General features: G+C 68.6%; 53 protein-coding genes. 35 read left to right on the top strand and 18 right to left on the bottom strand.

Annotated features, from left to right (window positions below):
- The first annotated feature begins 72 nt into the window (after positions 1-72).
- On the top strand, positions 73-1,053 hold the full coding sequence (locus FNM00_RS19275; protein ID WP_143914484.1) for a virulence RhuM family protein/type II toxin-antitoxin system death-on-curing family toxin: 981 nt from the start codon (positions 73-75) through the stop codon (positions 1,051-1,053).
- 37 nt (positions 1,054-1,090) lie between these two features.
- Here FNM00_RS19275 and FNM00_RS15650 read toward each other — a convergent pair whose 3' ends face one another.
- Entirely contained in the window at positions 1,091-2,287 is a 1,197-nt protein-coding gene (locus tag FNM00_RS15650; RefSeq protein ID WP_143914483.1) for an alpha/beta hydrolase, read from the bottom strand.
- Between the two features lie 57 nt (positions 2,288-2,344).
- Positions 2,345-2,962, bottom strand: coding sequence for a vitamin K epoxide reductase family protein (locus tag FNM00_RS15645; protein WP_143914482.1), 618 nt, complete (start codon positions 2,960-2,962; stop codon positions 2,345-2,347).
- 137 nt (positions 2,963-3,099) lie between these two features.
- On the opposite strand from FNM00_RS15645, the gene FNM00_RS15640 reads away from it, so the two are divergent.
- On the top strand, positions 3,100-4,581 hold the full coding sequence (locus tag FNM00_RS15640) for a flavin-containing monooxygenase (protein WP_143914481.1): 1,482 nt from the start codon (positions 3,100-3,102) through the stop codon (positions 4,579-4,581).
- A 127-nt stretch (positions 4,582-4,708) separates the two neighbouring features.
- On the opposite strand, the gene FNM00_RS15635 is transcribed toward FNM00_RS15640, so the two are convergent.
- Together FNM00_RS15635 and FNM00_RS15630 are read right to left on the bottom strand one after the other, a co-directional pair.
- Positions 4,709-5,494: a DNA-formamidopyrimidine glycosylase family protein gene (locus tag FNM00_RS15635; protein ID WP_143914480.1), complete on the bottom strand. Its 786-nt coding sequence runs from the start codon at positions 5,492-5,494 to the stop codon at positions 4,709-4,711.
- Positions 5,487-10,037 carry an ATP-dependent helicase gene (locus FNM00_RS15630; RefSeq protein ID WP_143914479.1) on the bottom strand — a complete coding sequence of 1,517 codons (4,551 nt, stop codon included), beginning with the start codon at positions 10,035-10,037 and terminating at the stop codon, positions 5,487-5,489. The genes FNM00_RS15635 and FNM00_RS15630 overlap by 8 nt, the downstream gene beginning before the upstream one ends.
- A gap of 91 nt (positions 10,038-10,128) precedes the next feature.
- Here FNM00_RS15630 and FNM00_RS15625 point away from each other — a divergent pair, with 91 nt between their 5' ends.
- Entirely contained in the window at positions 10,129-11,112 is a 984-nt protein-coding gene (locus tag FNM00_RS15625; RefSeq protein ID WP_143914478.1) for a DUF3048 domain-containing protein, read from the top strand.
- Positions 11,113-11,462: 350 nt separating this feature from the next.
- Here FNM00_RS15625 and FNM00_RS15620 read toward each other — a convergent pair whose 3' ends face one another.
- Positions 11,463-12,212, bottom strand: a complete 750-nt coding sequence (locus FNM00_RS15620) for a MerR family transcriptional regulator (protein WP_185973183.1) — start codon at positions 12,210-12,212, stop codon at positions 11,463-11,465.
- Between the two features lie 103 nt (positions 12,213-12,315).
- On the opposite strand from FNM00_RS15620, the gene FNM00_RS15615 reads away from it, so the two are divergent.
- The 6 genes from FNM00_RS15615 to FNM00_RS15590 all read left to right on the top strand — a co-directional run bounded on the left by FNM00_RS15615 (position 12,316) and on the right by FNM00_RS15590 (position 17,988).
- Positions 12,316-12,873, top strand: coding sequence for a YqgE/AlgH family protein (locus FNM00_RS15615; protein ID WP_143914476.1), 558 nt, complete (start codon positions 12,316-12,318; stop codon positions 12,871-12,873).
- A 173-nt stretch (positions 12,874-13,046) separates the two neighbouring features.
- A complete protein-coding gene (locus FNM00_RS15610; RefSeq protein ID WP_143914475.1) occupies positions 13,047-13,316 on the top strand; it encodes a DUF3039 domain-containing protein in 270 nt (89 codons plus the stop codon).
- On the top strand, positions 13,313-15,013 hold the full coding sequence (locus tag FNM00_RS15605; protein ID WP_143914474.1) for a DEAD/DEAH box helicase: 1,701 nt from the start codon (positions 13,313-13,315) through the stop codon (positions 15,011-15,013). The genes FNM00_RS15610 and FNM00_RS15605 overlap by 4 nt, the downstream gene beginning before the upstream one ends.
- 153 nt (positions 15,014-15,166) lie before the next feature.
- A complete protein-coding gene (locus tag FNM00_RS15600) occupies positions 15,167-16,129 on the top strand; it encodes an alpha/beta hydrolase (RefSeq protein ID WP_246065198.1) in 963 nt (320 codons plus the stop codon).
- 301 nt (positions 16,130-16,430) lie between these two features.
- A complete protein-coding gene (locus FNM00_RS15595; protein WP_143914473.1) occupies positions 16,431-17,468 on the top strand; it encodes an LLM class flavin-dependent oxidoreductase in 1,038 nt (345 codons plus the stop codon).
- An 88-nt stretch (positions 17,469-17,556) separates the two neighbouring features.
- Positions 17,557-17,988 (top strand): hypothetical protein, encoded by a 432-nt coding sequence (locus tag FNM00_RS15590; RefSeq protein WP_143914472.1) that lies wholly within the window; start codon positions 17,557-17,559, stop codon positions 17,986-17,988.
- A gap of 10 nt (positions 17,989-17,998) precedes the next feature.
- On the opposite strand, the gene FNM00_RS15585 is transcribed toward FNM00_RS15590, so the two are convergent.
- From FNM00_RS15585 to FNM00_RS15570, 4 genes are read right to left on the bottom strand one after another with little or no spacing between them, the layout of a single operon-like run.
- Positions 17,999-18,436 (bottom strand): VOC family protein, encoded by a 438-nt coding sequence (locus FNM00_RS15585; protein WP_143914471.1) that lies wholly within the window; start codon positions 18,434-18,436, stop codon positions 17,999-18,001.
- Positions 18,437-18,445: 9 nt separating this feature from the next.
- The gene (locus tag FNM00_RS15580; protein ID WP_143914470.1) at positions 18,446-18,889 is read right to left on the bottom strand and encodes a helix-turn-helix domain-containing protein; all 444 of its coding nucleotides are present in this window, start codon (positions 18,887-18,889) and stop codon (positions 18,446-18,448) included.
- Positions 18,886-19,446: an isochorismatase family protein gene (locus FNM00_RS15575; protein ID WP_143914469.1), complete on the bottom strand. Its 561-nt coding sequence runs from the start codon at positions 19,444-19,446 to the stop codon at positions 18,886-18,888. The genes FNM00_RS15580 and FNM00_RS15575 overlap by 4 nt, the downstream gene beginning before the upstream one ends.
- A 1-nt stretch (position 19,447) precedes the next feature.
- Positions 19,448-20,752 (bottom strand): nicotinate phosphoribosyltransferase, encoded by a 1,305-nt coding sequence (locus FNM00_RS15570; RefSeq protein ID WP_143914468.1) that lies wholly within the window; start codon positions 20,750-20,752, stop codon positions 19,448-19,450.
- Positions 20,753-20,824: 72 nt separating this feature from the next.
- Here FNM00_RS15570 and clpS point away from each other — a divergent pair, with 72 nt between their 5' ends.
- The 5 genes from clpS to FNM00_RS15545 all read left to right on the top strand — a co-directional run bounded on the left by clpS (position 20,825) and on the right by FNM00_RS15545 (position 23,546).
- Positions 20,825-21,136: an ATP-dependent Clp protease adapter ClpS gene (clpS, locus tag FNM00_RS15565; protein WP_140400134.1), complete on the top strand. Its 312-nt coding sequence runs from the start codon at positions 20,825-20,827 to the stop codon at positions 21,134-21,136.
- Positions 21,133-21,699, top strand: a complete 567-nt coding sequence (locus FNM00_RS15560; protein ID WP_143914467.1) for a DUF2017 domain-containing protein — start codon at positions 21,133-21,135, stop codon at positions 21,697-21,699. The genes clpS and FNM00_RS15560 overlap by 4 nt, the downstream gene beginning before the upstream one ends.
- Positions 21,700-21,835: 136 nt before the next feature.
- Positions 21,836-22,285 (top strand): M67 family metallopeptidase, encoded by a 450-nt coding sequence (locus FNM00_RS15555; protein WP_143914466.1) that lies wholly within the window; start codon positions 21,836-21,838, stop codon positions 22,283-22,285.
- Between the two features lie 30 nt (positions 22,286-22,315).
- A complete protein-coding gene (locus FNM00_RS15550) occupies positions 22,316-22,594 on the top strand; it encodes a MoaD family protein (protein ID WP_087624303.1) in 279 nt (92 codons plus the stop codon).
- A 1-nt stretch (position 22,595) separates the two neighbouring features.
- A complete protein-coding gene (locus FNM00_RS15545) occupies positions 22,596-23,546 on the top strand; it encodes a PLP-dependent cysteine synthase family protein (RefSeq protein WP_221933772.1) in 951 nt (316 codons plus the stop codon).
- A gap of 20 nt (positions 23,547-23,566) precedes the next feature.
- Here FNM00_RS15545 and FNM00_RS15540 read toward each other — a convergent pair whose 3' ends face one another.
- Entirely contained in the window at positions 23,567-23,890 is a 324-nt protein-coding gene (locus FNM00_RS15540) for a TfoX/Sxy family protein (protein WP_143914464.1), read from the bottom strand.
- Between the two features lie 73 nt (positions 23,891-23,963).
- On the opposite strand from FNM00_RS15540, the gene FNM00_RS15535 reads away from it, so the two are divergent.
- The 13 genes from FNM00_RS15535 (at position 23,964) to FNM00_RS15475 (ending at position 33,541) form a co-directional block, all read left to right on the top strand.
- Entirely contained in the window at positions 23,964-24,941 is a 978-nt protein-coding gene (locus FNM00_RS15535; RefSeq protein ID WP_143914463.1) for a ribose-phosphate diphosphokinase, read from the top strand.
- 70 nt (positions 24,942-25,011) lie between these two features.
- Entirely contained in the window at positions 25,012-25,818 is an 807-nt protein-coding gene (murI, locus tag FNM00_RS15530) for a glutamate racemase (RefSeq protein WP_143914462.1), read from the top strand.
- The gene (locus tag FNM00_RS15525; RefSeq protein ID WP_143914461.1) at positions 25,815-26,588 is read left to right on the top strand and encodes an MBL fold metallo-hydrolase; all 774 of its coding nucleotides are present in this window, start codon (positions 25,815-25,817) and stop codon (positions 26,586-26,588) included. Before murI ends, FNM00_RS15525 begins: the two co-directional genes overlap by 4 nt.
- Before the next feature lie 22 nt (positions 26,589-26,610).
- Positions 26,611-27,177: a sortase family protein gene (locus tag FNM00_RS15520; protein ID WP_143914460.1), complete on the top strand. Its 567-nt coding sequence runs from the start codon at positions 26,611-26,613 to the stop codon at positions 27,175-27,177.
- Positions 27,178-27,328: 151 nt separating this feature from the next.
- Entirely contained in the window at positions 27,329-28,147 is an 819-nt protein-coding gene (locus FNM00_RS15515; protein WP_143914459.1) for a hypothetical protein, read from the top strand.
- A gap of 126 nt (positions 28,148-28,273) precedes the next feature.
- Positions 28,274-28,993, top strand: a complete 720-nt coding sequence (gene rph / locus FNM00_RS15510; protein WP_143914458.1) for a ribonuclease PH — start codon at positions 28,274-28,276, stop codon at positions 28,991-28,993.
- On the top strand, positions 28,990-29,598 hold the full coding sequence (rdgB, locus tag FNM00_RS15505; RefSeq protein ID WP_143914457.1) for an RdgB/HAM1 family non-canonical purine NTP pyrophosphatase: 609 nt from the start codon (positions 28,990-28,992) through the stop codon (positions 29,596-29,598). The genes rph and rdgB overlap by 4 nt, the downstream gene beginning before the upstream one ends.
- A gap of 43 nt (positions 29,599-29,641) precedes the next feature.
- Positions 29,642-30,313: a VOC family protein gene (locus FNM00_RS15500; protein ID WP_143914456.1), complete on the top strand. Its 672-nt coding sequence runs from the start codon at positions 29,642-29,644 to the stop codon at positions 30,311-30,313.
- A gap of 180 nt (positions 30,314-30,493) precedes the next feature.
- Positions 30,494-31,555: a succinyl-diaminopimelate desuccinylase gene (gene dapE, locus FNM00_RS15495; RefSeq protein ID WP_143914455.1), complete on the top strand. Its 1,062-nt coding sequence runs from the start codon at positions 30,494-30,496 to the stop codon at positions 31,553-31,555.
- Entirely contained in the window at positions 31,552-32,283 is a 732-nt protein-coding gene (locus FNM00_RS15490; RefSeq protein ID WP_143914454.1) for an LOG family protein, read from the top strand. Before dapE ends, FNM00_RS15490 begins: the two co-directional genes overlap by 4 nt.
- A 41-nt stretch (positions 32,284-32,324) precedes the next feature.
- On the top strand, positions 32,325-32,822 hold the full coding sequence (locus FNM00_RS15485) for a DNA-3-methyladenine glycosylase I (protein WP_281281133.1): 498 nt from the start codon (positions 32,325-32,327) through the stop codon (positions 32,820-32,822).
- Between the two features lie 206 nt (positions 32,823-33,028).
- Positions 33,029-33,190, top strand: a complete 162-nt coding sequence (locus tag FNM00_RS15480) for a DUF3117 domain-containing protein (RefSeq protein ID WP_170931393.1) — start codon at positions 33,029-33,031, stop codon at positions 33,188-33,190.
- Positions 33,191-33,196: 6 nt separating this feature from the next.
- Positions 33,197-33,541, top strand: coding sequence for a hypothetical protein (locus tag FNM00_RS15475; RefSeq protein ID WP_143914452.1), 345 nt, complete (start codon positions 33,197-33,199; stop codon positions 33,539-33,541).
- Between the two features lie 101 nt (positions 33,542-33,642).
- Here FNM00_RS15475 and FNM00_RS15470 read toward each other — a convergent pair whose 3' ends face one another.
- On the bottom strand, positions 33,643-34,437 hold the full coding sequence (locus FNM00_RS15470) for an O-methyltransferase (RefSeq protein WP_143914451.1): 795 nt from the start codon (positions 34,435-34,437) through the stop codon (positions 33,643-33,645).
- Between the two features lie 19 nt (positions 34,438-34,456).
- On the opposite strand from FNM00_RS15470, the gene sigE reads away from it, so the two are divergent.
- Both sigE and glsA read left to right on the top strand, forming a co-directional pair.
- Positions 34,457-35,008, top strand: coding sequence for an RNA polymerase sigma factor SigE (sigE, locus tag FNM00_RS15465; RefSeq protein WP_143914450.1), 552 nt, complete (start codon positions 34,457-34,459; stop codon positions 35,006-35,008).
- Between the two features lie 176 nt (positions 35,009-35,184).
- A complete protein-coding gene (gene glsA / locus FNM00_RS15460; protein WP_143914449.1) occupies positions 35,185-36,345 on the top strand; it encodes a glutaminase A in 1,161 nt (386 codons plus the stop codon).
- A gap of 99 nt (positions 36,346-36,444) precedes the next feature.
- Here glsA and tatB read toward each other — a convergent pair whose 3' ends face one another.
- The 4 genes from tatB to FNM00_RS15440 all read right to left on the bottom strand — a co-directional run bounded on the left by tatB (position 36,445) and on the right by FNM00_RS15440 (position 39,763).
- Positions 36,445-36,744 (bottom strand): Sec-independent protein translocase protein TatB, encoded by a 300-nt coding sequence (gene tatB / locus FNM00_RS15455; protein ID WP_240190764.1) that lies wholly within the window; start codon positions 36,742-36,744, stop codon positions 36,445-36,447.
- Between the two features lie 26 nt (positions 36,745-36,770).
- Entirely contained in the window at positions 36,771-37,913 is a 1,143-nt protein-coding gene (locus FNM00_RS15450; protein ID WP_143914447.1) for an Mrp/NBP35 family ATP-binding protein, read from the bottom strand.
- An 84-nt stretch (positions 37,914-37,997) separates the two neighbouring features.
- Complete coding sequence (locus FNM00_RS15445) at positions 37,998-38,504, bottom strand: DUF1003 domain-containing protein (protein WP_143914446.1); 507 nt, start codon at positions 38,502-38,504, stop codon at positions 37,998-38,000.
- Positions 38,501-39,763 (bottom strand): magnesium transporter MgtE N-terminal domain-containing protein, encoded by a 1,263-nt coding sequence (locus FNM00_RS15440; RefSeq protein WP_185973182.1) that lies wholly within the window; start codon positions 39,761-39,763, stop codon positions 38,501-38,503. Before FNM00_RS15440 ends, FNM00_RS15445 begins: the two co-directional genes overlap by 4 nt.
- An 87-nt stretch (positions 39,764-39,850) precedes the next feature.
- Here FNM00_RS15440 and FNM00_RS15435 point away from each other — a divergent pair, with 87 nt between their 5' ends.
- The 3 genes from FNM00_RS15435 to FNM00_RS15425 all read left to right on the top strand — a co-directional run bounded on the left by FNM00_RS15435 (position 39,851) and on the right by FNM00_RS15425 (position 44,660).
- Complete coding sequence (locus FNM00_RS15435; protein ID WP_143914445.1) at positions 39,851-40,726, top strand: DMT family transporter; 876 nt, start codon at positions 39,851-39,853, stop codon at positions 40,724-40,726.
- Positions 40,727-40,899: 173 nt separating this feature from the next.
- On the top strand, positions 40,900-42,090 hold the full coding sequence (locus FNM00_RS15430) for an acyl-CoA dehydrogenase family protein (RefSeq protein WP_143914444.1): 1,191 nt from the start codon (positions 40,900-40,902) through the stop codon (positions 42,088-42,090).
- Positions 42,087-44,660, top strand: a complete 2,574-nt coding sequence (locus FNM00_RS15425) for a DEAD/DEAH box helicase family protein (RefSeq protein ID WP_281281134.1) — start codon at positions 42,087-42,089, stop codon at positions 44,658-44,660. Before FNM00_RS15430 ends, FNM00_RS15425 begins: the two co-directional genes overlap by 4 nt.
- A 128-nt stretch (positions 44,661-44,788) precedes the next feature.
- On the opposite strand, the gene FNM00_RS15420 is transcribed toward FNM00_RS15425, so the two are convergent.
- Complete coding sequence (locus tag FNM00_RS15420) at positions 44,789-46,696, bottom strand: choice-of-anchor I family protein (RefSeq protein ID WP_143914442.1); 1,908 nt, start codon at positions 46,694-46,696, stop codon at positions 44,789-44,791.
- Between the two features lie 144 nt (positions 46,697-46,840).
- On the opposite strand from FNM00_RS15420, the gene FNM00_RS15415 reads away from it, so the two are divergent.
- Positions 46,841-47,734, top strand: a complete 894-nt coding sequence (locus tag FNM00_RS15415; RefSeq protein ID WP_185973181.1) for an alpha/beta fold hydrolase — start codon at positions 46,841-46,843, stop codon at positions 47,732-47,734.
- Here FNM00_RS15415 and FNM00_RS15410 read toward each other — a convergent pair.
- A complete protein-coding gene (locus tag FNM00_RS15410) occupies positions 47,670-48,467 on the bottom strand; it encodes an aminoglycoside adenylyltransferase domain-containing protein (protein ID WP_143914441.1) in 798 nt (265 codons plus the stop codon). The two genes, FNM00_RS15415 and FNM00_RS15410, sit on opposite strands and share 65 nt — an antisense overlap.
- A gap of 42 nt (positions 48,468-48,509) precedes the next feature.
- Here FNM00_RS15410 and FNM00_RS15405 point away from each other — a divergent pair, with 42 nt between their 5' ends.
- Together FNM00_RS15405 and FNM00_RS15400 are read left to right on the top strand one after the other, a co-directional pair.
- Positions 48,510-49,340: an SDR family oxidoreductase gene (locus FNM00_RS15405; RefSeq protein ID WP_143914440.1), complete on the top strand. Its 831-nt coding sequence runs from the start codon at positions 48,510-48,512 to the stop codon at positions 49,338-49,340.
- A 162-nt stretch (positions 49,341-49,502) separates the two neighbouring features.
- Positions 49,503-50,717: an HNH endonuclease gene (locus tag FNM00_RS15400; RefSeq protein ID WP_185973180.1), complete on the top strand. Its 1,215-nt coding sequence runs from the start codon at positions 49,503-49,505 to the stop codon at positions 50,715-50,717.
- 85 nt (positions 50,718-50,802) lie between these two features.
- Here FNM00_RS15400 and FNM00_RS15395 read toward each other — a convergent pair.
- Positions 50,803-51,392, bottom strand: a 590-nt coding sequence (locus tag FNM00_RS15395; protein WP_143914438.1) for an IS3 family transposase, incomplete at its 5' end; no start/stop codon positions are given.

Below are 51,392 nucleotides of genomic sequence, written 5' to 3'. Positions count from 1 at the left end.
GAGTACTCCGGCAGGTGCTCCAGCACCTGGCGCACGCACCGCTCCTTGACCTTCTGATCGATCTTCTTCGGCATGGTTCGCATCCTTCCAACTCAAAAGGATGCGGCATCAAACCTGGGGCGCTTCAATCAGCGCGACGACGGCGTGCCGGCGTTGGAGGTGCGGCTCGATGAGGAGACCGTCTGGCTGAATCAACAGCAGATCGCGGACCTCTTCGGGAGTTCACGTACCAATGTTGTCGAGCACATCGGTCACGTTTACGACGAGGGTGAGCTCGATGAGGCGGCAACCTGTCGGAAATTCCGACAGGTTCGCACCGAAGGCTCGCGACAGGTCGCCCGTGAGATTCCCTTCTACAATCTCGATGTCATCATCTCGGTCGGCTACCGGGTCAAGAGCAAAGTCGCCACCCAGTTCCGCATCTGGGCGACCGAACGTCTGCGCGACTACCTGGTGCGGGGCTATGCGATCAACGAGCAGCGGCTGGAACAGCTCGGCTCCATCGTGCGGATCCTCGGTCGTTCCAGTGACCAATTGGTGGCCGGAGTCGCCGATGTGCTCGCCGGGTATCTACCCGGCCTGACGCTCCTGCGCGACTACGACGAAGGCCACGTCGAGGCGACCCCGCACGCCATTCCCGACTGGAATCTCACCCTGGACGAAGCACGGACCGTGATCGCCCACGTCGCCACGAAGTTTCCCGGCGATAGCCTGCTCGGCAGGGAGCGCGGCGGCACCCTCGACGGCATCGTCGCCGCCGTCTATCAGAGTTTCGGTGGGAACGATCTCTACCCGACCGTCGAGGAGAAGGCCGCCAACCTGCTCTACCTCGTCGTCAAGGACCATCCGCTCTCCGACGGCAATAAACGGTGCGCTGCCGCCTTGTTCGTCACCTTCCTCGCCCGCAACGGCGCGCTGATCGATGAGGCTGGGATGCCGCGAATCACGAGCAACTCCCTCGCCGCCCTCGCGCTCCTGGTCGCCATGAGCGATCCGCGGGAGAAGGACCTCATGACCGCTCTGCTGATCCGGATGATCGGCGACGACACCTGACCTCGATCGGCCTATGCGTGTTTGCGGCCGCGTCTGGTCAGGCCACGTGGGCGTCGAGCCATTGCACGACGACCGCCTGGATGATGCCCGTGCCCCAAGTCGACGTGCCGAGCAGACTCCCGGCGCCGTGGTCCGTGGCGGGGATCGCGGTGTACCGCGTCGTCACACCCGCTTCGCGGATCGTCGCCACGAAGTCCTCCACCGGTCCCGGAAGGACGAGATGGTCGCGCGTGCCGTGATAGACGAGGGTGGGAGGCGAGTCCGCCGCGACGTGCGAGGCCGGATCGATGGCCGCATAGCGGTCGGGGAACTCGTCGGGAGCGCCGCCGATGTAGACCTCGCCCATGAGCCGGCCGAGACCGGTCTGCGCCTCATCACCGGTGAGGTCGACGACGGGATAGCCGCCGATCACCGCGCTCACCTGGGGAAGGTCGTCCGCCGATCCGCATGAGGGTTCGAGATCGCCGGACTGGCTCCGATAGGCGGCGTTGAGCGCGAGATTGCCACCTGCCGACTCGCCCAGCAGGGCGACCCGCTCGGTGTCGAGCCCGAAGGCCGGCCCCTCGCGTCCCAACCACGAGAGCGCGCAGCCGATATCAGCCGTGGCGAGATCCCAGGTCGGTCGATCCGGCCGCGCCAGCCGGTAGTCGACATCGAGCACCGCGTAGCCGCGATCGGCCAGGTAGCGGTTGAGAGCATTCGGATTGCGGGCACCGCCGTCGAAACCGCCACCATGGATGTAGAGCACGACCGGGGCGTCCTCGTCGCCGGAGGGACGGTACAGGTCGGCGCGGAGAGCCTCGCCATCGGCTCTCCCGACCGTGAGCGTCTCATCGGGACCACCGTGGCCACCGGCGGTCGGGACCAGCGGCGCGAAGGGGCGGAATCCCGCTCCCTGGTCAATCGAGGTGTAGAGGAGCAGCCCCGAGGTGACCGCTGAGCCCAGAAGAGCGAGGCCGGCTACGGCACCCACCGACCTCCGCACGACGGACCGGCGCGCGCGGAGCGCTCTCCAGGCCAGAAGTGCCGCGACGATCGCCAGCAGCACCACCCACCCGCCGAGCTCGTCGCGTGCCACCGAGATCGAGACGATGCCGTACTGCGACCACGGCGAAGCCAGCAGCGGCTGCAGCCAGGAGGACGGGAGGATCGCCGGCAGCTGACTCAGCGCGATGACGATCGCGAGCATCGTGGCGACGATGAGCGAGGGGAGACGACGGGGTTCAGCGGTCACCGGCTCGACGCTACCCGGCGCCCGAGATCCGCGCCGGTCGCGGAGCGGGCCGGATGATCAGGCCCAGAGGGTGTCGCCGAAGACGAAGAAGATCGTCGCGGCGAGCGCGATGTACCACAGCGCGATGATCAACCCCGACCAGTTGCGCAGGAAACGCCCGGGGACGTTGCGGGCGGTGACCAGGACGAAGGTCGGGATCATGACCGCCCAGACCACCATGCACCACGGGCAGAGCTTGCCGATATTGAAGATGCTCTGGTACTGCAACCAGGTCACGAACCCGATACCGAAGATCACGCCGACCTGCAGGCCTCCCCACACCCAGCCGGGCAGTCGCGTGCCCGAGGCCAGCAGCACGCCCAGTGTGGTGACGACGGCGAATCCGGCGATGCCGATCAACGGGTTGGGGAAGCCGAAGGCCGAGGCCTGATCGGAGGCGATGACACCGCTGCAGCTGACGAAGGCGCTGAGATCGCATCCCAGGCTCAGATCCTCGCCATCGACCTGGGACTGCAGCAAGGTGATCTTGTCGATCGTGAGGATCGACGACGCCAGCACGCCGATCGCACCGGCGATCGCCAGGAAGGCGCCGAGTACGCGGTGCTCGCCGGGCCGCGAGGAGCCCTCCACCGCGGCGCCACCTTCGGGCGTGGTGGGTTCCGTTGCCGTCGTCATGTGCACATCCTAGGCACTGAGGGGTCATCGCGGGCCACATCGAAGGACTTCCCGATACTCTCGGTATCTGTTAACGTGACATTGACGATGTCACATAAGTCCGATGGATCGGACCCCGTGGAGGGAGAACGAGGCACATGAGCACAGACCGCGTGGACGTCCTGATCGTCGGCGCCGGCCTCTCGGGGATCGGAGCCGCCTACCGCCTGCAGCAGATGAGCCCCGGCAAGACCTACGCCATCGTCGAGCAGCGCGAACGGACCGGTGGCACCTGGGACCTGTTCCGGTACCCGGGCGTGCGGTCGGACTCCGACATGTATACGCTCAGCTACCCGTTCCGTCCGTGGACCAATGAGAAGGCGATCGCCGACGGCGGTGACATCCGCCAGTACATCGCCGACACCGCGCGCGAGAACGGCATCGACCGGCACATCCGTTTCGGACGCCGGGTGCTGACCGCCGACTGGTCCAGCGAGGACGCCACCTGGACGGTCACCTCGCGCCTGTCCGACGGCACCACCGAGACCACCGAGGCCTCGTTCCTCTACCTCTGCAGCGGGTACTACAGCTACGACGAGGGCTACACCCCGGACTTCCCCGGCCTCGAGAACTACGAGGGTGAGGTCGTCCACCCGCAGTTCTGGCCCGAGGATCTCGACTACGCGAACAAGAATGTCGTCATCATCGGCTCGGGTGCCACGGCGATCACGTTGCTCCCGTCGATGGCGCGCGATGCCGCCAAGGTGACGATGCTGCAGCGATCGCCCACCTACATTCTCTCGCAGCCGGGGAAGGACCCGGTGGCGAATATCGCTCGCCGGGTGCTGCCGAAGAGCATCGTGCACCAGGCGACGCGGCTGAGGTACGCCGTGATGACCGTGGGCTTCTACGTCTTCTGTCGGGCCTTCCCGGCGCTGGCGCGCAAGATCCTGCTCGGCCTTGCCCAGCGTCAGGCGCCCAGCGTCGATCCGGTCAGCCTCACCCCGCGCTACAAGCCCTGGGACCAGCGGCTCTGTGTGGTGCCCGGCGGGGACCTGTGGCGTGTCGTGCGTGAGGGCAAGGGAGAGATCGTCACCGATCACATCGAGGAGTTCACGCCCAAGGGCATCGCCCTGGCCTCCGGCGAGCATCTCGACGCCGATGTCGTCGTCACCGCGACCGGTCTGCAGCTGGTCGCGATGGGCTCGATCGACATCTCGGTCGACGGGCGTGCCATCGACCCGCACGATGTCTACACCTACAAGGGCCTGATGTTCAGCGGCCTGCCGAATCTGGCCTGGTGCGTCGGATACACGAACGCCTCGTGGACGCTGCGCGCCGATCTGACCTGGAAGTACGTCGCACGCTTCCTCAACCACCTCGACGCGAACGGCTACGCCTACGGCATGCCCAACCCCGAGGGCGAGAGCGGACCTTCGGCGCCGATCCTCGACCTCGATTCCGGCTACATCCAGCGCGTCGCCGACAAGCTCCCGCAGGCCGGCTCCCGTAAGCCGTGGAAGATCCGGCAGAACTGGTTCCTGGACGCGTGGGACGCGCGGACCACCGATCTCGACGAGGAGATGGTCTGGGTGAGCCGGCGCGAGCTGCCGGCCCGCGAGGGAGTCGCCGCCGGCTGAATCGGCAGTAGCCACCAACCTCTCATCACATCAGCGGTACGCCATCAACCTCATGTGCGCATCATGGGGTTGATGGCGTACCGCTGACGCGGGGGGAAGGGTTGATGACGTGCCGCTCCGGCGAGGCTCAGGTCGCCTGACAGCGGGGACACCAGAAGCAGATGCGCTCGCGGGTGGGGGCGTCACCGTAGTCGCCCTCGGCGATCGGCGTGCCGCACCTGCGACAGGGCAGTCCGGCCCGTCGGTAGACCCAGCGTTCCTCGCCGTTGCGGGTGCTGCCGGTGAAGGAGCGCTCGACCCTGCGGGCGTTCGCGCCGATCACGCGTTGAGCCAGCGCGAGGAGGCCCGTGAGGTCATCGACCTCGTCGACGGGACAGGTCGGGGCGACGCGCCGCATGAACAGCAGCTCGTTGACGTACTCATTGCCCAGACCCGCGAGATTGCGCTGGTCGAGCAGCGCGAGGAACACCGGACGCAGCGGATCGCGCCCGAGGCGTTCGACTGCGGCCGTGACATCGAAGCGCTCGCCGAGCAGATCGGGCCCGAGATGCCCGATCGCGTCCAGTTCGCGTTCGCGCGGAAGCACCTCCAGGAGCCCCAGCGAGAACCCGACTGCCTGCCAGTCGGCATTCTCCAGCACGGCACGCGCCGAGTGTGCCGGGCGGCGCCACCGGGGCCGTGGCAGCCGGTACAGATGCCAGGCGCCCTCCATCTTCAGATGCGAATGCACCACGTAATCCGGTGTCCGCAGCAGCAGGTGCTTGCCGCGGCTGACCACGTCCTCCACGCGCTGCCCTCGTAGGTCGACGGTCGCGTAGGCCGGGACCCGGAAGTCGGTGACGGTCAGCTCAGTGCCGGCGAAGGCCGCGTGGAGGTGGTGCGCTGTGCGCCAGACGGTGTCGCCCTCAGGCATCGAATCGCAGACCCTTCAGATGCGCCTCGAAGCCCGCGGCGGCGAGCGCGCCACCCGCCGGCGTGGAGGCCACCGGCTCGCCGTCGGCGGTCTGGACGGTGAACCGTCCGAGACGCAGCCGTCGCGCAGTGGCGACGAAGGACTGGGCTGCGCGCTCGAGGCGTTCGGGGTCGTTCGTGAAGGTCAGCATCGTCTTGCCTCCTCGTTCGAAGAAGAACACGAGCGCACCGTCGTGGAGCACCACGATCGACCCCGCCTTGCGTCCCGGACGATGGCCGAGCTCGCGCTCGGGCCAGGGGAGAGCGGCACCATAGGGGTTGGCCGGGTCGGTGGCGGCGAGGACGACCGCATCGTCATCGCTGGGCTCGTCGTCATCGCGTTGCAGCGAACGGAGCCGGTCGATGGCCCCGTTGGCAGCGAACTGAGCGCCGCCGAGGCCGTCGACGAAGTACCCACGCAAGGCGCCTCCCGACTGTTCGAGCTCTCGCAGCACGCGATACATCGCCGCGAACCCGCCCGGCTGCTGCTCGGCGGCGACCGCTCCCTTGGTGATGATGCCGTGGCGGCCGAGCGCGAGCTCGGTGCGCAGCAGGGCCGCCTGGGTGCTCTCGGCGGACGGCTCGAGGGCGAACCACCGGCCCGCGGCGACCGGCGGTAGGACCGGACGCGTCGGACGGACGCGCCGCCCTCGATGGAGGCGAGCCCGCGGCGGCGGCCGCTGACCGCGGTGGGCACCCCCTCCACGCAGCAGCGCGCGGATCGGGGCGAAGGTGTCATTGGAGACTGCGCCCGACCACGTCAAGTGCCAGAGGGCGTCGACGAGCGATTCGTCCTCGGAGGTGTCGACGAGATCGTGCAACTGCCCGAACAGGAAGGCTCCGGATCCGCGCATCGCGGAGAGCAGTCGACCCGCCATCGAATCCGCTGCCGGGGCATCGGCCGCCGGCTCGGCGACCGGGTCGACGTCTGCGGGGAAGATCCGTACCCACCCGTCATTGCCGGCAAGGGTCCCGGCACCGGACCACCAGACCTCTCCGGAGGCGAGGAGTTCGTCGAGCATCGGCGGCTGATAGTCGGCCACCCGCTGAGGCAGGACGAGGGTCTCCCAGGCCGAGGCGGGGATCGGCACGCCGGCCAGCTGATCGATCGCTGCCAGCAGCGCATCGGGGCCGCGGTGACGTGACCCGACCTGCTGCCAGACCGGCAGGAAGCGGGCGAAGGTCTGCCGATCGACCGGTTCGACCTGATGCCTGGCCGCGGCGAGGGAACGCGCGCGCAAGCGACGCAGGATCTCGGCGTCGACCCATTCCTCACGTCCTGAGGCGGTCGGATCGAATTCACCGGCCACCACTCTGCGGTGTTCGGCCAACCGGGCGAGCGCCGTCTCGGCGACAGCGCGTCCCAGACCGTACCGGCCGGCGACGTCCTCGGCGGTGAAGGGACCGTGGGTGCGTGCATAGCGGGCCACGAGGTCGCCGAGCGGATCCTCCGGACTCTCCAGATGCGCGGCCGCGACGCCCATCGGCAGTGCGGTGCCGAGCGCGTCGCGCAATCGAGCGGCGTCCTCGACGGCCGCCCAGCGCGGTTCCCCGGCGATCGGTACCTCGATGAGACGCCGCTGATCGCGCAAGGAGCTCAGCCAGTCGGAGACCTCGCCGCGGTGCTCGATGTCCGTGCGGGCGGTGATCTCCTCGGCGCTGAGGGGACCGATCGTGCGGACCAGGTCTGCCACGTGCTCGAGCGATCGTGCGGCGCGCTCGGGCACGAGTCGCTGCAACTCGCGTTCGGTGGTGGCGACGACCTCGGGATCGAGCAGCTCGCGCAGGTCGGTGCGGCCCAGCAGCTCGGCGAGGAGGTCGGGGTCGAGCGAGAGCGCGGCCGCTCGCCGCTCGGCGAGCGGAAGGTCGCCGTCGTACAGGAAGGCACCCACGTAACCGAAGAGCTGCGTCTGCGCGAAGGGGGAGGCGCGCTCGGTGATGACATCGACGACCGCGACCTCTCGGCTCTGGATGCTCCGTGCCAGCCCGGTGAGCGCCGGCAGGTCGTAGACGTCCTGCAGCACCTCGCGAGCGGTCTCCAGCAGGATCGGGAAGGTCGGATGTTTACGGGCGACATCGAGCAGCTGTGCGGACCGCTGCCGCTGTTGCCACAGCGGCGCGCGGGCACCGGGATTACGTCGAGGCAGCAGCAGGGCACGGGCGGCGCACTCGCGAAAGCGCGAGGCGAACAACGCTGACCCGCCGACCTCCTCGGTGACGATGCGCTCGAGATCATCGGGCTCGAAGACGAAGAGTTCCGTGCCCGGCGGTTCGGCGTCGGTATCGGGCACGCGGGCCACGATGCCGTCGTCGCCGGCCACGACCGATCCATCGATCCCGTACTGCTCCTGGATCCGAGCGCCGACGGCCAAGGCCCAGGGTGCGTGGATCGAGCGGCCATAGGGCGACAGGAGGACGACCCGCCAGTCGCCGAGCTCGTCGCGGAACCGCTCGACCACCAGGGTGGTGTCGGTGGGCACGCGGCCGGTGGCCTCGCGTTGCGCCGCCACCAGCTCGATCAGATTGGCGCGGGCATTGTCGTCCAGGCCGAGGTCGGCGCCGATGGCGCCCGAGCCGGACTCAAGGCGTCGGAGGAAGGCGCCGATCGCCGCTCCCAGCTCGTAGGGCCTCCCGACCGCGTCCCCGCGCCAGAACGGGAGCCGGGCGGGAAGTCCGAAGGCCGGGGTCACGATGACGCGATCGTGGGTGATCTCCTGGATCCGCCAGCTCGTGGCACCGAGCGCGACCACGTCATTGACGCGCGACTCGTAGACCATCTCCTCGTCGAGTTCGCCGACCTTGCGGCCTCCGCGGTCGTCCTCGCCCGCGAGGACGACGCTGAACATGCCGCGATCGGGGATCGTGCCGCCGCTGGTCACCGCCAACCGTTGCGCCCCGGGTCTGGCGGTGAGCGTGCCCGCATCGCGGTCCCAGACGACCCGCGGCCGTAGCTCGCCGAACTCGTCGGAGGGGTAGCGGCCGCTGATGAGATCGAGCGTGGCGTCGAAGGCCGAGCGAGGCAGTGCGGCGAAGGGTGCGCTGCGCCGCACGATATCGAACCACTCCTCGACGTCGAGGGGCTCGAGCGCTGTCGCGGCGATCGTCTGCTGGGCGAGGAGATCGAGAGGATTGGCCAGCACGCGCAGTCGTTCGATCGCTCCTTCGCGCATGCGTTCGGCCGTCACCGCGCCGGCGAGGAGATCGTGCCGGTTGGTGGGAAAGACCGACCCCCGCGAGACCTCCCCGACCTGGTGTCCGGCCCGGCCCACGCGCTGCAGGCCCGCGGCCACGGACGGGGGAGAGGAGACCTGGATGACGAGATCGACCGCCCCCATGTCGATGCCCAGCTCCAGGCTCGAGGTGGCGACGACGCAGCGCAGCCGACCGGACTTGAGGTCGTCCTCGATGAGCGCGCGCTGCTCCTTGCTGACCGATCCGTGGTGAGCGCGGGCGAAGGCGGGCGGCGCGCCGTCCGACTGCCCGGACAATCCGCCCATGCGTGCGGGACTGCGGGTCTCCGGTTCGATCCGTTCGCCCTCGATCCGCTCGACGTAGACCTCGTTGAGCCGAGCGGTGAGACGCTCAGCGACACCGCGCGAATTGGCGAACACGATCGTGGACCGGGCCTCGAGCACTCGGTCGACCACCGCCTCCTCGACATGGGGCCAGATGGTGTTGCCGGCCTGACGGTCGGCCTCCGGGTCGAGGAGCGATTGCGCGGCCGAGCCCTCCGGCGGCCCGGTCTCGTGGCGAGGCGCGATCTCGGTCATGTCCTCGACCGGCACCACGATGTCGAGCTCCAGGCGCGAGGGTGATGCAGGCGCCACGAGGCGGACGGGGGACTGACCGCCGAGGAAGCGGGCGACTTCGTCGTGGGGGCGCACCGTGGCGCTCAGGCCGATGCGCTGAGCCGGACGTTCGAGCAGCGAGTCGAGCCGCTCCAAGGAGAGCGCGAGATGCGCGCCGCGCTTGGAGCCGGCGACGGCATGGATCTCGTCGACGATGACGACCTCGACCGTGCGCAGCGTCTCGCGCACCGATGCGGTCAGCATCAGGAACAGCGACTCCGGCGTGGTGATGAGGACATCGGGCGGGTGCGACTGCAGCCGGCGACGTTCCGAGGGAGGCGTGTCGCCCGAGCGGAGCCCCACCGTCACCTCGCGGAACGGCTCGCCGCGCCGCACGGCGGTATTGGAGATGCCCACGAGCGGAGATCGCAGGTTGCGCTCGACATCGACCGCGAGCGCCTTCAGCGGGGAGATGTACAGCACGCGGACACCGGCGGGCGCATCGTCGGGACGTGGCCGGAGCAGCCGGTCGATGGCCGAGAGGAAGGCCGCGAGGGTCTTGCCCGAGCCGGTCGGTGCGACCACGAGGGTGTGCTGACCGGCCCCGATCGCCTCCCACGCGCCGCGCTGCGCAGGGGTGGGCGCGGCGAAGGAGTCGGCGAACCACTCCTGGGTGGCGGGCGTGAACCCCAGGTGCTGCAGCCCGGCCTCGGTCATGGCTCCCATCGTGGCAGGAGGGTCCGACACTCGCCCCTGAAAGTCGACCGGCTACCGCATCCGTCACCAGGGGTGCGGCATTCTGGCGCCTATGAAGTTGCGTGCTGTGATCGCCGCGTCGACGGCTGCCCTGCTGCTGGCGGCCTGCTCGTCCGGCGACGACTCCGAGCCCGACCCGGATCAGAAGGACGGATCCGAACTCGTGCAGTCCTCTCCGCTGACCGGTGAGCGCCTCGAGGACGGATTGCCCCAGAACGCCCCGCTGGCGGTCAAGATCGACAACACGTCGGCCGGTGCTCCCCAGGTCGGCCTCGACCGGGCCGACCTCGTGGTCGAGGAGACCGTCGAGGGCGGCGCCACCCGGCTCGCGGCGATCTTCTACTCCGATATGCCCGAGGAAGTGGGCCACGTGCGCTCGCTGCGCGCCACCGATATCGGCATCGCCAAGCCCGCCAACGCGCACGTCGTCGCCTCCGGTGGCGCCGGACAGACCATGGACCGGATGCGTCAGGCCGAGGTGCCCGTGGTCAGTGAGGACGGCGGCAACGGCGGTTTCAGCCGCCAGCCCGGCAAGGGTGCGCCCTACAACGTGCTGGCGAATCTCGCGCAGATCAGCGGGGACCTCGGCCCGATCGCCCCGACCGTCCCGTACCTGCCATGGGCCGAGAACGAGGAAGACGCGACCTCCTCGGAGACGGCGGCGACGACCGCCACGGTGCGTTTCGCTCCGTTCCACACGACGGAGTGGGCCCACGGCGATGGCGGCTGGACGCGTTCCAATGGCATCGCGGATCCGGAGTTCACCGCACGCAATCTGATCGTGCTGTTCGCCGATGAGCGGGACGCTGGCTATACCGACCCGGCGGGCAACCCGGTGCCCGAGACCGACTTCGTCGGCGAGGGACGGGCTGTGGTGTTCGCCGGCGGCTCGGTCATCGAGGGCGCGTGGTCCAAGGAGGACCACGGATCGCAGATCCAGTTGGCCGATGCCGAGGGCAATGCGATCCAGCTCGCCCCCGGCAAGTCCTGGATCGAGCTGGTCAACAACAGCACCGCCGACGTCAGCTGGGGTTAGCCGGGAGACTCTCGGAACGAGGGAGCGTAACGAGGCCACGGGCGGGGTGATCTCGCTCCGTGACGGCTACGCCCTTCTTGTCACGGCTCCATCGGCACCTGCTCGCAATGGAGCCAGCGCAGAAGGGGCGTAGCCGCGCTGGAGGCTCGCCGTGCCTACTCGATCACCGGTGCCCCGGTCCCCGCCCTTGGTGGTCGAGTAGCGGCGAGGAACGAGCCGCGTATCGAGGCCACGCTCGGGTGAGGCGGTTTCATACGCGTCGCTCGCATGGAGCCATCGCACGATGGTCGTAGCCGCGATGGAAGCGAGCTTCCTACTCGGACCACCGATCTGAACCCTCGATGGTCGTTCTAGTCGCCCATCTGCTGCAGCTTGTCGCCGATCTCGGTCTCGATCGAGGCACGCAGCTCGGAGCGGAAGATCGCGAGCATCACCTGGCTCGCGATCGGCAGCAGCTCCTCGACGGCGCCGAACACCCGTGGCCAGTCCTGCTCGGGGAGGCCCTCGTCGAGGAAGGGCTGGACGATCTCCTCCGACGTGCGGTGCACCAGGTAGCGGGCGGCCACGCCGAGGTGCTCGCGCAGCAGCGGCACGGCGCCGATGACCGTCTCCGGCGACAGACCGAGGGCGACAGCGGCGGCACCGGGGCGGACGACCGCCGGGTCGAGGATCCGCAGCATCGTGTCATCGACCTTCTCGATGAGGTCGAGATCGACGAGGGCGTCGATGAGTTCGTCGTCCTGCGGTACCCCGGCCAGCGCCGCGAGGTCGGCGCGGGGCATGAGCACACTGGGATCGTCGGCGTCGTCGCCGGTCTCGAGCAGCGTCATCAACTCGAGCGCGTGGCCGGGAGCGGTGGTCGGCGAGCGCAGGATCGCGTCCTCGACGGCCGCGAGGGTGAAGCCGCGGTCCAGGAGCTGCCGGATCAACTGCAGACGCTGCAGGTGCGCCAGTGTGTAGTAGCCGGTGCGGCCTTCCAGCCGCGGGGGGTCGATCAGACCCCGGCTGGCGTAGGCCCGTACATTGCGCACCGTCATATTGGCGCGCTGCGCGAGCTCGTCGACGGTGAACTCCTCGGCATGGAGCGTGGGTTCACTCATGGTCGCGATCATAGGCGACGGCTCCGCCCTCTCCGATCTCCCGACCCGCCGTCGCGCGCGTCGATCGGCGAGCGAGGGTGATCGAACGAGGCATCATGGGGGCATGGAACCGGTGAGCATGCGAGGGTCGCTCCTCGTCGCCACGCCCGCGATCGATGACGGGCCGTTTCGCCGCAGCGTCGTGTTTCTGCTCGATCACGACGAGGAGGGCGCGCTGGGCGTCATCGTCAACCGCCCGCTGGACTCCGGTGTCGAGGAGGTCCTGCCCGAATGGGGCGGAGCGGTCGACGCGCCCGGGTGTCTGTTCGACGGAGGCCCGGTCGCGATGGACTCCGCGCTGGCCGTCGGGGTCGTCGACGGGTTCGACGTCCCGCCGCAGGGATGGCGGCACATGTCCGGACATATCGGCCTGGTCGATCTGGACGGCCCGGTGCCGGCCCATGGCGTGCTGCGTGGGCTCCGTGTTTTCGCCGGTTACGCGGGATGGTCCGCCGGGCAGCTCGAGGAGGAGATCGACGAGGGCGCGTGGCTCGTCGTAGAGGCCCGCGACCACGATGTCGTCTCACCGTGCCCGGACCTCTTGTGGGCGCAGGTCCTGCGTCGTCAGCGCGACGAGCTGCGCCTGTGGGCGACCTTTCCCGACGACCCCACGCTGAACTGAGGGTTCTCCCACCGGGCGCGGTGAGTTATCGCGCACCAGCCGCGGTCTGGTGCGTGACAGCTCACCGCTCACGCGGGTCCGCTGATGATCGCGACGCAGGATGTACCGCGCCGCGACCGCAGGCGAGTCGAACGAGGGAGACCGCTGTCGGGTCAACCCCTTAGGATGGGACCGTGGGATTCTTCGGACGCGGAACGCAGACCGTTCATGACGAGCGCACTGAACAGCGCACGGACAACGGCGATCACGAGCGCTTCAGTCACTACGTCCCCAAGGACAAGCTGACCGAGGCGATGGTCATGGGAACACCGGTCGTCGCCCTGTGCGGCAAGGTATGGGTCCCCAGCCGTGATCCGCAGCGGTATCCCGTCTGCCCGGAGTGCAAGGACATTTGGGAGTCCTTCTCCGACAAGAACAACGACGACGACTCCTCCGACGAGTGAGCGCGCGCCCGCTGCGCTCATGGCAGCGTGAGGCGTTCGAGCAGTACCAGCGCACGCAGCCGCGAGACTTCCTCACGGTCGCGACGCCCGGTGCCGGTAAGACGACCTTCGCGCTGACCATCGCCGCCGATCTGCTGCACCGTCGTGTCGTCGAGCGCGTCGTGGTCGTCGCGCCGACCGAGCATCTCAAGACCCAGTGGGCGCTCTCGGCGGCCGCGATGGGCATCTCCCTCGACCCGGACCTGACCGGCGCCCTGGCTCCGCAGTTCCAGGGCTATGCCGTGACCTATGCGGGCCTCGCCACCAATCCGATCGCCCATCGCGTGCGTGTCGAACGCCAACGGACTCTCGTCATCATCGATGAGATCCACCACGCCGGCGACGCGCTGAGCTGGGGCGAGGCCGTGCAGGAGGCCTGCGAGCCCGCCGAACGACGACTCGCCCTGACCGGCACGCCGTTCCGCTCCGATGACAATCCGATCCCGTTCGTCACGTACGCCCCGCAGGGTGACGGCTCGATGGCGAGCGTGGCCGACTACTCCTACGGCTACGGCGCCGCGCTGCGCGACTCGGTCGTGCGCCCGGTGCTGTTCATGGCCTACTCCGGCCAGATGCAGTGGCGCACGAGCGCCGGCGACGAGGTCAGTGCCCGGCTCGGCGAACCGCTCACCCGCGACCAGATGGCGCATGCGCTGCGTACGGCACTCGATCCGCAGGGCTCCTGGATTCCCGCGGTGCTCCAGGCGGCCCATCGGCGGCTGCAGGAGGTGCGTCGGGACATCCCCGACGCCGGTGGCCTCGTCATCGCCACCGACCAGACGACCGCCCGCGCCTATGCGGCGATTCTGCGTGAGCTGACCGGCAGTGACCCCACCGTCGTCCTGTCCGATGAGGCCGGATCGAGCCAGCGTATCCAGGACTTCTCGGCGGGTTCGGACCCGTGGATGGTCGCGGTGCGCATGGTCAGTGAGGGTGTCGACGTGCCCCGGCTCGCGGTCGGCGTTTACGCGACCACCACGGCCACGCCGTTGTTCTTCGCTCAGGCGGTAGGCCGCTTCGTGCGAGCGCGCCGACGGGGCGAGACCGCGTCGATCTTCGTGCCGAGTGTTCCGGGACTGCTCGGGCTCGCTGCCGACCTGGAGGCCGAGCGCGACCACGTGATCGGCCGTCCGGTCAAGGACGAGGCCGACCTCTTCGCCGCCGAGGCCGAGTTGCTGGCCCGGGCCAATCGCGAGGAGCCGGCGATGCCCGAGGAGCTCGGCACCTACCGCGCGCTCGGCAGCGATGCCTCCTTCGATCGTGTGGTCTACGACGGCGGCGAGTTCGGGTACGACGCGATCGCCGACGACCCCGAGGAGCTCGACTTCCTCGGCATCCCCGGTCTTCTCGAACCCGACCAGGTGGCTGAGCTGTTGCGATCGGCTCGCTCGAAGAAGGCGCGCGACGAGATCGCCCAGCGCGCCGCTGCACCGAGCCCGGCCGATGAGGACGTCGCCTTCGAACGACGCTCGGAATTGCGACGCGAGTTGAACGCCCTCGTCGGGTCATGGCATCACCGCACCGGCACGCCGCACGGGGTGGTGCACAACAAGCTGCGATCGGAGTGCGGTGGCCCGCCGGCCGCCGCCGCGACCACCGAACAGCTACAGCACCGCATCGACCGCCTCCGCGAGTGGGCCCTGCGCGCCTCCGGCTGACTCGGCAGTGATCTTGATGCATCGGGGTTGCCCGGGCGACCTCAACGCATCGCCATCCGTCCGGCGTGGCACTGATGATGATGCGTTGAGGTTCCTATAGCGACCAGAATGCATCGTCATCGGTCCGCCGGGCGAGCAGCTAGGGTGACCGCCATGAACATGCCCTGGCGTCTACGCGTCCTCGGGGCGGTCCTCAACCGGGCCGCCGAGCCGGTCGAGGAGGTGACCGACCACGCCGCCGCTCGAGCGCGTCGCCGCAAGCTCTGGGCCTCGCCCGCCGGCGCCGCCGTCTTTGGCCGGGCCGACAGCCGCGTCACGGTGGAGGATCTCGATATCGCCTTGCCCGGTCGCACCTTGCGAGCGCGGGTCTACCGGCCGAGCGGTGTGGGTGACGGGCCCCGTCCCGTGGTGGTCAACTACCACGGGGGCGGATGGGTTCAGGGTGAGCCGGAGCAGTCCGAGTGGTTCGCCAGCCGGGTCGCCGCGCGGACGGGTGTCGTCGTCATCTCGCCGTCCTATCGGCTCGCGCCGGAGCACCCCTATCCGGCGGCCGTGGACGACGCATGGGAGGCGCTGTGCTGGATCGTCGAGCATGCCGAGCGGCTCGGCGTCGACGCCGGCCGGGTCGCCGTCATGGGCGACAGCGCGGGCGGCAATCTCGCCGCCGTGACCGCGATGACGGCGCGTGACAAAGGCGGCCCGGAGGTGGGTGCGCAGATCCTGATCTATCCGGCGGTCGAGATGTACGAGAAGTACGCCTCGGAGATCGCGATGCCCGACGCTCCCGTGCTCACGTCGGCGAACATGCGTGCCTTCGTGCGGCTGTATCTGCAGGACGCCTACGGCACCGACGACCAGCAGGCCTCGCCGCTGCGGGCGGGTTCGCATGAGGCTCTGCCGCCGGCGTTCATCCTCACCGCCTCCGCTGATCCATTGCTCGACAACGGTGTTCACTACCGCGATGCTCTGCGCCGCGCCGGAGTGCAGGTCCGGTACCGCGAATACGATGCGGCCATCCACGGGTTCGTCAGCCTGCCGGGTCTCATGCGCGGCCCGGCTCACGCGGCGCTCGACGATGTCACGGAGTATCTCGCCGAGCACCTCGTCGTCGGCTGATGCCCCAACCCTCCCAGGGCGGTGGGTTACGCACCTCTCGTCACGGTGGGCGGTGGGTTACGCACCTCTCGTCACGGTGGGCGGTGGGTTACGCACCTCTCACGGCGGTCGAGGGGTGCGTAAGTCACCGCTCGACGTGGGGAGGGGTCGGGAGAGGTGTGTAAGTCACCGCTCGACGTGGGGAGGGGTCGGGAGAGGTGTGTAAGTCACCGCTCGACGTGGGGAGGGGTCGGGAGAGGTGTGTACGTCACCGTCCAGGTGGCGAGGGTGGAGCGTTGGTGCTCGGTGGGAGAGTGGAGGGGTGAAGCTCTCGGTCCTGGATCTCGTTCCCGTCCGCAGCGATCAGACCTCCGGCGACGCGCTCGCCGCGACGGTCGAGCTCGCCCAAGCCGCCGATGCTGCGGGATTCGAGCGGTACTGGGTGGCGGAGCACCACAACATGCCGGCGGTCGCGGCGACCTCGCCTCCGGTCCTCATCGCCCACCTCGGGGCCCATACCGAGCGGATCCGGCTCGGATCCGGCGGTGTGATGCTGCCCAATCACGCTCCGCTGGCGGTCGCGGAGCAGTTCGCACTGCTGGAGGCCGCGCATCCCGGACGGATCGACCTCGGCATCGGCCGCGCGCCCGGTTCAGACCCCGTGACCTCCTGGGCCTTGCGAGGCGCCGCCGGTCGCGATGACTCCGATATCGAGAAGTTCCCCCAGTACCTCGACGATGTCATGGCCCTCATGGGTCCCGACGGGGTGCGGGTCCCGGTGCCGCGTCAGCAGTACATCCTCAAGGCCACGCCCGCCGCCTCGGGCCGGCCGGTGATGTGGCTCCTCGGCTCCTCCATGTACTCGGCGCATCTCGCCGCCGCCAAGGGGCTGCCCTATGTCTTCGCCCACCACTTCTCCGGACAGGGCACGGCCGAGGCGCTCGCGACGTACCGCAGCGAGTTCCGCCCGAGCGACTACGCGAGCGAGCCCCGGACCTTCCTGACCGTCAACGCGGCGGTCGCGGCGACCGAGGAGGAGGCCGCCGCGCTCATGCTCCCGAATCTCATCACGATGGCGCGCCTGCGCACCGGCAAGCCGCTGATCCCGCTGCAACTCGTCGAGGAGGCGCGGGCGATGGAGCTGTCGGAGGTCGAACAGTCGGTCGTCGACGCGGGCCTCGCTCGCGCCGTCATGGGGACGCCGGAGCAGGCCGCGGTACAGACACGCGACCTTGCCGAGCGCTTCGAGGTCGACGAGGTCATGATCCATCCGGTCGCCTCCGCCCACGAGGGCACCGACCCGCGGTCCTCGCCGGCGCGGGTCGAGACCCTGCGACTCCTCGCCGCCGCCCTGACCTGATCGGTCCGGGGCGAGCGTGGCGGGAGTCTTCTGCTCCCGTTCACCTGGTCATCGCCGAGCGTTCGTCCGAGCTCGCCAGGGTGTGAGCATGACCGGCATCCGTCATCGTCATATCGCCCGGGCCTCCCGCACGGGCATGCTGCTCGCAGTCTCAGGAGCGACCGCCATGGCCGCCGCCGCGCTCCTCACGGTGAATCCGACCAAGGCCTATGCCGAGCAAGCTTCCCCCACGGACGTCGACGGATCGTCGACTGTGAGGGTGCAGGTGCTCACTCCCCGGATCGAGGCGGGCGACACAGCCCGGTTCGTCGTCGGGGTCAGCGCCGAGGGCGCGCGTCCCGACGGCGAGGTACAGCTGCGGATCGGGGACCGGATCGTGACGAGGGAGCTCGTGGTCGGTACCGCGAGCGTCAACGTCCGCCTGGACGAGCCCGGCGCCGTCGAGGTGCGTGCGCGGCACCTCGATGACGCCTCCTCGCACGCACGATGGAGCGACGCCACCATCATCGACGTGCGGTGAGAGCGAGTGCTCAGCCCTTCCAGTCGGCCATCTCCTCGATCGGGCGGATCTGTCCGATGCGCAAGGCATTGCCGAAGGGATCCCGGATACCCATGTCGCGGCCGTAGCCCATGTCGGTCGGCGGCTGGGTGATGGTCACGCCGGCGGCGGCCAGACGTTCGTGGAGCGCGTCGACGTCGTCGGTCGAGAAGCCGATCCAACCACCCCCGGCTCCCTTGGCGACGAGGGCCACGATCTCCTCGGCGGTCGCCGGGTCGTGGGCCGGCGGTCCGGGGCGTTCCAGCAGGATCTCCCGGTCGTCGCCAGGCGCGACGACGGTGAGCCAGCGCATGAAGCCGAGATCGGCGTCGACGGCGACTTCGAGGCCGAGTACTCCGACGTAGAAGCCGAGTGCCTCGTCCTGGTCGGTCACGAAGATGGAGGAGAGCCTGGTGCGTGTGATCGTCATGACGACAACCTAGGCTCTGGACGCGTCGCCTCGCTTCTCCGAAATCGACGAGTTCGCCGGATGGGTCGCGGTGGACGGGCGCATCCAGCTCATGGTGAAGCACCCCAGGGACCGGGGGAGCGGGCCGCGGCGGCGATGCGCCGTCGGCGACTCGCCGACGATTGTGCTGAAGGTGCGGGTGAAGCTGCCGAGGCTCGTGAATCCGACCTGCGCGCAGATCTCGGTGACAGGCGCGTCGGTGCCGCGTAGCAGGAACATGGCTCGTTCGACACGGCGGCGTTGCAGATAGCGATGGGGGGTCTCGCCGAAGACCCGCGCGAAGGTCCGGATCAGATGATCGGGTGAGAGATGGGAGTCCGCGGCCAGTGTCTCGATGTCCAGCGCGGAGCCGTAGTCGGCATCGATCCGGTCGCGGACGGCGAGCATCCGCCGATTGGTAAGCGCCTCGCTCATGTGAAGGCGATGCCGGCCTCGGCCCATTCGGCCTCGACCCGGTCGAGACGATCGGGATGGACGGCCGCGGTGTAGTCGCGCAGCACCGTGACCGCTAGCCCGGCCTTCGCGGCGTCCAGCGCTGTCGCCCGCACGCAATAGTCGGTGGCGATCCCGGCGATGTCGACCGCCTCGATCCCGTGCGCTCGCAGATAGGTCGGGAGCTCGGTCCCGGTCGACGTGACGCCCTCGAAACCCGAATAGCCCGCGGAGTACTCGCCCTTGTCGAAGATCGCGTCGAAGCTCCGTGAGGTGAGGGGCGCGTGCAGATCGGCTCCCGTCGTGTCCGCGACACAGTGCGGCGGCCACGAGTCGACGAAGTCCGGGTGCTCTGAGAAGTGCGGACCGGGATCGATGTGGTGATCGCGGGTGGCGATGACGGTGGCGTAGTCCGCCCGGGACTCGTCGATCAACCCGGCGACATCCTGGGCGACCTGGGCCCCGCCGGTCACGGCGAGTGAGCCGCCCTCGCAGAAGTCGTTCTGGACATCGACGACGATGAGGGCCTTGGTGGGCATGTCAGCGCTCCTCGTACTGGGTGGGGATGGCGGGGTCGCCCTTGCTCAGGCGCAGACCGGTGGCGGGCAGCTCGTGCAGTGCGGCGTGGCGTCGGGCACGCGCGTCACCGAGCGTGCCGAGATCCTGCAGCACTCCGTCGCGCACCAGCGGCACGAGCAGTTCGCGGTCGTCGTGATCCGTGGCCGGCGGCTCGCCGATGCCGATGACCTCGGCTGTAGCCACGTCGTTCTCGCGCCGGCGGACCGCGTACTTGCGTCCGCCGACCGAGATCTTGTCTTTGCTCTTCTTGGCCACAGGAACCATGGTGCCCCCGTCGTCCTCACGGGCCACGAGCTTGTAGACGAAGCCGCTCGTCGGGACCCCCGAGCCGGTGACGAGGGACGTGCCGACCCCGTAGCCGTCGATGGGCGCCACCGCCAGAGCCGCGATCGCGTGCTCGTCGAGATCGCTGGTCACCGTGATGCGGGTCGAGGTCGCGCCGAGCCCGTCGAGCTGTGCACGGACCTCCGCGGCGACCTGGGCGAGATCTCCCGAATCCAGTCTCACCGCCCCCAATCCGGTCCCGCCGGCGGCGATCGCGTTGCGGACGCCCTCGGCGATGTCGTAGGTGTCGACCAGCAGCGTCGTGTCGCTGCCCAATGCGGCGATCTGCGCCTCGAAGGCCTCGCGCTCGGTGTCGTGCACGAGGGTGAAGGCATGGGCCGCGGTGCCCGTGGTGGGTATTCCATAGGTGCGGCCGGCCTCGAGATTGGAGGTCGCCGCGAAACCGGCGATATACGCCGCGCGAGCAGCGGCGACAGCAGCATCTTCATGCGTGCGTCGTGAGCCCATCTCGATGCAGGGACGGTCTCCGGCGCTCGCGATCATCCGTGCCCCAGCGGTCGCGATCGCGGAGTCGTGGTTGAGGATCGACAGCACCATGGTCTCCAGGACGACGCACTCGGCGAATGTGCCCTCGACGACGAGGACGGGAGAGCCGGGGAAGTAGAGCTCGCCTTCCGGGTAACCCCAGATATCGCCGCCGAACCGGAAATCGGCCAGCCACGCAGCGGTGGTCGCGTCGATCACGCCGCTGTCCCGCAGGAACCGCACCTCGTCGTCGCCGAACCGGAAGTCCGCGATCGCCTCGAGAATCCTTCCGGTGCCGGCCACGACGCCGTACCGCCGGCCGCCGCTCAGACGCCGGGTGAACATCTCGAAGACACTGCGCCGGGAGGCGCGGCCATCGGCGAGCGTGGCGTGCAGCATCGTCAGCTCGTAGCGATCGGTGAGCAAGGCCGTCGAACGGTCCGGGTGCGTCCCCATGCGCCCGAGCATAGATCGGTGTGCCGTGCGGTGGTGGCGCCGTGGTCACCGCGCGTCCGCCACAATGGGGTGGTGACCGTCTCAGCCACCGGCCCCGCGCCCGCGGAGATCGCTCCCGACACCGATCTCGAGTTCGGCGTCGAATTGGAGGATCCCTGGGTCACGATCGTGTGGAACGATCCGGTCAATCTGATGTCATATGTCGCCTTCGTGTTCCGGACCTACTTCGGCTACACCGAGGAGAAGGCGACCGAGCTGATGCTCGCGGTGCATCACGAGGGCAAGGCGATCGTCTCCAGCGGTCGGCGTGAGGAGCAAGAGCGTCACGTCCAGGCGATGCACGAGTACGGATTGTGGTCCACCTTGGAGAGGGCAGAGCTGTGACTCCGTTCATCAGGCGGCGGGGTAGCGTCGTCGGGAGCTTCGAGCAGAACGAAGCCCAGCTGCTGGCGAATCTGGCCGCGCAGGTGGTCGAGCTGTTGCGCGACCGCAATGGCGAGTCCGAGTCGTCCGCGGACCCGCTCGCCGCGATGGTCGGCATGAACGGACCGGTGCTGCCTCCGGAGGACCCGGTTCTCGCCCGCCTCCTGCCCGATGCGTACGCCGATGACCCCGAGGACGCCGCGGAGTTCCGGCGTTACACCGAGCAGACGCTGACCTCGGCCAAGGTCGCCAATGCCGAGTCCCTCATCGGGGCCCTGGCCGAGGGCGGCATGGGAGCCGGCGAGGATGTCGATGTGGAGGTGGAGCTGGACGAAGGACAGACGCTTGCCTGGTTGCGGGCCTTCACCGACGTGCGCATCGCGCTGGCGGTGCGATTGGGCATCGAGAGCGATGAGGACGCCGAACGCCTCGCCGAGGACGCCGATCCCGCCACGGCCGCCATGGCCGATGTCTACGACTGGCTGGGGTTCGTCCAGGAGACCCTGGTCCAGGCCGCGGAGTGACGCACTTGACCGAGATGTGCTCCTAGATCGTCAATGGGAGCTCCCTGCGGTCGACGGAATCGAAGCACATCTCGGTACAAGTCCGTTGGGTGGACAGGGTGCGGGGGAGCCGCAGGACGCCGATAGGCTGGTCGACGTGTTGACCATCGACCGCGCCACCTACGACGCGATCATCGCGCACGCGCGTCGCGACCATCCCGACGAGGCCTGCGGCGTCGTCGCCGGCCCCATCGGGTCCGATCGTCCCGCGAGGTTCATCCCGATGCTGAACGCCGCGATGTCGCCCACGTTCTACGAGTTCGACTCCGGTGACCTGCTGAAGCTCTATCGGGAGATGGACGACAACGACGAGGAGCCCGTCGTCATCTACCACTCGCACACGGCCACCGAAGCCTATCCCTCGCGCACCGACATCAATCTCGCCGCCGAGCCGGGCGCGCACTATGTCCTCGTCTCGACCCGCGACGGAGCCGACGCCGAGGGCACGCCGATCGACTTCCGGAGCTACCGGATCTCGGGCGGCGAGGTGATCGAGGAAGAAGTCCGGGTCGTCGAGCGTTACACCGACAGCAGCACCCCCGAGTAGTCCAGCACTCACAGAGAAGGCAGAAGTCTGATGGCCATCGAGGTCCGTATCCCCACGATCCTGCGCACCTACACCGACGGTGAGCGTGCCGTCGACGCGTCGGGCGATTCGATCCAGGCGTTGATCGAGGATCTCGAGTCACGCCACGCGGGCATCGGTGAGCGTCTGCTGGAGGACGGCGAGGTGCGCCGATTCGTCAACATCTATGTCAACGACGAGGACATCCGCTTCACCGGTGGCCTGTCCACCGAGCTCTCCGACGGCGACACCGTCGTCATCCTGCCGGCCGTCGCCGGCGGCGCGCGCTGACGTGGCGCGATACGACTCGCTGGTCGACTCGGTCGGCCGCACCCCGTTGGTCGGTCTGCCGACGCTCTCGCCCTCGCCGGAGGTGCGGCTGTGGGCCAAGCTCGAGGATCGTAACCCCACCGGTTCGATCAAGGATCGAGCCGCCCTCGCGATGATCGAGGCGGCCGAGGCGGACGGCCGGCTCACGCCCGGCTCCACGATCCTGGAGCCGACGAGCGGCAATACCGGCATCTCGCTGGCGATGGTCGCCTCACAGCGCGGTTACCGGCTGATCTGCGTCATGCCGGAGAACACCTCCGAGGAGCGGCGTCTGCTCCTGCGGATGTGGGGCGCGGAGATCATCGCCTCCCCGGCAGCCGGTGGCTCCAACGAGGCCGTGCGCGTGGCGAAGGGTCTCGCTGCGGAGCATCCCGACTGGGTGATGCTCTACCAGTACGGCAATCCGGCCAATGCGGAGGCGCACTACCGCGGCACGGCACCGGAGATCCATGCCGATCTGCCGGAGATCACGCACTTCGTCGGCGGGCTCGGGACGACGGGCACGTTGATGGGCGTCGGCCGCTACTTCCGTGAGCACCGGCCCGAAGTCCGGATCGTCGCCGCCGAGCCGCGCTATGGCGAGCTGGTCTACGGGCTGCGCAATCTCGCCGAGGGCTTCGTGCCGGAGCTCTACGACGAGTCGCTCATCGACTCCCGGTTCAGCGTCGGGCCGCGCGACGCGGTGCGGCGCGTGCGGGAGTTGGTGGAGCGTGAGGGCATCTTCGCGGGCATCTCCACGGGGGCGATCCTGCACGCTGCGCTCGCCCAGGCGGCCAAGAGCGTCACGGCGGGGGAGCGGGCCGAGATCTGCTTCATCGTGTGCGATGGCGGCTGGAAGTACCTGTCGACCGGCGCCTATGAGGGCACCCTCGACGAGGCCGAGGATCGCCTCGACGGCCAGCTCTGGGCCTGATCTCACGTCGCCGGGTTCCGTCAGCGCGAGGCCCGGGCGGCGCGGACGGCATGCTCGAGCCACGGCTCGAGGGTCTCCGCCGCTGTGCTGGCATCGGCCTCGATTCGCAGCCAGCCACGGAGCTCGCTCCCGCGCATGATCCACGGGCCCGCGAGCGGATCGGTCGCGAGCTGGTCGCGTTCCTCGGGGTCCACACGTAGCAGCAGACCGTCATCGGTCGCCGCGACGGCCATGGCGCCTCCGACGAGGAAGGCCAGACCACCGAACATGCGCTTCTCGGTGAGATCCGGCTCGGCTATCAGCAGATCGCGCAGGCGATCGGCGAGTTCGAGGTCGTAGGCCATGGTCACAGGATGCCGTGTGCGGAGGGAGTCCACCCGCTTCCCGTGCTCGGGCCGCTCCGTTAGCCTTCGGAGCGTGAACCAGATCGCCGTGTTCTCCGGTAGCGCCCATCCGCAGTTCGCCGACGCGATCTGCGACAACCTCGGGATCACGCGGTCGCCCGCCGATACCCAACGCTTCAGCAACGACTGCCTCCAGGCGCAGTTGCTGGACAACTGCCGGCAGCGCGATGTCTACATCGTCCAGCCGCTCGTCCCGCCGACTCAGGACCATCTGATGGAGTTGCTCCTCATGGTCGATGCCGCGAGGGGCGCCTCGGCGGCCTCGGTCACAGCGGTCATCCCGCACTACGCCTACGCCCGATCGGACAAGAAGGACGCCTCTCGCATCTCGATCGGCGGCAAGCTCGTCGCCGATCTGCTGATGACCGCCGGGGTGAGCCGAGTGATGACGATGACCCTCCACGCACCCCAGGTGCACGGCTTCTTCGGCGTTCCGCTCGATCATCTGACCGCTCTCGGCGAGATCGCCGACTATTACCGCGGGACGGACCTCTCCGATGCGGTGATCGTCTCTCCGGACTTCGGCAACGCCAAGACCGCCTCGCAGCTCGCTCGTCTGCTCGGTATCCCGGTCGCGGCGGGCAGCAAGCAGCGCAAGGCCGACGATCGGGTCGTCATCGACGCGATCGTCGGCGATGTCGCCGGCAAGCGGGCGATCGTGCTCGATGACGAGATCGCGACCGGAGGCTCCATCGTCGAACTCGTGGCGATGCTGGAGCAGCAGCAGGTGAGCGATGTCAGTGTGGCGTGCACACACGGGCTGTTCACCGGCTCAGCGGTCGAGCGGCTGCGCGATCATCCACTCATTCGTGAGGTGGTCGCCACCGACACGGTTCCCCGTCCCGATGACTGGCCAGAACTCCGGGTCCGGTCCGTCGCACCGCTGTTCGCCGAGGCCATCGCGCGGGTGCACGCCGGCGAGTCCGTCTCCAGCCTCTTCGACGGCGTGGACCCGACCCACGCCCCGCCGCAGCCCAAGTTGCCGCTCTGACCAGCACCCGCGGTGGTTCTGCGAGCCTCGATTTTCGCATCGTGTGCCCGGGGTCGTACGCTCAGATGTTGTGGCGGACGCACCCATCGGCATCTTCGATTCCGGCTTCGGCGGACTGACGGTCGCCCGAGCCGTACTCGACCAGCTGCCGCACGAGCCGATCGTGTACCTCGGCGACACCGCCCGGCAGCCCTACGGCCCCAAACCGATCGCCGAGGTGCGCGAATACGCCCTCGACTGCCTGGACCATCTCGTGCGTGAAGGGGTGAAGGCGCTCGTCATCGCCTGCAACTCCGCCAGCGCCGCCGTGTTGCACGATGCGCGCGAGCGCTACGACGTGCCCGTGATCGAGGTGATCGTGCCCGCCGCCCGGCGAGCCGTGAACGCCACCCGCAACGGACGGATCGGCGTGGTCTGCACCCAGGCCACCGCCATCTCGCGGGCCTATGATGATGCCTTCGCCGCCAACCCCGCGATCGACGTGATCACCCAGCCGTGTCCACGCTTCGTCGACTTCGTCGAGGCCGGCGTCACCAGTGGGCCCGAGCTCATGTCGGTCGCGGAGAGCTATCTGCGTCCCGTGAAAGAGTCCGGCGTCGACACGCTCGTGCTCGGGTGCACGCACTACCCGCTCCTGACCGGGGTACTGTCCTACGTCATGGGAGACGGCGTGACCCTGGTGTCCTCGGCCGAGGAGACGGCCAAAGACGTCTTCCGCCTGCTCGTGCGGGAAGGTCTCGAACGCGATCGCTCCCTCGCGCCGCCGCGGCACCGCTTCCTCACTACCGGACAGCCGGAGGAGTTCGCGCGGCTCGGTCGCCGGTTCCTCGGTCCCGAGATCGATTCCGTCGACCAGTTTGCGTGGGTGACAGTGTGAAACTGACGATCATCGGCTGTTCGGGCTCCTTTCCCGGTCCCGACTCGGCGGCGAGTTGCTATCTCGTCGAGGCACCGTACGAGGGGCGCACCTTCCGTATGCTGCTCGACCTCGGCAGCGGTGCGCTCGGGCCCTTGCAGACCTACATCGATCTACGGGAGATCGACGCGATCAGCCTCTCGCACCTGCATCCCGACCACTGCTTCGACATGAGCGGGCTCTATGTGGTCCGCAAGTACCATCCGACCGGGCTCCTGCCGCGGCTGCCGGTGTACGCGCCCGCGGGGAGCGACTGGCATCTGTCCGACGCCTATGGCACGACCAATCCGAACGGCATGACGCTGCCCTTCGAGTTCCGCGATCTGACCGATGGACTCGAGACGACGATCGGACCGTTCACGCTGCGCGCCATGCTGACGAGCCACCCTGTCGCGGCCTACGCGGTCCGCCTCGAGCACGAAGGGCACTCGATCGTCTACTCCGGCGACACCGGCCCGATGGACGAGCTCGCCGGATTCGCCGACGGAGCGGACCTGTTCCTGTGCGAGGCTTCCTTCGTCGACTCGGCCACCAATCCACCCCACCTGCACCTGACCGGATCCGAGGCCGGTCAGATCGCCGCGGAGGCGGGCGTCGGACGGCTGCTCGTCACCCACATCCCGGCGTGGACCGACCGTGCCGAGGTCGAGCGCGACCTGTTGACGACCTACGACGGCGACTACGAGCTGGTCACGGCCGGCCAGGTCTTCGAGCTGTCGACCACACGATGACGGGGGAGGACCCGCGACCGACATGACGTTCAAGGAAACATTGACCCGCCGCTGGCCCTGGTTCGCCGGCGGCGGACTTCTCACGGTCGTCGTGATCGCGGTGCTCGTCGCCGCGCTCGCCGGCGTCTTCAGCTCATCGGAACCGGAACCGGCTCCTCGCGCCTCGGCGGAGATCGCCACGCCCACCACTCCCGCGCCGGAGCCGGAGGTCGACATCGAGACCGTCCAGACCATGCCCTACAGCCCGGTGTGGAATCCGCCGGACGCCGGCGAGAACTTCTGGCAGGTCGTCGATCCCGAGAACGGCTACCCGGAGGACGGCGGGACGGACTATGTGCTCGCGCACGCGTGCGAGGACCAGGGATGCGCCGGCGACGAGGTGCGTACCCTCGATGCCGGCGACGAGCTCACCTATCGCGGCGAGCCGTATGTCGTCGAGGAGAAGCTCGAGATCGCCAAGACCGAGATCGCCGATCAGGACATCTGGACCCACGACCCGGCGCGGCTCGTGGTGATCACCTGCATCCTCGACCCGGAGACCGGCGAGTACCACGAGAACGACATCATCGTGGCCACACGAGCCGCCTGATAGTGGTCCGGTCGTCCCAAGATATGGACCCGATGTGCATATGACGGCTTCCTCATGTTTTGCTAAGTGCGCGGGGTGCGGTCCGACGACCGGCCTCGTCCATTTGCTGAACTCGGCCGCGCGGTGACGTGTGGTCGCACGAAAGGACCACATGCGCATCATCACACGCGCCGCCGTGGCACTGGCCGGAGCGGCGACGCTCGGCCTGGGTCTGGTGGCAGTTCCGGCGACCGCTGCCGAGCTCGGCGACGATCTCGTCGTCGATTTCGGAAACACCACCTTCAAGGCCGGCAGCTGGGGCGAAGGCGTCACCGCCACCGTCGAGGAGGTGCCCGAGGAGGTCGAGACGCTCACGGTCGCCATCGGCTCCATGGGTGAGAACGGCGGCGGCCTCGTTGACGAGGCCGAGGTCGTGCAGCAGGAGGACGGCTCGTGGGTCGGCACTGTCCGGCCGAGCGACGAGTACCCCCCGGTCGCGCCCAATGCCGACGGTTGGCCCAAGTACACCGCGAGCGTCGGATACCAGTACGAGGATGAGGCCGGCGAGACTCAGTACGTCAACGAGAGCATCGAGCTGACGATCACCGAGGGCGTCTCCGTGACCGGTCCGGAGGAGGCGACCGTCGCCGAGCTGGCCGCCGGCATCCCGCTGCAGTTCGCGGGATTCAACTCCGGTGAGGTCGTGACCGGCGATATCCGCTTCTTCAATGAGGACACCGGCGAGGAGGAGTCGATCGGCGACTTCGAGACCGAGCCGCTCGGCCAGGACGGTGCCGGCGAGGGCGTCCTGACGATCACCGGTGCCTCCGTGGGCCAGCAGTTCCGCGTGGTGGCCAGCGGCGAGGCGGGCACTGTGAACTACTACGTCAGGGTGGTCGAGGGTGGCGACGCCCCCGAGGAGCCGCCGGCTCCCGAGCAGCCCGGGCCCGAGCAGCCCCGCAAGCCCGAGCGTGTCGACACGGGAGCCTGAGCACTAGCTCCCTGACACCCGTCGGCTGACGGGCTCCGCACGAAGGCCCTGGACCTCACGGTCCGGGGCCTTCGTCGATCCCGGCCACCGCGCGGGATCGACAGCGCGACCCGATACGGTCGGAGTATGACGCGTGAAGACGGCCGTACCCCCGATCAGCTCCGCCCCATCACCATCACCCGGAACTGGCTCGATCACGCCCAGGGCTCGTGTCTCGTCGAGTTCGGGCGCACCCGGGTGCTGTGCGCCGCGAGCGCGAGCGAGGGAGTGCCGCGCTGGCGCAAGGGATCGGGTCTCGGCTGGGTCACCGCCGAGTACGCCATGCTGCCGCAGGCCACGCACGAGCGGTCGCCGCGCGAGTCCGTCAAGGGCAAGGTCGGTGGCCGCACGCACGAGATCAGCCGGCTCGTGGGCCGCTCCCTGCGCGCGGTGATCGACTACGGCGCTCTCGGCGAGAACACCATCGCCCTCGACTGCGATGTGCTCCAGGCCGATGGCGGCACGCGGACCGCGGCCATCACGGGGGCCTATGTGGCGTTGGCCGATGCCGTGGCCCATCTCGGCCGTGCGGGGGCCCTCACCGGCGACGCGCTCACGGGATCGGTTGCCGCGGTCAGCGTCGGCATCATCGACGGCACGCCGATGCTCGACCTGCCGTATGTCGAGGATGTCCGCGCGGAGACCGATATGAACGTCGTGATGACCGGTGACGGCCGCTTCGTCGAGGTGCAGGGCACCGCCGAGGGAGCGCCGTTCGACAAGGGCGAGCTGGATGCCCTCCTGGAGCTCGCCGGCAAGGGCTGCGCCGATCTGACCGCTCTCCAGCGCGAGGCCCTCGCCCGATGAAGGTCGTGCTGGCGTCGAACAACGCCAAGAAGCTCGATGAGCTGCGGCGCATCCTCGCGCCGCTCGTCCCGGAGGTCGAGGTTCTCGGACTGCGCGATGTCGCCGACTACGACGAGCCGGCCGAGACGGAGCCGACCTTCGAGGGCAACGCTCTCATCAAAGCGCGCGCGGCGCTCGCCGCCACCGGCCTACCCTCGCTCGCCGACGATTCGGGTATCTGCGTCGACGCGCTGAACGGCATGCCCGGCGTGCTGTCGGCACGGTGGTCCGGTGTGCCGAAGGATGAGGGCGGCGACGCGGCCAACAACCGTCTCTTGCTGGCCCAGCTGGCCGATGTGCCCGACGAGCGCCGGAGCGCCTCGTTTCGGTGTGCGATGGCGTTCTGCGCGCCAGGTGTGGAGATCGTGGAGATCGGCGAGATGCCGGGTCGCGTGCTGCACGAGGAGCGTGGAGCGGGCGGCTTCGGCTACGACCCGCTGTTCGCGGCCGACGGCTACGAGGTCTCCACGGCCGAGCTGAGCCGCGAAGACAAGGACGCCATCAGCCACCGCGGTCGTGCCCTGCGCGCCATCGCTCCCCGCATCGCCGACCACCTGCGCTCCTGACGGTCGCCCGGCGGTCGTCCGGAGTCGCCCCTACGGTGGGGCCATGGCACCTCTCGTCGCGTTCAAGGACCTCGTGGTCGATGCGGTCGACCCGCTCGCCCTGGGGCGCTGGTGGTCCCCGCGCCTGTTGCTCGATCTCGAGGTGCTCGCCGACGGCGATGGGGTGCTGCGCGGCGCGCGGCCCGAGCAGACGATCTGGATCAACGCCGTGCCGGAGCCCAAGGCGGCCAAGCATCGGGTCCACCTCGACCTCGTCTCCCACGATCTCTCGGCCTTCGAGGACACGCCCCGGCTCAGCGGGGAGGGCGAGTTCGCGTGGACCGTCTACGCCGATCCCGAGGGCGGGGAGCTCTGCGTCTTCGTCGTCCCGGAGCGCACGGAGGGACTGAAGGACATCGTGGTCGACGCCGTCGATCACGCCGCGATCGCGACCTGGTGGCAGGAGCTCTGGGGCGGCACCCTCGGCCACGACGACGGCTACACCTATCTCGACGACATCCCCGGCGCCCCGGTCGAGTCCTTCGACTTCGTGCCGGTCCCCGAGCCCAAGACCGTCAAGAACCGTGTCCACTGGGACGTCTGGCTGCGGGACGGAGCCTGTGTCGAGGACATCGTCGAGCGCGGAGGCCGGGTCCTGCGGCCACGCGGCGACGATCTGGAGTGGACCGTCATGGCCGATCCCGAGGGCAACGAGTTCTGCGTCTTCCAGCGCTGACGACGAGGTGGGCGGTAGATCCTCAACCTCACCGCCTCGTGGGCGGTAGATCCTCAACGTTATGACCGGTCGATGAGGTTGATGGCCTACCCCTACCCGCGGGTTGATGAGCTACCGCCACCCATGAGGTGAGGTCGATGGTCTACCACCGCTGACGGTGGGAGCCTCTAGGGTGGTCACGTGCCTGAACTGGACCTGTCCCTGGACGTCGTCGACCTCACCGCGGCGCTCGTCGACATCGCCTCCGAGAGCCTGCACGAGGCGGAGATCGCCGACGCGGTCGAGCAGGCCCTGCGAGCGCTTCCACATCTGCGCGTGGAACGTGATGGTCACTCGATCGTCGCCTCCACGTCACTGGGCCGCAGCGAGCGCGTCGTCATCGCCGGGCATCTTGACACCGTGCCGGAGAACGGGAACCTTCCGTCGCGCCTGGAGGGCGACACGCTGTGGGGCCTCGGCACCTGCGACATGAAGGGCGGCGTCGCGATCGCGCTGAAGCTCGCTGCACAGCTCACCGAGCCGGTCCGCGACATCACCTTCGTCTTCTACGAGGCCGAGGAGATCGCCGCTGTGCACAACGGGCTCGGACGGCTCGCCCGCGAACATCCCGAATGGCTCGCGGGCGACTTCGCTATCCTCATGGAACCGTCGAATGCCGGTGTCGAGGCCGGATGCCAGGGCACGATGCGCGTCGACATCCGCACGGTGGGCGAGCGATCGCATTCGGCGCGTTGGTGGATGGGCAGCAATGCCATCCACGCGCTCGCTCCGGTGCTCGACACCCTGGCCTCCTATGCGCCGCGTGAGGTCGAGATCGACGGCCTGGTCTATCGCGAGGGGCTCAACGCGGTCGGCATCAGTGGGGGAGTGAGCGGCAACGTCATCCCCGACGAAGCCGTCGTCACGGTGAACTTCCGTTTCGCGCCCGATCGCAGCGAGGATGACGCGTTCACCCATCTGCAGGAGGTCTTCGAGGGTTTCGGGCTGACGGTGACCGACAGCGCCCCCGGTGCCCTCCCCGGGCTCGACCGGCCGGCCGCGGCGGACTTCGTCGAGGCCGTCGGCGGCGAGGTCGGCCCCAAGTACGGCTGGACCGATGTCGCGAAGTTCACTGTGCTGGGAGTTCCCGCCGTCAACTACGGTCCCGGCGACCCTTCCTTCGCGCACAAGGCCGATGAGCACGTCCCCGTGGAGCATCTGCGCACGGTCCACGAACGATTGACGAGGTGGTTGACCCCATGAGCAAGCAGCGACCCGCGGAGTGGCGACGCGGCCCCATGCGCCTGCGCCGTGACGCGGTGCCCGAGTCCACGACCGATCAGCGCCTGCTGGATCATCGTGGCCCGCACGACTGGCTCCATACCGACCCGTGGCGCGTCATGCGGATCCAGTCGGAGTTCGTCGAGGGATTCGGCGGTCTCGCGGAGCTGGGCGCCTCCGTCGCGATCTTCGGCTCGGCGCGCACCTCGCCCGAGGATCCCATGTACGACGCCGCTCGACGCATCGCCGAGGGCCTGTGCGCGGCGGGCTATGGCGTCATCACTGGGGGAGGCCCGGGCATCATGGAGGCCGCCAATCGCGGCGCGAGCGAATGCGGCGGCGTCTCGGTCGGTCTCGGCATCGAGCTGCCCCACGAGCAGACCCTCAACGACTGGGTCGATATCGGCATCAACTTCCGGTACTTCTTCGTGCGCAAGACGATGTTCGTCAAGTACTCCCAGGGCTACATCGTCATGCCCGGCGGCTTCGGAACGATGGACGAGCTCTTCGAAGCGCTCACCCTCTCGCAGACCGGCAAGATCACGACCTTCCCGATAGTGCTCTACGGCTCGGAGTACTGGCGGGGCCTGGTCGACTGGTTGCGCGACACGATGCTGCCCGCCGGGATGATCGCCGAGGAGGATCTGGACCGTGTCCACCTCTGCGACGATCCCGAGGACGCGGTCCGCTGGTTCGTGGCGAACGACTGATGGTGACGCGGTGCGCTTGGGCAGAGGGCTCCGACCCGCTCATGCAGGCCTACCACGACGAGGAATGGGGGCGTGAGCTTCACGGTGAGCAGGCGCTGTTCGAGCGGATCAGCCTCGAGGCCTTCCAGTCGGGACTGAGCTGGTCGATCATCCTGCGCAAGCGCGAGGCGTTCCGGGCCGCTTTCGCGGGCTTCGACCCGGAGACGGTCGCGGGCTTCGGTGACCGGGACGTCGAGAGGCTGATGGACGACGCCGGCATCGTGCGCAATCGGCGCAAGATCGAGGCGACGATCGCCAATGCCCGCGTGGTGAACGAGTTGGACGGAGGTCTCGACGCCCTGCTCTGGTCGTTCCGTCCCGAGGTCGTGGTCGTGCCACACGACATGGACGAGATCCCCGCCGTGACAGAGGAGTCGACGGCCATGGCACGCACGCTGAAGCGCGCTGGCTTCCGTTTCGTCGGGCCCACCACCGCCTACGCCCTCATGCAGGCCACCGGCATGGTCAACGACCATCTGGCGGACTGCGTGGCCCGTTAGCGGTCCGTCGCGGCCAAGGCATGGTCCTGGCGACACCGGGCACGCACCCGAACGCCGCCATAGCCCCTGCATCAGCCACGACAGGCCACGAGACAGCGGGTCCGGCTGATTTTCTCGAACCCTATCGCCGATCGCCGTCGAGATGAGCGATAATAGATCGACACGTCCGGCGCATTCGCCGGACGTTGATGACGAGAGGGGAACACATGGCGGCCATGAAGCCTCGGACCGGCGACGGACCGATGGAGGTCACCAAGGAGGGACGCTGCATCGTCATGCGCGTCCCGCTCGAGGGCGGCGGACGTCTGGTCGTCGAGCTCACCAATGACGAAGCCGAGACCCTCGGCGATCAGCTCAAGGCCATCTGAGCTCGGATGTTCGGACTCTCGGTCCGTTGGTCACTGGCCGGCGCCGGTGATCGGGCCCTCGACGGCCTTCGCAGCTACGTGGAGGAGGAGTCCTTCGCGAAGTTCGCGGGTCTCGAGGGCCTGCGCTTCAAGACCTGGCGCGCCCGTGAGGGCGAGTGGTTCGAGGGCACCTATGTCTTCGTCTCCGATGAGGCTCGCGCGGCCTTCCAGCAGGATTTCGAGGCGAAGGCGTCGACGGCCCCGGCCACCGAGCGGCTGGGTGTCACCCCCACGATCGAGCCCTTCGAGGTCGTGGCCGTTGTGCGCGGGCCGGCTGGCTTCCGCTCCGCCGCCCGCTTCGAGTCGGTGTGATCTCGATCATTCGGTGGTCGAGTGCGAGGGAGCGCTAGCGACTGAGCGTATCGAGACCACGTCACGTGGTGTGATCTTGCTCTCCGTGGGAGGGGTTCGGCTCAGGCCCCGACCTGCACCGCGAGGAGACCGTCGCCGAGCGGGATCACGACGCTGCGCAGTGTCTCGTCGGCCTGGACTCGGGCGATGAGCTCGCGGATCGCGGTGGTCTGCGGATCGCGCTGGGACGGATCCGCCACGCGGTCGTGCCACAGGGCGTTGTCGAACACGATCATGCCACCGGGGCGGATGAGGCGGAGAGCTTCGTCGAAGTACTCGCCGTACTCGACCTTGTCCCCGTCGATGAGGACCAGATCGTAACCGTGGTCGATGAGCCGAGGGAGCACGTCGAGGGCCGAGCCGGTGATCAGCCGGTAGCGCTGCGGGGGGAACCCGGCCGCGACGAAGGCCTCACGTGCGAGCCGTTGGTGCTCCGCCTCGAGGTCCACGGAGGTCAGCACTCCATCGGCCGCCATGCCCCGCAGCAGATAGAGTCCTGAGACGCCCGCGCCGGTGCCGATCTCGGCGACGGCCTTGGCGTGGACGGCGGCCGCGAGGAAGGTGAGCGCCGAACCGGCGCCGGGGCTCACGGGGACGGCGTCGAGTTGTTCGCCATGGGCGCGCGCCGCGGTCAGGTGATCGTCTTCGGGATGCAGGTCTTCGGCGAAGGCCAGGCTCGCTGCGGTGGTGATGATGCTCTCCTCGTCCGAACCGTTGTCGTGGTTCAGCCTAGCGTGCCGCTTCCGTCCTGCCGTACGGACTCGCGCGCGAGGGCATAGTCGTGTCAGACTGGTCGTGAAGAACGTCACAAGTGCTGAGGGCGAACCGTCAGGAGTTTTTGGGGGTGCTCTCAGCATCGGGGCCGAGGATCTAACCATGGAGTCGAACACCGTGCAGTGGGACGCGATCGTCCAGGAGCACTCAGCGCAGGTCTACCGCCTGGCCTACCGCCTCACCGGCAACCGGCAGGACGCGGAGGACCTCATGCAGGACGTCTTCGTGCGCGTGTTCAACTCCCTCGAGACCTACGAGCCGGGCAACTTCGCCGGCTGGGTCCACCGCATCACCACCAATCTGTTCCTGGATAAGGCCCGCAAGGCTCAGCGCCAGAAGACCCATCCCTTCTTCGACGGCGCCGAGGAACGCCTGCCCAGCGCGGAGATCCTGCCGGAGTCGATCGTCCACGATGCCGGCTTCGACCCCGATGTCGAGGCGGCGCTCTCCTCCTTGCCGGCCGACTTCCGCGTCGCGGTGATCCTGTGCGATGTCGAAGGACTCAGCTATGAGGAGATCTCCGACGTGCTGGGCGTGAAGCTCGGCACAGTGCGCTCGCGAATCCACCGCGGCCGCGGGCAGTTGCGCGAGGCCCTCGCGCATCGCGAGCCGCGCAGGGGACGCACCCGCTTCCTGGGTCCGGTCAGCGTGTGACGATGGGGGCATGACCGAGCGCAGCGAGGGAACGATGGGGGTTGTCATGTCGGTGCCCGCGTATCGTGTGGTTCTTCTTTGGCGGGTGCCGGCATGACCGAGCGCAGCGAGGGAACGATGGGGGTTGTCATGTCGGTGCCCGCGTATCGTGTGGTTCTTCTTTGGCGGGTGCCGGCATGACCGATGATCCCATCGTCGATGCCCTGACCACCGTTCTCGACGACGTTCGCGATGACACGTCCGGCGATGTCGCGAATTACATCCCCGAACTGGCGTCAGCGGATGCCGATGCGCTCTCCTTGGTGCTCGTCTCACCGCACGGCGGCGTCCATGCGGCCGGGGATGCCGGCCACCGCTTCACACTCCAGTCGATCTCCAAGCCCTTCGCCTTCGCTCTCGCCTTGCAGACCCTCGGCCGCGATGAGGTGCTCGAACGGGTCGGCGTCGAACCCAGCGGCGAGCCGTTCAATGCCATCAGCCTCGAGCCGGGGAGCGGCAAGCCCGACAACCCGATGATCAACGCGGGGGCGATCGCCACCACGGCGATGGCACCCGGCGAGACCATCGAGGAGAAGACCTCGAGCCTGCTGACGCTGATGTCGGCATGCGCGGGCCGGGAGTTGAAGGTGGACGAGGATGTCTACGCCTCGGAGTCCGAGACGGGAGAGCGCAATCGCGGTATCGCGCACCTGCTGGCCTCCTATCGGGCCTTCGACTGCGGGGTCGACACTGCCGTCGAGAGCTATTTCCGCCAGTGCTCGATACAGGTCGATGCGAAGGATGTGGCCACGATGGCGGCCACCTTGGCTTTCGGCGGGCGCAATCCGGCGACGGGCGAGCAGGTGCTGGCGCCCGAGGTGACCCGCGATGTCGTGGCCGTGATGTCCTCCTGCGGCATGTACGACGCGTCGGGACGGTGGACGGTCCGCGTCGGACTGCCCGCCAAGAGCGGCGTCTCCGGCGGCATCATCGCCGTCGATCCGTCGGAGTTCGGTGTCGCGGCGTTCAGCCCGCGGCTCGACCGGTTCGGCAACAGCGTGCGCGGGGTGCGTGCGCTGGAGGAGATCTCGCGTCGCTTCGGCCTGCACATGCTCGCCGACCGACCGGAGACCTCGTCGCCGGTCGTGGATGTCGATCACCGCGACGACACCACCGTCGTCCGCCTGCACGGGCACATCAACTTCGGCACGGCGGCCCAGGTCGCGCATAGGATGCGTGAGGAGGCCGCCACGGCGCGGCTGATGCTCGATCTGCGAGACACCGAGAGGCTCGACGAGTCCTGCGGCATGGTCCTGCGTCGAGTCGCCGCCGACCTCGACGCCTCCATCGAGGAGTGACCCTCCGCCCCGGTAGTGGTAGACCATCAACCTCACCCCGGTGAGGGAAGGGTTGATGGCCTACCGCCAACAGGTGAGCAGGCGGGGAGGTGAGCGAGGTCAGGTGGCTTCGTCGTCGTACGGGGGGATCTCTCCGGGACGCAGGATTCGCGCGGGCGGTACCGGCGGCGGCGTGGCATCGCGGTCCTGTTCGGCGAGGACCTCGCGCACCGCCTGGCGGGGGTCGAGGTCCTTCCAGTCGTCGCCGACCTCACGCTGCAGATCCGCTTTGGCGTTGTCGGCCATCTGCTTGACGGTCCGCAGGAAGCGGGCCGACTGGCGGGCCAGCTCCGGCAACCGGTCCGGACCGAAGACGATCATCGCCACGATGAGGATGACCGCGATCTCCGGCCATCCCATCCCGAACACGGGTCAGGCTCCGCGGGTCACAGCCGGCCGGCGGGGGACAACCCGAGCTGCATGCCCGCCAACCCCCGCTGCCGACCGCTGAGGGCATCGGCGACGCCCTGCAGCACGACGGCCGAAGGGGCCGAGGGATCGGCTCCGACGATGGGATCGCCGGAGTCCCCGCCCTCGCGGAACTTCTCCTCCAGCGGCACCCGGCCGAGCACCTGGACGTCGTAGCCGAGACGAGAGCTCAGCTTGGTGGCGACCTCGTCGGCACCACCGGATCCGAAGACCTCCATGCGTTCGCCGCTCGGCAGCTGGAGATACGACATGTTCTCGATGACGCCGACGACCCGCTGGTGCATCATCGAGGCCATCGTGCCGGCGCGCTCAGCGACCTGCGCGGCCGCCTGCTGGGGTGTGGTGACGACGATGACCTCCGCACCGGGCAGATGCTGCCCGAGGCTGATGGCCATGTCGCCGGTGCCGGGGGGAAGATCGAGGAACAGCGCGTCCAGATCGCCCCAGTACACATCGGCCAACATCTGCACGAGTGCGCGGTCGAGCATCGGTCCGCGCCAGGCGACGACCTGGTCCTTGCGAGGCTTGAGCATGCCGATGCTGATGACCTTCATGCCCTCGGCCGCGGGCACGGGCATGATCATCTCCTCGACCTGTGTCGGACGCTGGTCGCCGAGCCCGAGCATGTCGGGGATCGAGTGGCCGTAGATGTCGGCATCGACGATGCCGACCTTGAGTCCGCTGCGTGCCATCGCGAGGGCCAGGTTGACGGTCACCGAGGACTTGCCGACGCCGCCCTTGCCGGAGGCGATGGCGTAGACCTTGGTCAGCGAGCCCGGCTGGGCGAAGGGGATCTCGCGCTCGGCGCGGCCACCGCGCAGGTGCTCCTGCATGGCCTTGCGCTGCTCATCGGTCATGACGCCCATGTCCACGGTGGCGAGGTGCGCCGGGGCGACTTTGGCGACCGCGGCCGTCACGTCGCGGTTGAGCGTGTCCTTGAGGGGGCAGCCCGCGACGGTCAGCAGCAGACGGACGGTGATCGTCTCGTCGGTGATGGTGATCGTGTCGACCATCCCCAGTTCGGTGATGGGACGCTTGATCTCCGGGTCGTTGACGGCGGAGAGCGCCTCGCGGACCTGGTCCTCAGTCACGGCAGCCATGATTCCTATCGTACGTGCCGTCGAAACCGCACCGACACCCCGTTGAGTGTGCGTGAGGTGCCCCCACACTCAACGGGTACCTGGTCAGCGCGGGGTGTCGGGGGCGTCGTCCTCGGGCTCCTTCATCTCGGCGATGAGGGAGCGGAGCTCGCCGCGCAGGAAGTCGCGTGTCGCGACCTCGCCGAGGCTGAGTCGCAGGCTGGCGACCTCGCGCGTGAGGAACTCCATGTCGGCATGGGACCGGCTGGCGGCCTCACGATCCTGTTCGGCGGTGATCCGATCCCGCGCCTCCTGGCGGTTCTGCGCGAGCAGGATCAGCGGTGCAGCGTAGGAGGCCTGCAAGGACAGCATCAGTGTCAGGAAGATGAAGGGATAGGAGTCGAAGCGCCAGGACGGCGGCGTGAGGATGTTCCACGCCAGCCACGCCGCGATGAACATCGTCATCCAGGCGATGAAGGTCGCCGTGCCGAGGAATCGCGCGGCCCCCTCGGCGAAGCGACCGAAGCGCTCGGGATCGGGGTCGCGGCGTGGTCGCAGCGACCGGCGCAGGTCGCGTGGTTGGTCCAGGCGTGCGCGCTCTCGTTCGGTCATCGGATCAGGCCCCCTTCCAGTGCGGTGTCGTCCTGCTCGCGCCATCCTTCGGGCAGCAGATGGTCGAGGACGTCGTCGATGGTCACGGCGCCGAGCAGATGCTGGTTCTCGTCCACCACCGGGAGCGCCACCATGTCGTAGGCCGCGAGCAGACTCGAGACCTGAGCCAGGGAGGTCTCTGGGCGCGGCCAGTCGATGTCATTGTCGACGATCGCTCCCACGAGGGTGGAGGGTGGTTCTCGCAGCAGCGCCTGGAAGTGCACGACACCCAGGAACCTGCCCGTGGGCGTCTCCACGGGTGGACGGCACACATAGATCATCGCCGCCAGCGCAGGCGGGAGCTCCGGCTCGCGGATCAGCGCCAGCGCCTCGGCGATGGTCGCGTCCGGGAGCAGCACGACCGGCTCGGTGGTCATCATGCCGCCGGCGGTGCGGTCCTCGTATTCCATCAGTCGCCGGACATCGTCGGCGTCCTCGGGCTCCATCAGCAGCAGCAGTTGTTCGGCGGTCTTCGCGGGAAGGCCGCCGAGCAGGTCGGCCGCGTCGTCCGGGTTCATCTCGCCGAGGACGTCGGCGCCACGATCCGGATCGAGGACGCCCAGGATCTCGGCCTGGAAAGCGTCGGGCATCTCCTCGAGGACATCGGCCAGGCGCTCGTCCCCGAGCTCGGCGACGATCTCGAGCCGGCGCTTGGGGGTGAGATCGCGCAGGGCGCTCGCGAAGTCGGCGGGCCGCATCTCGTCCATGGTCGCGAGCAGATGCGTGGCACCCTGTCCGCTCTCGTCCTGGGCGAGACCGCTCACCTCGTCCCACTCCAGTACGTGGCTCGCACCGCGTCGGCCGAAGCGCTTGCCCTTCTCCTGCACCGCGACATCCGAGACGTACCAGTCTCGTCGCGGATCGGACTCGATCGCGAGATCGTAGACCGTGCCCTCGAGCCCTTCTCCGAAGGAGACCGTGCGGTCGAACAGTTCGTGGACGGCGAGGGTCTCCGTGCGGCGTTGCTCGAAGCGACGCAGGTTGAGGACACCGGTGGTGATGATCTGACCGGAGTCCATCGATGTGACCCGCATGATCGGCAAGAACACACGTCGGCGGCCCAGGATCTCGACGACGAGACCCAGGACACGGGGCCGTTGGCGGGCGGTGCGGACCGCCAGGACGACGTCGCGGAGCTTGCCGACCTGATCGCCCACGGGGTCGAAGACCGCCTGCCCGACGATGCGGGACAGGAAGATGCGTCCGGTGGTCGTACTCACGGTAGAACTCTAGCCACGGGTCCCGATGGGTGGCGATGTGACGGAGGCGGGATCCGGTGCTCCGCGCACGCCGGGGAGACTGTTCCCGTGAGCGTGTTCCTGCTGGCGGTGGCGATCCTCGGCGTCTCGGCCTCGGGACCGCTCATGGCGGCTATCGCGGCACCGGCGCTGGCGATCGCCTTCTGGCGCAATGCGGCCGCCACGGTGTTGTTGGCGCCCTTCGCCCTGACGGCCGGCCGTCGTGACCTGATGCGCCTGGGACGCAGGAGGTGGGGACTCGTGGTGTTCGCCGGCGTGATGCTGGCCGGACACTTCGCGACCTGGATCGCCGCGCTCAAGCTGACCTCGGTGGCCGCTGCGATCGCGCTGGTCTCCATGCAGGTGCTCTGGGTGGTGGTGATCGAGGCCTTCCGCGGCACACGCACCGGACCGGTCGTTCTCGCCGGGTGCGCGCTGGCGATCGCCGGGGTACTCGCGATCACCGGCGTGGACCTCGGTGTCTCGCGCGATGCGCTGATCGGCGATGCGCTGGCGCTCGCGGGAGGGCTGTTCGCGGCCCTCTACGTCGTGGCCGGCGGTCGAGCGCGAGCGAGTATGAGCACCACGACGTACACCTTCTGCGTCTACGGGGTGTGCTCGGTGACGACCGCCGCGCTCTGCGTGGCTCTCGGGGTGAGACTGACGGGGATCTCGGGGCGCGACTGGTGGTTGATCGCCGGTGTGGTGCTCTGCGCGCAGTTCCTCGGCCACTCGATCATCAACCATCTGCTGGCGGTGATGACGCCGGTGGTGATCTCCTTGGCGCTGCTCCTCGAAGTGCCCACCGCGGCGATGCTCGCGGCCGTCTTCCTCGGTGAGGCGTTGCCGTGGGGCACCTATGTCGGGCTCGCGCTCATCCTCGGCGGACTGGTGGTCGTCATCTCCGCGCAGGGCAGACGGGTGCCGCCGCCGGCACCGGCGTAGAACCGAGATGTGCTCCCCGTTCGTCAACCGAGAGCTCCGGTGGTCGACGAACGGGGAGCAGATCTCGGTCCAGGTGGGCGAGGCGTGAGGCGGAACACACTACTCGCCGGTCACTCGCGGTGCCGCTCGCGGTACAGTCGCGACGATCACACCTGACACCGAGGAGGATCCCCATGGGTCGTCTTGTCCGTACCGAAGGCCTGACCGATGAGCAGGAGGAGATCCTCAAGCTCGTACGGCAGTTCGTGGAGAAGGAGATCCTGCCGGTCGCGACGGACCTGGAGCATAAGGACGAGTACCCGACGGACATCGTCGAGGGGCTCAAGGAGCTGGGCATCTTCGGTCTGATGATCCCCGAGGAGTACGGGGGCCTCGGCGAGTCGCTGCTCACCTATGCGCTGGTGGTCGAGGAGATCGCCCGCGGCTGGATGAGTGTCTCCGGTGTGATCAACACGCACTTCATCGTGGCGTACATGCTGATGCAGCACGGCACCGAGGAGCAGAAGCAGAAGTACCTGCCGAAGATGGCGACGGGCGAGGTGCGGGGCGCGTTCAGCATGTCCGAGCCGTCACTGGGCTCGGATGTCTCGGCGGTCTCCACCAAGGCGACGAAGGTCGACGACGGCTATGAGATCACCGGGCAGAAGATGTGGCTGACCAATGGCGGCTCGTCGACGCTCGTCGCGGTGCTGTGCAAGACCGACGAGGGCGCCGACAGCGTCTACCGGAACATGACCACCTTCCTGATCGAGAAGGAGCCCGGCTTCGGTGAGACGGCCCAGGGGGTCACGATCCCGGGCAAGATCGACAAGATGGGCTACAAGGGCATCGACACCACCGAGATGATCCTGGAGAAGCACCAGATCAGTGCCGATCAGGTCCTCGGCGGCGAGCCCGGCAAGGGCTTCTACCAGATGATGGACGGGGTCGAGGTCGGCCGCGTCAACGTCGGTGCCCGCGCGGTGGGCATCGCCAATCGCGCCTTCGAGCTGGGTGTGGCTTACGCGCAGCAGCGCGAGACCTTCGGCAAGCCGATCGCGCAGCATCAGGCGGTGCTGTTCCGGATCGCGGAGATGGCGACCAAGGTCGAGACCGCGCATTCGATGGTCGTGCGGGCGGCGCGGCTCAAGGACGCCGGCGAGCGGATGGACGTCGAGGCCGGCATGGCCAAGATGGTTGCGAGCGAGTACTGCAATGAGGTCGTCGAGGCGTCGTTCCGTATCCACGGCGGCTACGGCTACTCCAAGGAGTACGAGATCGAGCGGCTGTATCGCGAGGCGGCGTTCATGCTGATCGGCGAGGGCACGTCCGATATCCAGAAGATGATCATCGGACGCAGCCTGCTCAAGGACTACAAGCTCTGAGCCAGGCGCCTTACGCGCTCCGGCGCTTCCAGCGCGAGGCCCTCGCGACGTTGACCGAACGACGTCGCGAGGGCCGCCGCCGTCTCTGGGTCTCCCTGCCTCCGGGAGCGGGCAAGACGGTGCTGGGGATGGAGTTCCTCCGCGAGCTGGGGCAGCCGGCCGTCGTCTTCTGTCCCAATACCGCCATCCAGGGCCAGTGGACGCGGACCTGGGAGCGCTATGACTCACGGCCGGTCTCGACGGCCCGCCATCTCGACGGCCCCTTCACCGCCCTCACCTACCAGTCGCTCGCGAGCTTCGACCCCGACGAGCGGACCGGGGAGGAAGTGCCCCTCGTCGACCGACTGCACGAGAACGGCAAGGCGCTGGTGTCCGCGCTCCACGCCGCCGGCCCGGTGACGGTCGTCCTGGACGAGTGCCATCACCTGCTGGAGACGTGGGGCGCACTGCTCACCGAGGTGCTGGCGGAGATGCCGGAGGCGCACGTCCTCGGCCTCACCGCCACGCCGCCGGGCACCCTGTCGAAGCGGCAGGCGGCGCAGGTGGAGGAGCTGTTCGGCGACATCGTCTACAGCGCGTCGATCCCGGCCGCGGTGCGCGAAGGCGATCTCGCGCCCTTCGCGGAACTGGCGTGGCTCACCACGCCCGATGCCGACGAGGACCGCTGGCTCGACGACTCCTCGCGACGGTTCGCCGAGCTGACGACCGAGCTGCTGGACCCGGATTACGGCACGACACCGCTCCTGATGTGGTGTGACCGCAGATTCGGCGAGGTGCCGGTCGGCTGGAACACCTTCGCGCGGGAGGAGCCCGAGCTGGCGCGGTCGGCGCTCCGCCTCGTTCATGCGGGTCTGCTGGCCCTCCCTGAGGGTGCCCGTCTCACCGAGGAGCACCGGGTCCCGTTGTCGACCGATGACTGGTCCGCGCTCCTCGACGACTGGGTCGGCGGCTGCCTCCGGCACAGTGAGGACCCGGTGGACGAGGCGGTGATCGACGATCTGAGGGCCGCACTGCCCGGTATCGGACTGCAGGCCTCACGCCGCGGGGTCTCGCGTCCCGCGCAGTCGCGGGTGGACCGGGTGCTGAGCCGGAGTGTGAGCAAGATGCGCGCCGCTGCCGAGATCGTGGGTATCGAGCACATCGCGCTGGGGGAGCGGCTGCGGGCGGTCGTGGTGTGCGACTTTGAACGCGCGAGCGCGACGTCCGCGGCGGCTCTGCAAGGAGCGCCGGCCGAGCACGGGTCGGCTTTCGAGGTGATGGCCGGCCTCGCTGATGCGCCCGTCGACGCGGTACTGATGACCGGACGCACGGTCGCTGCGCGACCGCCCGTCGTCGACCGCCTGCTGGCGTTCATCGCCGCGCGGCGACCGGAGATCGCGGGCCGGCTCGAGCCCAGGGAGATCGAGGGTGCACCTGATCTGGTCGAGCTCGCCGGGCCCTGGACGAGTCGGCGGTGGGTGCCGCTGGTCACGGACTTCTTCGGCGAGGGCCACTGTCAGGTGTTGGTCGGCACTCGAGCGCTGCTCGGCGAGGGCTGGGACGCCCAGCAGGTCACCACGCTGATCGATCTGTCGACGGCGAGCACGAGCTCCGCGGTCATCCAGACCCGAGGCCGGGCCTTGCGTATCGACCCGGACTGGAGCCGGAAGGTGGCGCTCACCTGGAGCGTCGTCTGCGTCGCCCACGATCACCCCGGCGGTGACAGCGACTGGCGGCGTTTCGTGCGGAAGCACGATGGCTACTTCGGTGTCGACGATGACGGTCAGATCGTCTCGGGCGTACCCCATGTGGACGCCCGGTTCTCTCCCTACGTGCCGCCGGACCTCACTGATCTGGCGGCGATCAACGACGCGATGGCGGTACGTGCGCAGGACCGCGAGGTGATCGGCCGGCGCTGGCGGGTGGGTGAGCCCTATGAGGACCGGTCCCGCACGGTCCTTCGGGTCGTCGCGGACGGGGGCGCGTCCGTCCCGATGGTCGATGCTCCCCGAGCTGAGCCGGCCCCTCCGTGGGCCCGGATGGGTGAGCACGGCGTCGAGGGCGAGAAGGTGCGGCGGCACCCCTGGCGCGCCGCCCGCGAGGCCGCGCGGGACGACGGCCTGATCGCGCACGCCTACCTCGTCGCCGACGCACTCGCTCTCGGCGGTCTGTACGCGCCGGGTGCCGCCGGAGTCGAGGTCCTGGTCGACGCGACCGGGGCCTACCGCTTCTCACTGCGGGACGAGCCCGAGGACGGGATCTTCGCGCAGGCCCTCGAGGAGCTGCTCGCTCCGATCACCGTCCCGCGCTACCTCGTCGCTCGTCAGCTCGCACCGCCCGCCGGCGCGGCAGCCGGATGGGCGGTGCTCTTCGGGCGGGCCCATCCGGTCGGTCACACCTGGTACGCGGTGCCCGGAGAGTTCGCCCGTCGTCGCGATCGGCGCGAGGCGTTCGCCCAGAGCTGGGCGCGCTGGTTCGGTCCGTCCACGTTGCACGCCGCCGACTCACCGGCGGGAGAGGCGGCCCTGGCGGCCAGCGCGGGCCTCGCTCCCGCCGCCGTGCACACTCTCGTGCGTTCCGCTTGGTCCTGACCCCCCTCGTTGCCGGTCGAGTCCCGCTCGGGGTCTCGCCGAGTGGTGCAGATTCGCCCCGAAATCGACGATCGAGGGGCGAATATGCACCACTCGCGGGCAGGATTGCACCACTCGCGGAGGTAGCGTCAGGCGTTCAGGCGGCGCCAGGTGACGAGCCCGCCGCCGGCGAGCAGCGCGGCGCCGAGCGCGAACCACCAGGGCGAGACGGTGGCACCCGTGCCCGGCAGATCGCCGGTGGGCTTCTTCGCGGGAGAGTCTCCCGGCGGGTCGGTCCCCGGTGCGTCTGTGGGCGCCGGTTCAGAGGGCGGCTCAGTCGGCGCCGGCTCCGTGGGCGTGGGCTCGGTCGGCTCCGGGTCCGGTCCTGGACCGGACCCGTCCTCGTCTTCGGTGGTCACGGCGAAGAAGGTCGTCGAGCCCGAGACTTCATTGCCCGTGATGACGAGCGGCTGTTCGGTGGGGGAGTCGGCGGCGGCCACGAAGGCCACCCCCTCGGGTCCGAGGTCGCCGGCGCGTCGCAGCACATCCGCGGGGTCGGCTCCACCGTCGATCTCCTCCTCGGCCGAGACGGAGAAGTCGCGCTCATTGGTGTAGCGGACGAACTCCGGTGCGGTGGGGTCGGTGATGTCGTAGGCGATCACCCCGCCGACCCGCTCGAAGCCGATGAAGGCATAGGTCCGGTCGCCGACCTGACCGATCGCCAGGTTCTCCGGCTCGGGACCCTTGTCGTCGCTGCGGCCGTCGAAGTTCGACTCCGAGTGGTTGGAATTGAAGTGCTCCGGCAGCGCCTCTGCCACGATCCGCTCGAACTCATCGCCGGAGTCGAACACGAGATCGCCCTCGGGGGTCCAGATGGAGAAGGACCGGCCGCCGAAGGAGTACAGCTGCTCGTAGCAGGAGCCGTCCTCGCGCAGGCCGTTCTCCAGCGTGATGTTCAGGCGGCCGAGGTCGGCATCGCCGGTCAACGCGGCGGCGGTAGCGTCCTCGCAGATCGGCGCCAGGCCGTCCTTGCCGAGGTTCTTGACGCGGGCGCCTTCTGCGTAGTCGCCCCATTCCCTCGCGTCGCCCTCGTTCGCGGTCACGAGATAGGTCTGTCCGCCCGCGGAGTAGGCACCGATGCCGTCGGGTTGATACATGCCGAGCACCGGCTGAGGCTCGATCGCGATCGCGTCGTCCCGGTCCGAGGCGTCGAAGCCCATGCCCGGCTGGCTGTGATCCTTGAAACCCATCGGCCAGAGGTCGGTCACCTGGGCGCCGATGAGGTCGACCACCGCGATCGCGTTGTTCTCCTGCAGAGTCACGTAGGCGGTGGTGCCGTCGATGGCGACGTACTCGGGTTCGAGATTGGCCGACACGGGACGATCGGCGTTCACCTCGGGTCCGAAGATCCGGACCTCCTCGGGCAGGTCGCGTGGGCCGTTCTCCTCCCAGTCGTGGAAGGTCGCGGTGCGAACGGTCTCCTGCCCCGGGGCGGTGAGCTCATCGGGCAGCGTGACCACGCTGACCGTCCCCTCCGGGTCGGCGCTGTAGTCGTCGGCGGGTTCGCCCTCGTCGGCCGAGACTGCGTAGGCGCCGTCGGGCGAGATGCTGACCATGTCGGGTTGCGCGCCGACCTCGACGGTGCCGAGGTTCTGCAGTGTGGTCGCGTCGGCGAACAGCAGGTGGCCGGGATCGGTCTTCGTCGGTGCCTCGATCGCGGCGACCACGAGGCCGTCCTCGCGTACCGACAGGGAGTTCACCACCCCCTCCGGGGCCGCGATCGTGCCCACCTGGACCGGTGAAGTCGGATCCGAGGCATCGAGCACGTCGATCTGGCCGGACAAGGCGTTGACCACGAAGGTGCGCTGCGTACCGGCGTGGAAGGCCACGATCTCCGCGGCGCTCTCGTCGAACTGGCCGGTGTGATAGGTGCCGAGCGGGGTCAGCGATCCGGCCGGATCGGTATCGGCGGGGTACTGAGTGGTGGCTGCGGCCGCGGCGGAGGTCCCGAGGACCAGAGCCGTCGCGGCGGTCAAGGAGAGAAGTCGTCGATGCACGTGGCGAGACGCTAAGCACGGCAGACGACGATCGGGCAGCGCCCGCGTGAACACGAGGTGGCTGCAGGGCGAAGCCTTCCGCGCCGGCCGTGTTGCCTGCGAGGATGGTGGACGACTCAGAGAACGACCGGATGAGGTGCAGCGATGCCGTTCGTCGAGCTGGAGGCCGGACCCCTCGCTTACGAGGACACCGGCGGAGACGGCCCTGTGATCGTGCTCTGCCACGGCGTTCCGATGGACCACCGGGTCTGGCGCAAGGTCGTCCCGTTGTTGCCGGGCATGAGGATCATCGCGCCCACCTTGCCGCTCGGTGGTCATCGCCTGCCGATGCGTCCCGGTGCCGATCTCTCGCAGCGTGGCGTGGCCGGTATCCTCGGGGACTTCCTCGATGCGCTCGACCTCGACGACGTCACGCTCGTGCTGAACGACTGGGGTGGGGGTCAGTTCCTCATCAACGACGGACGCACCGACCGCATCGGTGGCCTGGTGCTGGTGGCCTGCGAGGCCTTCGACAACTTCCCGCCCGGTCCGGCGAAGATCATGAACATCGCGGGCAGGATCCCTGGTGGCTTCTCGCTGCTGTTGCGGTTGATGGGCCTGCGGGTCTTCCGGCAGATGAAGCGCGGCTACGGTGGTATGTCGGTCGTCGGTCTGTCCGATGAGCTGATCATCGACTGGTTCCGTCCGGCGATGGCGGATCGGCGCATCCGGCGTGACTTCATCGCCTTCGCGACCGGCAACCCGTCTCGTGCCGAGCTGCTCCGGCTATCGCAGCAGTGGAGATCGTTCACCAAGCCGGTGTTGATCGTCTGGGCCGCCGAGGATCGGCTGATGCCCGCCGTCCACGGCCCCCGGCTCGAGGCGCTCTACCCCGATTCCCGGCTGGAGGTCATCGAGGACGCGGCGACGCTCGTGGCAGAGGACCGGCCCGAGCTTCTCGCGGAACTCATCGCGGACTTCGCCAGCGCGAACGTTAGGTTTCCAGGCCGACCGCGAGCTCAGCCAGACGTCGCGCCAGCGAGGCGGCCTCGCCGGTGAGACTGCTCCAGTCGTCGTCGACGATGCCGCGATAGCCGTCCCGTGCCCGTTCGAGCAGTGCTCGGTCATGTCCGTCGAGATGCGCGGCGACCCGGTCGGCTGCGGCGTCCTTGGACACGATCCGGCCGTCGCGGGCCGTCACCACGGCGCGCGCGAGGGCCAGCAGGACATTGCGCTCGTCGCCGTCCAGGTCGTCGAGCAGTCCGGGGATGCTGGCGACGACCGCGCGGCGCAGCATGTCTGGGTGGACGGCTTGGACGAGCTCTTCCAGGGGCGGGCCGAGCAGCGCTCGATGCCCGGCGTGGGCAGTGGCCAGCAGCGTGACGATGTCGGGGTCCCTCGTAGGCGGTGACAGTGCTCCGTCGATGAGCTCGGCGCGCTTCCACTCGCCGTACTGGAAGTCCCGCGACGGCCATTCGAGCAGAGGAACGATGTCGTCGAGGACCAGGCTCGTGAACTCGAGCGGACGTCTGTCCGCGGCTTCTGGGAAGCGCTCCGCGTGGCCGGGCCAGCCGGAGTGAGCCAGCAGCAGCGTGATCAGATTGGCGCGCTCGTCCGCGGTGAGGGAGCGGCGTGTGAGCAGCAACAGGTCGACATCGCTGTCGGGGCGGAGCCGGGAGATCGCCGAACCGTAGAGGTAGAAGCCGGCGACCGTCCCGGGATCATGCCGTCGCACATGGTCGATGACGGGCGCGATCAGCTTCTCGGTGATGGCATCCACAGGCGACTCCATTCCTCGAGACGGTAGTCGATCCCCGTCTGATCTACTGGGCTCATGCACCCCGCGCGCACGAGCGAACTGGCCCGCGAGCCACTGCCTCTACGTGGCCGGTCCGTGGTGGTCACCGGAGTCAGCCGCCGCGCGGGGATCGGCTACGCCCTCGCCTGCCGGCTCGCGGCCTATGGTGCGAGCGTCTTCTGCCACCACTTCTCGCCACACGACGACGAGCAGCCGTGGGGCTCCGATGACCTCGGTCCGATGCTCGACGGCGTGCGCGGTCACCTCGTCGGGGATGCTCGGGTGGCCGACCTGCACGCCGATCTCATGGACGAGGGTGCGCCGGAGCACGTGATCGCGGCCGCTGTGGAGGAGTTCGGACGGGTGGACGCTCTGGTGTGCAATCAGGCGCTCAGCGGCTCGGACGGTGCTCTCGGCGAGCTCACGGCGGTCGAACTCGACCGTCATTGGGCGGTCGACGCGCGCGCGTCGATCCTGTTGGCGCAGGCCTTCGCGGCGCAGCACGAGGATGGAGCATCCGGTTCGATCGTCCTCCTGACATCGGGTCAGGGCCTCGGGCCGATGCCGGGCGAGGTGGCCTACGCGGCGGCCAAGGCGGCGATCGCCGGAGTCACCACGACCATCGCGGACCAGCTGGCCGATCGCGGCATTCGAGTCAACACGGTCAATCCCGGGCCGGTCGATACCGGTTATCTCACCGAGGACATGATGCGGTCGGTCGGACCGATGTTCCCCTTCGGTCGGTACGGCGAGCCGGACGACCCGGCTCGGCTGATCGCGTGGCTGCTGACCGATGAGGCTCGGTGGATCGTCGGACAGACGATCAGCAGCGAGGGCGGTTTCGGCCGCTGGCGTCCGCGCGGCTGAGCTGCCTCCCGAGGCGGCCGCCTCATCTGGCGGTGACGAAGGATGTGCCTCGGCGGTTGCTATGACCACCAGGGAGTCACATCTTCCGTACCCCCGGCAGTCCGCCGGAAAAGGCTGCCACCATCTCTTGATGTTCGAACGCTTGTTCGATACTATAGGTGTATGAGTTCGGGGGATCTGGCGCAGCGGCTGCGGGACACCGCAGCGTTGTTGGATGCGTTCGCGCCTTCGACCGATGCGCTACGGGCGCTCGAAGAGACGAGCAATGCGATCGATGCGGCCCAGGCTCAACTGACGGCTGAGATGTCGGAGACCCTCGAGCATGAGGGTGAGGGGTATAGCTCGGTGAAGGCGTGGTTGCGTGATCAGTTGCGGGTGAGCTCGCGGCGTGCGAACGAGCTGGTCAGATCTGGGGTGACGCTGAAGCAGATCCCCGAGGCCGTCGAGCTGGCTTCGGCCGGTGGGATGTCGTTGGAGCATGTGAAGCACCTGTCGTATGCGGTCACCCACGTCGGACCGGGACACACCCGTGACCTGCTTCCCGAGCTCTTGGACGTCGCCGCGTCGGCCGAGCCTGCCGCGCTACGTCAGGTGGTTCGCACCCTGCGGGATGCGGTGTATCCCGATGAACTGGATCAGGCGTGGATCGATGGCATGGCCCGTGAGGATATCCAGGTCAACCCCGTCCCCGACGGCTGGCACGTGTATGGGTTCCTCAACTCCACCACCGGCGCGAAACTCACCACGTTGTTGCAGTCCCTGTCGGCACCCCAGGGTGCGGATGATCCGCGCACGAGTGCCCAGCGGCGAGTCGACGGGCTGGAACGACTCCTCGACTCGGTGCTCGAAAATGGTCTTCCCGGGGACAAGGGGGTCCGCCCCCACCTGGCCCTGACGATCGACGCGTCGACGTTGATGGATGACGCCGGGGCCGGGGAGTTGGTGGGGTTCGGGACCATCGGCATCCGCCAGCTGCAGGAGATGATCTGCGAAGCAGACATCACCCCGGTCGCAGTCGGGGGTAAGGACGGAGTCCTGGACGTCGGGCGCAGTAGCCGGTTGGCGACGCCCAGGCAACGGACTGCGGTCCTCGCCCGACAAGGACACGAGTGCGCGTCCCCGGGATGTCGGGCGCCCGTGGTGCATATCCATCACATCATCTGGTGGTCCCGCGGTGGACCCACCGACCTGGCCAACCTGATCGGGCTATGTCCCAGATGCCATCGGGCGGTTCATGCCGGAGCACTCGTCATCGACCCCACGACCCACGAGTTCACCGACCGCCATGGCCGCCTCCTGCCCGGCGCCGACCCACGCCACCACAAGCGACGCCTCCCCACACACCCACCAGCTACCCGTCTTCCACGAGCCAGCTGAACCGCGCTGTGATTCAGCGATGCGATGCGGCGTGCACCGCAGCCTTGATCCTCCGCATTGAACCGCCCCAGGTTCGCTGCCGCTCCTATACGGGTTGCGGCTCTCGGTTGAGGGCCGCGTAGTGGGCTTGCTCGGACTCTGTTGGTGTCATCATGCCAAGCGACCCGTGCAAGCGCCTGGTGTTGTACCAGTCGACCCATCCGGCGGTGGCGTACTCGACGTCGGCGATGGTCCGGTAGGGGCCGGTGTGGAAGACCGTGGTGCGGATGCACTCGGTCTTGAACAGGCCGATCACGCACTCCATGAGCGCGTTGTCATACGCATCAGCCACCGTCCCGATCGAGGGCCGGATGCCCTTCTCGGTGAGGTGCTCGGTGAACGTGATCGATGTGTACTGGCTGCCGGCGTCGGCGTGGCCGATCAGCTCGCCGGGCACGATCGGGTGGCCTTCACGGTCGCGGTGCCACAGCGCCATCCGCAGCGGAACGTCGACCAGCTCGACGGCCTTGGTCGAGCCGATGTTCCAGGCGATGATCTTCTGGGCGAAGACGTCGAGGATGAACGCGACGTAGACGAACCCGGCCCAGGTCCTCACGTAGGTGAAGTCCATGACCCAGGTTCGGTTCGGAGCTTCGGCGGTGAAGTCCCGATCGAGGAGGTCACCAGCCCGCTTGC

Source organism: Aeromicrobium piscarium, assembly GCF_007421815.1.
Lineage (GTDB): Bacteria > Actinomycetota > Actinomycetes > Propionibacteriales > Nocardioidaceae > Aeromicrobium > Aeromicrobium piscarium.
Note: the sequence above shows the minus strand (reverse complement) of the source record. Positions and strands in the feature narration are given on the sequence as shown.

Bases quoted from the DNA above. Each gene is read 5' to 3' on its own strand.
- FNM00_RS15500 (WP_143914456.1), top strand. From the start codon at position 29,642: ATGGCACCTCTCGTCGCGTTCAAGGACCTCGTGGTCGATGCGGTCGAC.
- FNM00_RS15645 (WP_143914482.1), bottom strand. From the start codon at position 2,962: ATGACGACGGCAACGGAACCCACCACGCCCGAAGGTGGCGCCGCGGTG.
- tatB (WP_240190764.1), bottom strand. From the start codon at position 36,744: ATGGGATGGCCGGAGATCGCGGTCATCCTCATCGTGGCGATGATCGTC.
- FNM00_RS15470 (WP_143914451.1), bottom strand. From the start codon at position 34,437: ATGCTGAGAGCACCCCCAAAAACTCCTGACGGTTCGCCCTCAGCACTT.
- FNM00_RS15550 (WP_087624303.1), top strand. From the start codon at position 22,316: ATGGCCATCGAGGTCCGTATCCCCACGATCCTGCGCACCTACACCGAC.
- FNM00_RS15630 (WP_143914479.1), bottom strand. From the start codon at position 10,037: ATGACCGAGGCCGGGCTGCAGCACCTGGGGTTCACGCCCGCCACCCAG.
- glsA (WP_143914449.1), top strand. From the start codon at position 35,185: ATGACCGATGATCCCATCGTCGATGCCCTGACCACCGTTCTCGACGAC.
- FNM00_RS15585 (WP_143914471.1), bottom strand. From the start codon at position 18,436: ATGACGATCACACGCACCAGGCTCTCCTCCATCTTCGTGACCGACCAG.
- FNM00_RS15515 (WP_143914459.1), top strand. From the start codon at position 27,329: ATGCGCATCATCACACGCGCCGCCGTGGCACTGGCCGGAGCGGCGACG.
- FNM00_RS15520 (WP_143914460.1), top strand. From the start codon at position 26,611: ATGACGTTCAAGGAAACATTGACCCGCCGCTGGCCCTGGTTCGCCGGC.
- FNM00_RS19275 (WP_143914484.1), top strand. From the start codon at position 73: ATGGTTCGCATCCTTCCAACTCAAAAGGATGCGGCATCAAACCTGGGG.
- FNM00_RS15490 (WP_143914454.1), top strand. From the start codon at position 31,552: ATGAGCAAGCAGCGACCCGCGGAGTGGCGACGCGGCCCCATGCGCCTG.
- FNM00_RS15450 (WP_143914447.1), bottom strand. From the start codon at position 37,913: ATGGCTGCCGTGACTGAGGACCAGGTCCGCGAGGCGCTCTCCGCCGTC.
- FNM00_RS15620 (WP_185973183.1), bottom strand. From the start codon at position 12,212: ATGAGTGAACCCACGCTCCATGCCGAGGAGTTCACCGTCGACGAGCTC.
- FNM00_RS15405 (WP_143914440.1), top strand. From the start codon at position 48,510: ATGCACCCCGCGCGCACGAGCGAACTGGCCCGCGAGCCACTGCCTCTA.
- sigE (WP_143914450.1), top strand. From the start codon at position 34,457: ATGGAGTCGAACACCGTGCAGTGGGACGCGATCGTCCAGGAGCACTCA.
- FNM00_RS15410 (WP_143914441.1), bottom strand. From the start codon at position 48,467: ATGGAGTCGCCTGTGGATGCCATCACCGAGAAGCTGATCGCGCCCGTC.
- FNM00_RS15570 (WP_143914468.1), bottom strand. From the start codon at position 20,752: ATGGGGACGCACCCGGACCGTTCGACGGCCTTGCTCACCGATCGCTAC.
- FNM00_RS15430 (WP_143914444.1), top strand. From the start codon at position 40,900: ATGGGTCGTCTTGTCCGTACCGAAGGCCTGACCGATGAGCAGGAGGAG.
- FNM00_RS15575 (WP_143914469.1), bottom strand. From the start codon at position 19,446: ATGCCCACCAAGGCCCTCATCGTCGTCGATGTCCAGAACGACTTCTGC.
- FNM00_RS15480 (WP_170931393.1), top strand. From the start codon at position 33,029: ATGGCGGCCATGAAGCCTCGGACCGGCGACGGACCGATGGAGGTCACC.
- FNM00_RS15600 (WP_246065198.1), top strand. From the start codon at position 15,167: ATGAACATGCCCTGGCGTCTACGCGTCCTCGGGGCGGTCCTCAACCGG.
- FNM00_RS15415 (WP_185973181.1), top strand. From the start codon at position 46,841: ATGCCGTTCGTCGAGCTGGAGGCCGGACCCCTCGCTTACGAGGACACC.
- FNM00_RS15640 (WP_143914481.1), top strand. From the start codon at position 3,100: ATGAGCACAGACCGCGTGGACGTCCTGATCGTCGGCGCCGGCCTCTCG.
- FNM00_RS15445 (WP_143914446.1), bottom strand. From the start codon at position 38,504: ATGACCGAACGAGAGCGCGCACGCCTGGACCAACCACGCGACCTGCGC.
- FNM00_RS15475 (WP_143914452.1), top strand. From the start codon at position 33,197: ATGTTCGGACTCTCGGTCCGTTGGTCACTGGCCGGCGCCGGTGATCGG.
- FNM00_RS15635 (WP_143914480.1), bottom strand. From the start codon at position 5,494: ATGCCTGAGGGCGACACCGTCTGGCGCACAGCGCACCACCTCCACGCG.
- FNM00_RS15625 (WP_143914478.1), top strand. From the start codon at position 10,129: ATGAAGTTGCGTGCTGTGATCGCCGCGTCGACGGCTGCCCTGCTGCTG.
- FNM00_RS15540 (WP_143914464.1), bottom strand. From the start codon at position 23,890: ATGGCCTACGACCTCGAACTCGCCGATCGCCTGCGCGATCTGCTGATA.
- rph (WP_143914458.1), top strand. From the start codon at position 28,274: ATGACGCGTGAAGACGGCCGTACCCCCGATCAGCTCCGCCCCATCACC.
- FNM00_RS15615 (WP_143914476.1), top strand. From the start codon at position 12,316: ATGGAACCGGTGAGCATGCGAGGGTCGCTCCTCGTCGCCACGCCCGCG.
- rdgB (WP_143914457.1), top strand. From the start codon at position 28,990: ATGAAGGTCGTGCTGGCGTCGAACAACGCCAAGAAGCTCGATGAGCTG.
- FNM00_RS15400 (WP_185973180.1), top strand. From the start codon at position 49,503: ATGAGTTCGGGGGATCTGGCGCAGCGGCTGCGGGACACCGCAGCGTTG.
- FNM00_RS15590 (WP_143914472.1), top strand. From the start codon at position 17,557: ATGACCGGCATCCGTCATCGTCATATCGCCCGGGCCTCCCGCACGGGC.
- FNM00_RS15485 (WP_281281133.1), top strand. From the start codon at position 32,325: ATGCAGGCCTACCACGACGAGGAATGGGGGCGTGAGCTTCACGGTGAG.
- FNM00_RS15580 (WP_143914470.1), bottom strand. From the start codon at position 18,889: ATGAGCGAGGCGCTTACCAATCGGCGGATGCTCGCCGTCCGCGACCGG.